Origin of the sequence: Exiguobacterium sp. SH1S21, assembly GCF_004337175.1 — a bacterium.
In the GTDB taxonomy this organism is placed as follows: domain Bacteria; phylum Bacillota; class Bacilli; order Exiguobacteriales; family Exiguobacteriaceae; genus Exiguobacterium; species Exiguobacterium aurantiacum_A.
The window spans coordinates 115344-173014 of record NZ_SJUY01000005.1 but is presented as its reverse complement, the minus strand read 5'-3'; the positions used below and the strand labels follow the sequence as shown (position 1 = coordinate 173014).

The 57671-nt window shown below is 49.0% G+C and carries 58 protein-coding genes (2 of these 58 cut by a window edge); 43 read left to right on the top strand and 15 right to left on the bottom strand.

Features of this window, described 5'->3' with window-relative positions:
- Window positions 1–763, top strand: partial view of a murein hydrolase activator EnvC family protein gene (locus EVJ24_RS08870; RefSeq protein WP_131441039.1) — the 3' portion only. Its footprint begins 551 nt before the window's first position; 763 of the gene's 1314 nt are visible here — the last part of the coding sequence; the start codon falls outside the window, past its left edge; its stop codon occupies window positions 761–763.
- 33 nt (window positions 764–796) lie between these two features.
- Here EVJ24_RS08870 and EVJ24_RS08865 read toward each other — a convergent pair whose 3' ends face one another.
- From EVJ24_RS08865 to EVJ24_RS08855, 3 genes are all read right to left on the bottom strand, one after another.
- Entirely contained in the window at window positions 797–994 is a 198-nt protein-coding gene (locus tag EVJ24_RS08865) for a hypothetical protein (protein ID WP_233589617.1), read from the bottom strand.
- 42 nt (window positions 995–1036) lie between these two features.
- Window positions 1037–1876 carry a GNAT family N-acetyltransferase gene (locus EVJ24_RS08860; RefSeq protein WP_236637612.1) on the bottom strand — a complete coding sequence of 280 codons (840 nt, stop codon included), beginning with the start codon at window positions 1874–1876 and terminating at the stop codon, window positions 1037–1039.
- 72 nt (window positions 1877–1948) lie between these two features.
- Entirely contained in the window at window positions 1949–3163 is a 1215-nt protein-coding gene (locus tag EVJ24_RS08855) for a dicarboxylate/amino acid:cation symporter (RefSeq protein WP_131441037.1), read from the bottom strand.
- A 210-nt stretch (window positions 3164–3373) separates the two neighbouring features.
- On the opposite strand from EVJ24_RS08855, the gene zapA reads away from it, so the two are divergent.
- The 6 genes from zapA to EVJ24_RS08825 all read left to right on the top strand — a co-directional run bounded on the left by zapA (window position 3374) and on the right by EVJ24_RS08825 (window position 9327).
- The gene (zapA, locus tag EVJ24_RS08850) at window positions 3374–3595 is read left to right on the top strand and encodes a cell division protein ZapA (RefSeq protein WP_016508139.1); all 222 of its coding nucleotides are present in this window, start codon (window positions 3374–3376) and stop codon (window positions 3593–3595) included.
- Window positions 3596–3603: 8 nt separating this feature from the next.
- Window positions 3604–4140: a CvpA family protein gene (locus EVJ24_RS08845; RefSeq protein ID WP_131441036.1), complete on the top strand. Its 537-nt coding sequence runs from the start codon at window positions 3604–3606 to the stop codon at window positions 4138–4140.
- A gap of 69 nt (window positions 4141–4209) precedes the next feature.
- Window positions 4210–5919: a DNA polymerase/3'-5' exonuclease PolX gene (polX, locus tag EVJ24_RS08840; RefSeq protein ID WP_131441035.1), complete on the top strand. Its 1710-nt coding sequence runs from the start codon at window positions 4210–4212 to the stop codon at window positions 5917–5919.
- Window positions 5920–8274: an endonuclease MutS2 gene (locus EVJ24_RS08835; protein WP_131441034.1), complete on the top strand. Its 2355-nt coding sequence runs from the start codon at window positions 5920–5922 to the stop codon at window positions 8272–8274.
- A 13-nt stretch (window positions 8275–8287) separates the two neighbouring features.
- Window positions 8288–8698, top strand: a complete 411-nt coding sequence (locus tag EVJ24_RS08830; RefSeq protein ID WP_442899260.1) for a DUF350 domain-containing protein — start codon at window positions 8288–8290, stop codon at window positions 8696–8698.
- A gap of 161 nt (window positions 8699–8859) precedes the next feature.
- Window positions 8860–9327, top strand: a complete 468-nt coding sequence (locus EVJ24_RS08825; RefSeq protein WP_131441032.1) for a hypothetical protein — start codon at window positions 8860–8862, stop codon at window positions 9325–9327.
- A gap of 53 nt (window positions 9328–9380) precedes the next feature.
- Here EVJ24_RS08825 and EVJ24_RS08820 read toward each other — a convergent pair whose 3' ends face one another.
- The gene (locus tag EVJ24_RS08820) at window positions 9381–12605 is read right to left on the bottom strand and encodes an ABC transporter permease (protein ID WP_131441031.1); all 3225 of its coding nucleotides are present in this window, start codon (window positions 12603–12605) and stop codon (window positions 9381–9383) included.
- Window positions 12598–13290, bottom strand: a complete 693-nt coding sequence (locus EVJ24_RS08815; RefSeq protein ID WP_131441030.1) for an ABC transporter ATP-binding protein — start codon at window positions 13288–13290, stop codon at window positions 12598–12600. Before EVJ24_RS08815 ends, EVJ24_RS08820 begins: the two co-directional genes overlap by 8 nt.
- A 210-nt stretch (window positions 13291–13500) precedes the next feature.
- Here EVJ24_RS08815 and EVJ24_RS08810 point away from each other — a divergent pair, with 210 nt between their 5' ends.
- The 5 genes from EVJ24_RS08810 (at window position 13501) to EVJ24_RS08790 (ending at window position 21185) form a co-directional block, all read left to right on the top strand.
- The gene (locus tag EVJ24_RS08810; protein ID WP_131441029.1) at window positions 13501–13704 is read left to right on the top strand and encodes a hypothetical protein; all 204 of its coding nucleotides are present in this window, start codon (window positions 13501–13503) and stop codon (window positions 13702–13704) included.
- A 213-nt stretch (window positions 13705–13917) separates the two neighbouring features.
- The gene (locus EVJ24_RS08805; protein WP_131441028.1) at window positions 13918–15387 is read left to right on the top strand and encodes an ATP-binding protein; all 1470 of its coding nucleotides are present in this window, start codon (window positions 13918–13920) and stop codon (window positions 15385–15387) included.
- A complete protein-coding gene (locus EVJ24_RS08800) occupies window positions 15380–18202 on the top strand; it encodes a Z1 domain-containing protein (RefSeq protein WP_131441027.1) in 2823 nt (940 codons plus the stop codon). Before EVJ24_RS08805 ends, EVJ24_RS08800 begins: the two co-directional genes overlap by 8 nt.
- A 14-nt stretch (window positions 18203–18216) precedes the next feature.
- Window positions 18217–19110 (top strand): PD-(D/E)XK motif protein, encoded by an 894-nt coding sequence (locus tag EVJ24_RS08795; RefSeq protein WP_131441026.1) that lies wholly within the window; start codon window positions 18217–18219, stop codon window positions 19108–19110.
- 2 nt (window positions 19111–19112) lie between these two features.
- Window positions 19113–21185: an AIPR family protein gene (locus tag EVJ24_RS08790; RefSeq protein ID WP_131441025.1), complete on the top strand. Its 2073-nt coding sequence runs from the start codon at window positions 19113–19115 to the stop codon at window positions 21183–21185.
- Between the two features lie 77 nt (window positions 21186–21262).
- Here the strand turns inward: EVJ24_RS08790 and EVJ24_RS08785 are convergent, their stop codons facing one another.
- Complete coding sequence (locus tag EVJ24_RS08785) at window positions 21263–22975, bottom strand: DNA cytosine methyltransferase (protein ID WP_161568746.1); 1713 nt, start codon at window positions 22973–22975, stop codon at window positions 21263–21265.
- A 197-nt stretch (window positions 22976–23172) separates the two neighbouring features.
- On the opposite strand from EVJ24_RS08785, the gene EVJ24_RS08780 reads away from it, so the two are divergent.
- The 5 genes from EVJ24_RS08780 (at window position 23173) to EVJ24_RS08760 (ending at window position 28241) form a co-directional block, all read left to right on the top strand.
- Window positions 23173–23502 (top strand): nucleoside triphosphate pyrophosphohydrolase, encoded by a 330-nt coding sequence (locus tag EVJ24_RS08780; RefSeq protein WP_131441023.1) that lies wholly within the window; start codon window positions 23173–23175, stop codon window positions 23500–23502.
- On the top strand, window positions 23495–25852 hold the full coding sequence (locus EVJ24_RS08775) for a DEAD/DEAH box helicase family protein (protein ID WP_131441022.1): 2358 nt from the start codon (window positions 23495–23497) through the stop codon (window positions 25850–25852). Before EVJ24_RS08780 ends, EVJ24_RS08775 begins: the two co-directional genes overlap by 8 nt.
- A 13-nt stretch (window positions 25853–25865) precedes the next feature.
- Entirely contained in the window at window positions 25866–26309 is a 444-nt protein-coding gene (locus EVJ24_RS08770; RefSeq protein ID WP_131441021.1) for a hypothetical protein, read from the top strand.
- 8 nt (window positions 26310–26317) lie between these two features.
- Complete coding sequence (locus EVJ24_RS08765) at window positions 26318–26575, top strand: hypothetical protein (protein ID WP_070327754.1); 258 nt, start codon at window positions 26318–26320, stop codon at window positions 26573–26575.
- Between the two features lie 127 nt (window positions 26576–26702).
- Window positions 26703–28241: a hypothetical protein gene (locus EVJ24_RS08760; protein ID WP_131441020.1), complete on the top strand. Its 1539-nt coding sequence runs from the start codon at window positions 26703–26705 to the stop codon at window positions 28239–28241.
- Window positions 28242–28283: 42 nt separating this feature from the next.
- On the opposite strand, the gene EVJ24_RS08755 is transcribed toward EVJ24_RS08760, so the two are convergent.
- Window positions 28284–28556, bottom strand: a complete 273-nt coding sequence (locus tag EVJ24_RS08755; RefSeq protein ID WP_131441019.1) for a CPCC family cysteine-rich protein — start codon at window positions 28554–28556, stop codon at window positions 28284–28286.
- A 212-nt stretch (window positions 28557–28768) separates the two neighbouring features.
- Here EVJ24_RS08755 and EVJ24_RS08750 point away from each other — a divergent pair, with 212 nt between their 5' ends.
- Together EVJ24_RS08750 and EVJ24_RS08745 are read left to right on the top strand one after the other, a co-directional pair.
- Window positions 28769–30115, top strand: a complete 1347-nt coding sequence (locus EVJ24_RS08750; RefSeq protein WP_131441018.1) for a PepSY-associated TM helix domain-containing protein — start codon at window positions 28769–28771, stop codon at window positions 30113–30115.
- 13 nt (window positions 30116–30128) lie between these two features.
- The gene (locus EVJ24_RS08745) at window positions 30129–30590 is read left to right on the top strand and encodes a hypothetical protein (RefSeq protein ID WP_131441016.1); all 462 of its coding nucleotides are present in this window, start codon (window positions 30129–30131) and stop codon (window positions 30588–30590) included.
- A 43-nt stretch (window positions 30591–30633) separates the two neighbouring features.
- On the opposite strand, the gene EVJ24_RS08740 is transcribed toward EVJ24_RS08745, so the two are convergent.
- From EVJ24_RS08740 to EVJ24_RS08720, 5 genes are all read right to left on the bottom strand, one after another.
- Window positions 30634–30990, bottom strand: a complete 357-nt coding sequence (locus tag EVJ24_RS08740) for a DUF1304 domain-containing protein (RefSeq protein WP_131441014.1) — start codon at window positions 30988–30990, stop codon at window positions 30634–30636.
- Window position 30991: 1 nt separating this feature from the next.
- Window positions 30992–31285, bottom strand: coding sequence for a putative quinol monooxygenase (locus EVJ24_RS08735; RefSeq protein WP_131441012.1), 294 nt, complete (start codon window positions 31283–31285; stop codon window positions 30992–30994).
- 15 nt (window positions 31286–31300) lie between these two features.
- Window positions 31301–31939 (bottom strand): nitroreductase family protein, encoded by a 639-nt coding sequence (locus EVJ24_RS08730; RefSeq protein WP_131441010.1) that lies wholly within the window; start codon window positions 31937–31939, stop codon window positions 31301–31303.
- 22 nt (window positions 31940–31961) lie between these two features.
- Window positions 31962–32372: a MarR family winged helix-turn-helix transcriptional regulator gene (locus EVJ24_RS08725; protein WP_131441008.1), complete on the bottom strand. Its 411-nt coding sequence runs from the start codon at window positions 32370–32372 to the stop codon at window positions 31962–31964.
- A 106-nt stretch (window positions 32373–32478) separates the two neighbouring features.
- Window positions 32479–33225 carry a hypothetical protein gene (locus EVJ24_RS08720; protein WP_131441006.1) on the bottom strand — a complete coding sequence of 249 codons (747 nt, stop codon included), beginning with the start codon at window positions 33223–33225 and terminating at the stop codon, window positions 32479–32481.
- A 179-nt stretch (window positions 33226–33404) separates the two neighbouring features.
- Here EVJ24_RS08720 and EVJ24_RS08715 point away from each other — a divergent pair, with 179 nt between their 5' ends.
- The 16 genes from EVJ24_RS08715 to mnhG all read left to right on the top strand — a co-directional run bounded on the left by EVJ24_RS08715 (window position 33405) and on the right by mnhG (window position 47155).
- Window positions 33405–33806 carry a GntR family transcriptional regulator gene (locus EVJ24_RS08715; RefSeq protein WP_131441003.1) on the top strand — a complete coding sequence of 134 codons (402 nt, stop codon included), beginning with the start codon at window positions 33405–33407 and terminating at the stop codon, window positions 33804–33806.
- The gene (locus tag EVJ24_RS08710; protein WP_131441001.1) at window positions 33781–34662 is read left to right on the top strand and encodes an ABC transporter ATP-binding protein; all 882 of its coding nucleotides are present in this window, start codon (window positions 33781–33783) and stop codon (window positions 34660–34662) included. The genes EVJ24_RS08715 and EVJ24_RS08710 overlap by 26 nt, the downstream gene beginning before the upstream one ends.
- A complete protein-coding gene (locus tag EVJ24_RS08705) occupies window positions 34652–35779 on the top strand; it encodes an ABC transporter permease subunit (protein WP_131440999.1) in 1128 nt (375 codons plus the stop codon). Before EVJ24_RS08710 ends, EVJ24_RS08705 begins: the two co-directional genes overlap by 11 nt.
- Before the next feature lie 12 nt (window positions 35780–35791).
- Entirely contained in the window at window positions 35792–36268 is a 477-nt protein-coding gene (locus EVJ24_RS08700) for a DUF4825 domain-containing protein (protein WP_131440997.1), read from the top strand.
- Window positions 36269–36404: 136 nt separating this feature from the next.
- Entirely contained in the window at window positions 36405–38078 is a 1674-nt protein-coding gene (locus EVJ24_RS08695; protein WP_071399338.1) for an AMP-binding protein, read from the top strand.
- A gap of 80 nt (window positions 38079–38158) precedes the next feature.
- Entirely contained in the window at window positions 38159–38737 is a 579-nt protein-coding gene (locus EVJ24_RS08690; protein ID WP_131440995.1) for a TetR/AcrR family transcriptional regulator, read from the top strand.
- A gap of 80 nt (window positions 38738–38817) precedes the next feature.
- A complete protein-coding gene (locus tag EVJ24_RS08685; protein ID WP_131440992.1) occupies window positions 38818–39591 on the top strand; it encodes an electron transfer flavoprotein subunit beta/FixA family protein in 774 nt (257 codons plus the stop codon).
- Window positions 39592–39605: 14 nt separating this feature from the next.
- Window positions 39606–40571 (top strand): electron transfer flavoprotein subunit alpha/FixB family protein, encoded by a 966-nt coding sequence (locus EVJ24_RS08680; RefSeq protein ID WP_131440990.1) that lies wholly within the window; start codon window positions 39606–39608, stop codon window positions 40569–40571.
- 107 nt (window positions 40572–40678) lie between these two features.
- Window positions 40679–40993: a thioredoxin gene (gene trxA, locus EVJ24_RS08675; protein WP_131440988.1), complete on the top strand. Its 315-nt coding sequence runs from the start codon at window positions 40679–40681 to the stop codon at window positions 40991–40993.
- A 373-nt stretch (window positions 40994–41366) separates the two neighbouring features.
- The gene (locus EVJ24_RS08670; RefSeq protein WP_131440987.1) at window positions 41367–43796 is read left to right on the top strand and encodes a Na+/H+ antiporter subunit A; all 2430 of its coding nucleotides are present in this window, start codon (window positions 41367–41369) and stop codon (window positions 43794–43796) included.
- A complete protein-coding gene (locus EVJ24_RS08665) occupies window positions 43780–44217 on the top strand; it encodes a Na(+)/H(+) antiporter subunit B (RefSeq protein WP_071399342.1) in 438 nt (145 codons plus the stop codon). Before EVJ24_RS08670 ends, EVJ24_RS08665 begins: the two co-directional genes overlap by 17 nt.
- On the top strand, window positions 44217–44558 hold the full coding sequence (locus tag EVJ24_RS08660) for a Na(+)/H(+) antiporter subunit C (RefSeq protein WP_071399343.1): 342 nt from the start codon (window positions 44217–44219) through the stop codon (window positions 44556–44558). Before EVJ24_RS08665 ends, EVJ24_RS08660 begins: the two co-directional genes overlap by 1 nt.
- Complete coding sequence (locus tag EVJ24_RS08655; protein WP_071399344.1) at window positions 44551–46032, top strand: Na+/H+ antiporter subunit D; 1482 nt, start codon at window positions 44551–44553, stop codon at window positions 46030–46032. Before EVJ24_RS08660 ends, EVJ24_RS08655 begins: the two co-directional genes overlap by 8 nt.
- A 7-nt stretch (window positions 46033–46039) precedes the next feature.
- Window positions 46040–46525 carry a Na+/H+ antiporter subunit E gene (locus EVJ24_RS08650; RefSeq protein ID WP_071399345.1) on the top strand — a complete coding sequence of 162 codons (486 nt, stop codon included), beginning with the start codon at window positions 46040–46042 and terminating at the stop codon, window positions 46523–46525.
- Window positions 46522–46818, top strand: a complete 297-nt coding sequence (locus EVJ24_RS08645; RefSeq protein ID WP_173647396.1) for a Na(+)/H(+) antiporter subunit F1 — start codon at window positions 46522–46524, stop codon at window positions 46816–46818. Before EVJ24_RS08650 ends, EVJ24_RS08645 begins: the two co-directional genes overlap by 4 nt.
- Window positions 46796–47155, top strand: a complete 360-nt coding sequence (gene mnhG / locus EVJ24_RS08640; RefSeq protein ID WP_071399346.1) for a monovalent cation/H(+) antiporter subunit G — start codon at window positions 46796–46798, stop codon at window positions 47153–47155. The genes EVJ24_RS08645 and mnhG overlap by 23 nt, the downstream gene beginning before the upstream one ends.
- A 37-nt stretch (window positions 47156–47192) precedes the next feature.
- On the opposite strand, the gene EVJ24_RS08635 is transcribed toward mnhG, so the two are convergent.
- Window positions 47193–48506 carry a dihydrolipoyl dehydrogenase family protein gene (locus EVJ24_RS08635; protein WP_071399347.1) on the bottom strand — a complete coding sequence of 438 codons (1314 nt, stop codon included), beginning with the start codon at window positions 48504–48506 and terminating at the stop codon, window positions 47193–47195.
- Between the two features lie 71 nt (window positions 48507–48577).
- Here EVJ24_RS08635 and uvrC point away from each other — a divergent pair, with 71 nt between their 5' ends.
- Window positions 48578–50362: an excinuclease ABC subunit UvrC gene (uvrC, locus tag EVJ24_RS08630; protein WP_071399348.1), complete on the top strand. Its 1785-nt coding sequence runs from the start codon at window positions 48578–48580 to the stop codon at window positions 50360–50362.
- Between the two features lie 62 nt (window positions 50363–50424).
- Here the strand turns inward: uvrC and EVJ24_RS08625 are convergent.
- Window positions 50425–51995 (bottom strand): IS3 family transposase gene (locus tag EVJ24_RS08625; protein ID WP_131440985.1). Its coding sequence is split into 2 segments (ribosomal slippage): window positions 50425–51356 and window positions 51356–51995, totalling 1572 coding nucleotides; the frame shifts between segments, so codons are not numbered across the junction.
- 87 nt (window positions 51996–52082) lie between these two features.
- On the bottom strand, window positions 52083–52475 hold the full coding sequence (locus EVJ24_RS08620) for a YslB family protein (RefSeq protein WP_236637606.1): 393 nt from the start codon (window positions 52473–52475) through the stop codon (window positions 52083–52085).
- A gap of 223 nt (window positions 52476–52698) precedes the next feature.
- Between EVJ24_RS08620 and EVJ24_RS08615 the strand changes: the two genes are divergently transcribed.
- From EVJ24_RS08615 to rph, 7 genes are all read left to right on the top strand, one after another.
- On the top strand, window positions 52699–53316 hold the full coding sequence (locus tag EVJ24_RS08615; protein WP_071399350.1) for a succinate dehydrogenase cytochrome b558 subunit: 618 nt from the start codon (window positions 52699–52701) through the stop codon (window positions 53314–53316).
- Between the two features lie 15 nt (window positions 53317–53331).
- A complete protein-coding gene (gene sdhA / locus EVJ24_RS08610) occupies window positions 53332–55089 on the top strand; it encodes a succinate dehydrogenase flavoprotein subunit (RefSeq protein WP_071399351.1) in 1758 nt (585 codons plus the stop codon).
- 8 nt (window positions 55090–55097) lie between these two features.
- The gene (gene sdhB / locus EVJ24_RS08605; protein WP_173647397.1) at window positions 55098–55886 is read left to right on the top strand and encodes a succinate dehydrogenase iron-sulfur subunit; all 789 of its coding nucleotides are present in this window, start codon (window positions 55098–55100) and stop codon (window positions 55884–55886) included.
- A 9-nt stretch (window positions 55887–55895) separates the two neighbouring features.
- Entirely contained in the window at window positions 55896–56336 is a 441-nt protein-coding gene (locus EVJ24_RS08600; RefSeq protein WP_071399382.1) for an acyl-CoA thioesterase, read from the top strand.
- Between the two features lie 72 nt (window positions 56337–56408).
- On the top strand, window positions 56409–56672 hold the full coding sequence (locus EVJ24_RS08595; RefSeq protein WP_021066838.1) for a phosphocarrier protein HPr: 264 nt from the start codon (window positions 56409–56411) through the stop codon (window positions 56670–56672).
- Window positions 56673–56789: 117 nt separating this feature from the next.
- Window positions 56790–57596 carry a glutamate racemase gene (gene racE / locus EVJ24_RS08590; RefSeq protein ID WP_071399352.1) on the top strand — a complete coding sequence of 269 codons (807 nt, stop codon included), beginning with the start codon at window positions 56790–56792 and terminating at the stop codon, window positions 57594–57596.
- Window positions 57589–57671, top strand: partial view of a ribonuclease PH gene (gene rph / locus EVJ24_RS08585; protein WP_071399353.1) — the start only. 667 nt of this gene lie beyond the right edge of the window; the window shows 83 of its 750 coding nt (coding positions 1–83); its start codon is at window positions 57589–57591; its stop codon lies off the right edge, out of view. The genes racE and rph overlap by 8 nt, the downstream gene beginning before the upstream one ends.

Here is a 57671-nt window from a genome sequence, read left to right as displayed (position 1 = left end):
TGAGCGTGACGCTCTCGTGAAACAAAAGCAAGAACTTGAAGAACGTAAAAAAGCGCTCGACAAGAAAATGAAAGAGCGCGCGGCTAAAATCAAGAAGCTCAACGCTGAGAAAATCAAGTTCGAATCGAAATTGATGAGTTTGAAAGAAATGGAATCAACGCTCCAAGCACAAGAAGCTTCAATCAAGGCGGAAATCGAAGCACAACGTCGTGCGGCTGAAGAAGCGAAACGTAAAGCAGCGGCGGAAGCGGCAGCAGCTGCAGCAGCAGCGAAACAACAAAAGCAACAAGGTTCGTCAAGCAAGCCAAGTGCGTCAGCGACAACGCCTGTAGCGGCGGCACCGGCGAGCGGCGGCATGTTCCAACGCCCTGCTAGCGGCCGTCTGTCACAAGGTTGGGGCGCGGCGAGCGGTGCGAACGGTTATACGTTCCACAACGGTCTTGATATCGCAGCAGCTGTCGGCACGCCGATCTATGCAGCACAAACAGGTACGGTCACGACGGCTGGATGGGGCGGCGCCTACGGGAACCACGTCATCATCACGCACGTCTTGAACGGGCAAGTTTGGACGACAGTCTACGCGCACATGAGCTCGGTATCTGTATCAGCTGGCCAACGTGTCTCGCAAGGTCAGAACATCGGCGGCATGGGTAGCACAGGTAACTCGACTGGCTCGCACTTGCACTTCGAGATTCACCGTGGCGGTTACTCGTACTCGTCTTCGAGCGCAGGTAACACGGTCAACCCAGCTTCATTCTTCTAAACGTATACAAAAAGTGATCGACGAACGCGTCGATCACTTTTTTATTGCCCGATAAGCAATGAACGTCAGTAAGGCGGCCCCGATGACGCTCAGCAAGAGCGTGTCGAGATTCGGGTCGGCGAAGACGCTCATGCCACCGACGATCAGCATGTAGGCAACGATCGAGCCGACGAAGACCGTCGACACGACCGAACGGACTCGTTTCGGGATTTGCTTCCACCAGTTCCTCATAAAAATCGCCTCCACCTATTAGTATAGGGGAGGCGGGATGATTCATCTAGCGAGCCGGATCCACGAAGATTCCATGATCGGCCGGTAGCCGACTTCTTGATAAATCTTGTTTGACGTCGGGTTGGTCAAATCCGTGTAGAGGGTGCAGAACGATTTCGTTTCGAGCAATCGGCGACTGAGCGCGGCGACGAGACTGCGGGCGTATCCGTTTCCGCGTTTCGCAGGAGCCGTGTAAACGAAAGACACCGTGATGCCATTCAACGTCGGACGGGAGCGCTTTGCGCACGAGACGGGCGTGCCGTCGACTTCCCAAATAAAGGCGTCGTCATTGGCGATCATCGACGTGACGACAGCCACCATTCTTTCGTCATGTGATGGTTCGAGTCCCGAGTCTTGTTCAAAGGCACGGTACCACTTCTCTAAAAGAGGCTGATCGGACTTCGTCGCCAGACGCATCGATCCGTCTGCCATCTCGATCGCTTGGACGCGGTCTAATCGATAGAGCCCTTGCGACATGAACGTCGACGCTGTTTCATCCGTCCGTTTCTCCCACATGGCACCGAACGTCTCGGCATGCGCTTTTTCCGACACGACTTCTGTGAACGGGATATCTAACCGAAGTAAGGTCGGAATGACAGCCGCGTGGATCGATGTTGCCTGAGACGTGTCGACGACGACGTAATTGAGCGGGTGCGGCGGTGTGACCTGCATGATGGCGAGGAGCTGTCCATCGTCCTCGACCGTCAACTGATGGTAGGTGTCGTATAGGTCTCGCTTAATATTTTCAAGGATGCCGATCATCAAGCTGTTCTCGGCCTCTTTTTTCAACAATTCCGACATGACGCGTTCCGAAAACGCGAACGGGTCGTTCCAAACTTTCACTTCCAAAGTCGACACCTCTCTTCATATGTATAAAAACGGGCAAACCGTAAGGCCTGCCCGTTGTCTAACTCGTTATGCGATGTCTTCGCGCGCTTTCGCGTCGTCGAGCAAGTTCGTGTTGCGTTTGAAGTAATGGACGATTTTGGCGATCGCGCCGTCACCTGTGACGTTCGTTGCCGTACCGAAGCTGTCTTGCGCCAAGTAGAGCGCGATGACGAGGCTGAGCATCGTCTCGCTGAACCCGAGGATCGACCCGAACAATCCGAGTGATGCCATGACGGCCCCACCAGGCACACCAGGCGCTGCGATCATCGTCACGCCAAGGGCGAGGATGAACGGGAGGATGATCGCGTATGACATCGGCATGCCGTTCAAGTACATGAGGGCGACACCGACCGATGTGAGCGTGATCGTCGAGCCTGACAAGTGGATCGTTGCACAGAGCGGGACGACGAAGTTAGCGACGCCCTCGTCCGTGTTGTTCGCTTTCGTTTGACGAAGCGTGACTGGGATCGTCGCGGCCGACGACTGTGTGCCGATGGCTGTGAAGTAAGCCGGCATCATTGTCTTGAGCAGTTTGAACGGATTCTCTTTATTGAGTCCGCCTGCGATTGAATATTGAATCATGAGCATCGTCGCGTGAAGGACGATGATCGTGACGAAGACGAGCGAGAACACCGACAAAATCTCGGCGACTTGGCCGGCGTACGTCATGTTCATGAAAATTCCGGCGATGTGGATCGGTAAAAATGGAATGATGACTTTACTGATGAGTAGTTCGATAATATCGCGGAAGTCCATGGCGAGGTCGAGTGAGCGTTTGCTCTCGATCGCAGCGATCCCGATTCCGATGACGAACGCGAGAATGAGCGCCGTCATGACACCGAATACCGGTGGAATCTCAAACTCCATGAAACCTTTCAAGAGTGCTTCTTCTGGGTTTTCAGCTGATGCCGTGCTACGTGTTAAGATCTGTGGGAATAGGTTGCTCGTCGCGAAGTAGGCGAGTGTACCAGCGACAATCGTCGATAAGTAAGCAATCGCGGCCGTCAAGCCGACTAGTTTCCCGGCGCCTTTTCCAAGTTCCCCGATACCTGGAATGATGAAGGCGAGAATGATGAGTGGGATGGCGAAGCCTAAGAATTGTCCGAAGACCGTGTTGAACGTGACGAACGTCCGTACAATCCAGTTCTGGCTTTCTGGTACGATGCTACCGACTAATATCCCGAAAGCGATAGCGATGATGATGCGGCCTAGAAGACCAATCCTTAATTTCAAATAAATCATCCTTTCTAAATGTTTGAATTGTTGCTATTTTCGCACATTTCTCTGCGTGTTGCCAGCCTATCTTCGAATTTTACTGAAGATTGACGTTTGACAACTTCTGAACAGGGTATCACAAAATGTTAGTGATAAAAAGGAAGGGGTCTTCTCCTTTTCCTAATATACAAACGATGTTATGATTAATTTTGAACAGACGTAAAGGAGGGGTGACACGTGCAGGTACAACGAACAACGATTCACATTGCGGGGCAAGACTATACAATTGTTAGCGAGGAGTCAGCCGATCATGTGAGGGAAGTGGGCTTTCTCGTCGATAGTAAGATCCGCGAGATTCGTGAACAGTCCCCTCAGCTAGACGCTCGTCAGGCAGCGGTCCTCGCCGCGATCCAAATTGCGAGCGATCACGTCAAAACTAAACGAAATACGGGAGAATAAATCAATCCATGGTTACTCTACTTATACTGTTTTTCTTGTTTATCGGGATCATTAACGGCTTCCGCCGTGGTGCGATCCTCCAGCTCGGCCATTGGGTCGCGCTCATCATCAGTTTCTTTGTCGCCAACGCCTATTACCGGGATCTCGCCGAAGCGTTCAAGCTTTGGATCCCATACCCGTCGCAACTTGACGGGACGTTACCGGGCGGTGTGCTCGACTTGAACTCACTGTCAGGCATCGAGATGACATTCTATAACGTTTTTTGGTTCGTCATCTTGTTCCTGATCACGAAGCTCGTCTTGCATCTCATCTTGTCGATGCTCGACTTCTTGACGGACTTGCCGATCTTGCGCCAATTGAAAGGCATCATCGGTGCCGTGCTCGGATTCTTCGAGTCATACGTCATCACGTTCTTCATCCTTTGGGTGATCGCGTTCGTCCCGATGGCGAGCGTCCAAACTGCGGTCGACAACTCGTCGCTCGCGACGTTCATCATCCAGGACACGCCATACCTATCTGACTGGTTCTCGAATAAGATGCTGTGACACGACAGGCCGGAATGCAAGCAAGCGCTTGTGTCTCGGTCTTTTCTGTATGAAAAAGGGGGAAATACGATGAATAAAGTTGAGGCGATGATGCTGTTAGAGAAAATCGCGCAATATATGGAGATCAAGGGTGAGAACCCGTTTAAAATCAACGCGTTTCGGAAAGCGGCGACGGCGCTCGAGAACACCGAGCTCGAACTCGACGACATCGATGATTTGACGACGATCTCAGGTATCGGTAAAGGGACGGCAGCTGTACTCGAGGAATGGCGCCAGACGGGACGGAGCGAGGTGCTCGAGTCGCTCCAAGAAGAGATTCCGTTCGGCTTAATGAAGCTGCTCAAAATTCAAGGTCTCGGTGGCAAGAAACTGGCCCAGTTAAGAGAAGTCGGCGTCGTCGACCTCGAGTCGCTCATCCGTGTATTGGAAGACGGCACGGCGTCAGAATTGCCGCGCTTCGGCACGAAGAGCGTCGAGAAGTTGCTCGCAGCAGCACGGAACTTGGAATCCCGTCCGGAACGCCTGTCGTACGCGATGATGCGCCCGGTCGTCGACGAGATCAACAAAGTGTTAGAAGGCGAGGCGCTCGTCCTCCGGCATTCGGTCGGAGGCAGTTTCCGCCGGGCCGAGGAGACGTGCAAAGACTTGGACTTCATCATCGCGACCGAGGAGCCTGTCGCTTTGCGCGACAAACTGCTCGCGCTCCCGTTCGTCAATGAAGTCATCGCAGCCGGTGAGACGAAAGTGTCGCTCGTCTTAGAGCGCGAGGAGATGGTGTCGGTCGACTTCCGGATGGTCGAGCCCGGTGCTTTTGCCGCGACGCTCCACCACTTCACCGGCTCAAAAGACCATAACGTCCGCATGCGCCAACTCGCGAAAGCTAAGGGTGAGTCGATCTCCGAGTACGGGGTCGAGACCGCGGACGGCCTATGGCAGCCGGAGACGGAAGCAGAGCTGTTCGAACGCTACGGCCTCCCGTTCATCCCGCCGGAGCTAAGAGAAGGGCACGCTGAGTTCGAGCACGACATCTCGAAGCTCGTCACGCTCGACGACATCAAGGCCGACGCGCATATGCACACGGTCTGGTCAGACGGGAAGCTGACGGTCGATGAGCTCGTCGCCGCGATGAAAGCGCGAGGTTACGAGTGGATCGCCATCACCGATCATGGCAAGTACATGTCGTTCGTCAACGGTTTGACCGAGGAACGATTAGAAGCGCAAGGAGAAGAGATTCTTGCCGCGGCGAAAAAATACGATATGCACGTCTTGCGCGGTGTCGAGATGGACATCCGCCCAGACGGGACGCTCGACTACGAGCCTGAGTTTTTAGCGACGCTAGACTACGTCGTCGCCTCGATCCATTCAAAGATGGACCAAGGTGTCGACGAGATCATGGCGCGGCTCGAGAACGCCTGCCGTTCGCCTTACGTCAACGTCATCGCCCATCCGACCGGGCGCTTGATCGGACGTCGTGACGGCTACCCGATCGACGAGGAGCGCTTAATCGCCCTCGCGAAAGAGACAGGGACGGCGCTCGAACTGAACGCCAACCCGAACCGGCTCGATTTGACCGCGTCGACGCTGAAGAAAGCGAAGGCGGCCGGTGTCAAACTGATGGTCAACACCGACACGCACCACCCTGATATGATGGAAGATATGGCACTCGGCGTCTTGCACGCAAGAAAAGCCTATCTCGAACCGTCAGACATTATTAACTGCCTCTCATTCGAGGACGCCAAGGCGTTCTTCGACGCGAAGCGACAGAAAGGAACATGCTAGATGGATCACGCGTTACGCGTATTAGAATATGAAAAGTTACGTCAACAGCTCGCCGTGCATGCGGCCAGCTCGCTCGGGAAAGACCGGGCGCTCAAGATGCAGCCCGATTACTCGTACGACCGGGTGCTATCGAACTTGAACGTCACGCGCGAGGCGACCGAGGTCGTCCGTCTTCGGGATCGACTCCCGCTCGGTGGACTTTCAGACGTCCGCGCCGAAGTAAAACGGGCCGCCATCGGCTCGGTGCTGTCGACGAGCGAATTGCTCGCAGTCGCCGCCGTCATGTACAGCGGCCGCCAAGTGAAGAACTTCTTTGAGAAGTTGCACGAGGACAACGAAGACATCCAAATCCCGCGCCTCGACGAATATGCCGAGCGCTTGACGAAGCTGATCGAGGTCGAGCAATCGATCCGTCACGCCATCGACGACCAAGGTACGGTCCAAGATTCGGCGAGCTCGCAACTGCGCGGTCTGCGGACGCAACTCCGCAGCTTTGAGGGCAGTGTCCGCTCGCGGATCGACAACATCCTCCGCAACAACGCCAAGATGCTCTCAGACGCGATCGTCACGATCCGGAACGACCGCTTCGTCGTCCCGGTCAAGCAAGAGTATCGCCAAGCGTTCGGAGGGATCGTCCACGACCAGTCGGCGTCAGGGCAGACGCTCTTCATCGAGCCACAAGCGATCGTCTCGATCAACAATGAGATCCAAGAAGTCCGCTTGAAAGAACGCTCGGAGATCGACCGCATCTTGACCGAACTGTCAAATCTCGTCGGCGGAGTAGCCGATTCCGTCGTGACGAACCTCGACGTCTTGGCCGAACTCGATTTCGTGTTCGCAAAAGTCGCCTACGGGCAGCAACTGAAAGCGACGGAGCCGAAGTTGAACGACGCCCGCGAGATCAAACTGAAGCAGGCGCGTCATCCGTTCATCCCGCAAGACGAGGTCGTCCCGATCACGGTCGAGCTCGGGGAAGACTTTACGTCGCTCGTCATCACCGGACCGAACACCGGTGGTAAGACGGTCACGCTGAAGACGATCGGATTGCTTCAACTGATGGTCCAGTCAGGGCTCTATGTTCCGGCCGAGTTTGGGACCGAGCTCTCCGTGTTCGACGCCGTCTACGCCGATATCGGGGACGAACAGTCGATCGAACAGAGCTTGTCGACGTTCAGCTCGCACATGACGAACATCGTCAGCATGCTCGACAAGGTCGACTTCATGTCGCTCGTCCTGTTCGATGAGCTCGGTGCCGGGACCGATCCACAAGAAGGGGCCGCGCTCGCCATCGCCATCTTAGATGAAGTGAAGCGTCGCGGTGCTCGCGTCGCGGCGACGACCCACTATTCGGAGCTCAAGGCGTATGCTTATAACCGGGAAGGTGTCATCAACGCCTCGATGGAGTTTGATATCGAATCGCTCAGCCCGACGTATCGTCTATTGATCGGCGTGCCGGGTCGTTCGAACGCGTTCGAGATCAGCCGCCGCCTCGGTCTATCCGAGCAAGTGATCGATAAAGCCCGGAGCCACGTCGGCACCGACGCCGAGTCGGTCGAATCGATGATCAACGAACTCGAGTCGGCGAAGCAACGCGCCGAGCAGCTCGAGCAAGAATTAATCATCAAACGTCACGACTTCGAACAAGAGCAAGCGGCGTTCGAGGCGAAGATGAGTGAATTCGAGACTGAACGCGACACGATGTACGGCGAGGCCGAGGCACGTGCCGAGAAGGCCGTAGAGAAAGCGAAGCGGGAAGCGAACGAAGTCATCGACCGCTTGAAGAAGCTGCGTGAACAAGGCATCGTCAAAGAGCACGAGATCATCGCCGCGAAGAAACAGCTCGAATCGGCGAAACCGACACTACAAGATAAAAAGATCCAAAAAGTGAAACAAAAAGCGCAGCAAAAACGTACGTTCAGTAAAGGCGAAGAAGTGAAAGTGACGACGTTCAACCAGAAAGGGTATATCGTGAACCAGATCAACGACAACGAGTATAACGTCCAAGTCGGGATCATGAAAGTGAACGTCAAAGCGGACGACCTTCAAAAAGTCGGACCATCAAAAGACCAAGGACTCCAGTCGAAAGGCAGCTCACTGAAGCGCCAAAGTTCGACGAAGTCAGAGCTTGATCTTCGTGGTGTCCGGGTCGAAGAGGGACTCTCGCGCCTAGACAAATACATCGACGAGGCGCTCGTGTCAGGCTACGACAACGTCCGCATCATCCACGGGCTCGGTACGGGTGCGATGCGACAAGCGACGCAGGAGTACTTGAAAGGACATCGCCACGTGAAGAGTCAACGTCCTGGTGGGATGGGTGAAGGCGGGCTCGGGGTCACGGTCGTCGAATTGAAGTGAGGACATGATGATTATGGGGAACGTAACGCTTAACGTGATGCTCGAGTCGCTCGGATTGTACTCGATTGCCGGTCTGATGATCGTCGTCGGGCTCGCCATCTTTGAAGTGACGACGCCGTACAGTAACTGGCGCGAGGTGCAAAAAGGAAATGTCGCCGTCGCGCTCGCGACCGGCGGCAAGGTCGTCGGGCTCGCCAACATCTTTCGGGTTGTGGAGAGCCATCACGATCGAATGATTGACGTCTTGGTCGGCGGGAGCTTCGGCTTCTTCTTACTGCTCGTCACGTATTGGTTGTTTGAATTTTTGACGCCGTCGCTCAAAGTGAACGAGGAGATCGGGAAAGGCAACATCGCGGTCGGTTTGCTCGCGTTCATGCTCTCGATCGGAGTCTCGCTCGTCGTCGGCGCGGCGTTGGTGAGGTGAAGACATGGTATATGAGAGATTAGCGAAGATCCTGTTTATCGGGGCCGGGCTGTTTTTAGTGGCAGCGGCGCTGTGGTTTGTCTTTTATTGAAGGGAAGCGACGTTTTCGGACGTCGCTTATTTTAATAAGAAAAACTACCAAGTGCGAAGGAGAATCGATGATGAAAAAGTTACTTTTATCCGCCTCGCTGTTCGCAGGAACAATGATGGCTTTATCCGCTTGCGGAGGAATGGGCACGGTTGAAACGGTTGACGACAGACCTATCATTCATTTCGATGCGGCTTCCATCATTTCGGCAGCCCGCGACCATCATCTCAAAATGCTCACGTTATCGAGCATTCCGAGAGATGACGTCAACGTTCCCGGAGCGGTTGAAGAATTGCAGGGAATGAAGGCAGACAACGACACGTATTTAGCCGAACTGGAGGACTTACAGCATGAAGATTCCTCGGCCGATGAGTATAAGGACCTCGTCATCGAATATTTAGAAGCGGAAAACGTGTATATCGATCAAACCATCGAGAACGTGTACGCGGGAAGCATAAGTCTCCCTAACCGATTCTCGATGGACACGCTCTACTCGCGAACAAATGCAAAAGTATCAGAATTTAGACATGAGCCAAAATGATGTAAACGAAAAGGAGCGCCATCCCAGGAAGGGACGACGCTCCTTTGTTTCGGTTACGGCACATCAATTTTAACGGTATACACTTTCGGCATGGCACCGCTTGAGGCGTAAAGAACGAGTGTTTTCTCCTGTTCAGGAACGAGGAAGACCAAATCAATCTCGGACTTCTCTCCTGTGAAATAACGAAAACCGTTCTTGAACGCTTTTTGATTGTGGTTGACCATATCGACTGGACTATATTTTGTCCCGTCTGGTGTATACATGCGGAATCCGTTTGGACGATAGTCCATATAGCCATCATACTCATCGGCTTCATGGAATAAAGAAATCGGGAGACTAACGAATTGTTTTCCGTCTTCTGGCTCTGTCCCGTCCGGTGAGGCGTAGACCGGTTCACCAACTTGGAATTCACGTTTCTTCAGTTCCGGATCGCCAATAAACGTTTGGAACGTACCGAGGTTCATGATTTTTTGAAGATCATCTTCTTTTGGTGTGGTAGCTTTGGCTTCTTTCGGTTTATCTGCTTTTAAATCAGCCTGTTTCGCACCCGTTGTCTGCGCGGTTGGGGCTGGTGTCGTCTTCGCTTCTTCCGTGACCGGTTTGACTTCTGGTGACGTGAAGACGAACAAGCTGATGATGCCGACGATGAGAGTGGTCGCGGTCGTCCCGAGCACAAGACGGAACCGTTTTTCGACTTTCTTCTGGTTGACGACGTGTCCGCCGATGGCTTCGGCCGGTGTGATGCGGACGGCCCGCTCCGCCGGGAGGAGCGCCCCGAGGACACCGGTCACGACCGGGATGAGGATGGTCGCGAATAAGAACGGCAACTCGGATGTCGGGAACTGTTGATACATGACGGTGACGATGATGATCGTGACCGTCACACCGAGCAGTCCAGCGAAGAAACCGGTCAACGCGCCTTCCGTCAAGACGAGACGACGGATGGACGTGTTCTGCCAACCGAGCGCTTTCAAGACCGCGAGCTGCGGTTTGCGCTCGGACACGTTTTGCCACATGATCTCGGTCGTCGTCAGCATGGCGATGAGCAAGGCGACCCCCATGGCGACGTAATGCATCGTCCCGACTTCAAGGGCGACGAACTCGCCAATCCATGTCGTATACAAGACGCCTTGGAGGCGGAACGTCACGAATAGGAAGAAGCCGAACAGACTCGTCGGTAAGGCGATGGCAAGAATCGACAACGTCGTCCGGGGCCAATACGTCACGAGCTGATTCAAGCTCATGCCGATGCTCGAGCGGGAGCGGAGCAAACGTCGTCCTTTCGACACTTCGCCAGACTGCATCGTCTCATACGGTTTGATGCGTCGGACGAGTCGAATCGGGATGAGCGTCCCGAGCCAATAGATTAAGAGTCCGGCCAAACCAATCAGCAGGATGCGGGCAATCGATGTCGAGCCGGCTGCCGTCCATAGGAACGTCCCGAGAATCATCCACGAGATGAGCGCGACCATCGAACCAAGAATTGTCGCCTCTAAGAACAACAGCTTCGACAGCTGGCTCGGGCGCCACCCGAGCGACAGCAAGATGGCGAACTCTTTTTTCCGAGCGTACAGCATGATGATGTTCGAGCTGAATACGTACAGCATCGCAACGAGGATAACGCTCGCGACGACGCCGGAGAAGCCGAGTTTCGCTTCTTGGAAAATCGTGATCGACGAACCGAGTTTGATCCAAGGCTGTTGAATCCATCCGAGGGCACTCTCGCCTTTGAGCCCTGGCAAATACGTGACGGCATATTGTGGAGACGAACCGAGCGTGACGTCCGTGATGAGACCGGTCTGATCTTCAATCTCCTGGGCCACGGCTTGCAGTTTCGCCTCACTCTCTTCGTTCAACACGTCGACGCCTTTTACGTTGACGCGAATCGCCGAGATAGCTTTGTCGCCGGCGATGGCGAACGCGGCATCGAGCGTCGTCAACATCGACGGTGGCTTTGTGAGGAAGCTATACGGGTTGTTCGTCGGCTTGACGGTCGTCGGTGGGTTGACCGGCTCGTCCTTCGAGTTCATGACCCATTCGGCGCTCGCCGGAAAATACGTCTCCATCGGCAGTTCCGTCAGCGGGTCTTTCGACAATTTCAGTTTCGACGGATCGAATAAGCCGATGTAGTTATATTTCACTTTCGGCGCATCGTTGAGGTCTTCCGCGTATTTATTTGACTTGCGATACATGCTTTCTTGGCCATAAGTCACTTGACCCTCAGCGAGGAACGGTTTGATTTGATACGAGTACGGCCACCGCTTCGGGAACGGGCTCGTCACGCCTTCATATACGAGCGGTGACGCCTTCTCGGCAAGCCAAGTATAGTCAACCGTGACACGAGGATCTTGCGGCTGTGGTGTCCCTTCTAAAATGTGTTTCGTGATATTGTCGTGCATTTGTTGCGCTGTAAAGTCGTATGAGGCAACTTTCGTACCTTTCAAGCTATCCAAGTATTCATCTTTTCCTTGATCAAGATAGGTTTTGATGAACGCCTCTTGATCGCTTGTATCGACATCCACTTCTTCAATCGTGTAGTTGATTGAGGCATCGACGTAGTCTTTTGAACTCATCAAAATTGGAATGGTCGTGATGTCTTCATCGTAAGGCTCTGGGACATCATCATCATTGAAATAACGACTGAACTCTGTCGCTTGTACGGCATCGTCTAACCCGACGAGTTTCGCTTCGGCGACCGGGTCGATTCCGGCCAACATGACATCGCTCCCGTAAGAGAGGGGAAACTCTTCGTACAGGGCGGTCGGACCGATGCCGATATGGGTCGAATCGCCGTTCGGCATCCAGCCGACCCAAAAATAAGCTTTCAGATCTTGGAAGTCATTGATTTTTTCAATGCCTGTATCGATGAGTGTGTTCATCTTGAGGCGATAAAGACCCGCTTTATCAAACGTATGCGTTTGAGTGAACGAGCTTGAATAAGTCGACCCGATCATCGCAATCGGTGCCGCGACATCGACGTCGGCAATCTGTTGAATCGTCTCGTACTGTTCGCGCGTGATGCCGCCTTCGAGCCCACTCATATAGTTCGGTTCGAGCAGGTTCAAATCCTCGGTCACACTGCGGCTGCCTTCCGGCCGGACGACGATATGGTACGACGAGTCCCAGCGTTTCTGCAACTCGTTGACGACCGTCCCGTTGTTCGCCTGGGTCACACCTAATAGATAGCTGAGCCCAGTACTGACGATGAGCATCCCGACCATGAGCAGGATGAAGCGTTCCTTATTCCGCCACCATGAGTTCCAGATGAACTTAAGCATGATGGACGTGGCTCATGGCGACGACCTGCCCGTCGCGCATCTCGATTTTTCGGTTCGCCCGGTCGGCGAGCTCCGGGTCGTGTGTGACGAACAAGACGCCACAGCCGTGGTCCCGGTTCAGACGCGTCAACAAGTCGAAGATGATATCACCCGTATGCGTGTCGAGGTTCCCGGTCGGCTCATCCGCGAGCAGCCACTTCGGACGGTGGATGAGGGCACGGGCGACGGCGACCCGTTGTTGCTGACCGCCGGATAGTTGTGACGGCAGCGAGTTCGCTTTGTCGCTCAGTCCGACTTCTTTCAACAGTTCAAGGGCACGTTCTTCCCCGTCATATTCGACTTTGCGTCCGAACAGCGGTGCCATGACGTTCTCGAGCGCGGTCAACGTCGGGATTAAATGGAACTGTTGGAAGATGAAGCCGATGTTGTCGAAACGGAAGTCGGCGAGCTGTTTTGCGGACAAGGTCGAGATCGGTTCGCCGTTGAATAGGAGCGTGCCATCGGTCGGACGATCGAGCGTGCCAATCAAGCTGAGTAGCGTCGATTTACCCGAACCGGATGGACCGATAATCGAGATGAAGTCGCCATGGGCGAAGTGGAGGTTTACATCGTCGAGCGCGAGTGTCGCGATGTCGCCGTTATCAAAGCGTTTCGTCAGGTGTTTGCATTCAAAGTCATAGGCCATAGGAAGGTTCCTCTCTAAGTTGGAGTTAGGATGTCTAATAAATATGTAAGAACACATAATTTTCTGACTATTTAAATCAGTTTATAGGAAAATGTTTCCTGATGTAAGCGTGTCAAATATTCCTCTTGGTTTACGGAGGAGAATTGGTTGGAATGGGGAAAAGGTTAGGAGAGATGTAGAGCACCCACGAATGAAAAAGGAGTGAGGACGATGAAACAGTTCGAGATTGAGTTCCACATGATCAATGATGAGGTGTTGACGCAAGTCGTCGAGGCGGACAGCCGCTATGCGGCGCTTGAAGCCATCTATCAATCGTTCCGGCATGCTTCGGACGGCTTCGTCCAGTTTGAGGATGAATGGATTATCTTCCTTGATCATGTCGTGTATGTGAAAGCGTTTGAGATTGTGGAGTAAATTGTCATGAAAAACTTTTACAAATATTTTTCTAAATGTTTAACTAATCTGTGATTTGAAAATTGAAAAATTAAATAAAGCATAAAGTTGTATACAATTAATAAAATAAGTAAATAAACTTTTAAATTAACCCAATTTATCAATTGTTTAATCTATAATTGGTAGTATTGAATTGGCAGTGAAAATATATTCATTTACAACGGAGGATAAGGTATGGAGGACTTGATTTTAACTCCTTATGCACCAAATTTAGTTGAATCAACACGTTCAATTGGCTATTCGTTTGAAACAGCATTAGCAGATATAATCGATAATTCAGTTAGTAATAACGCAACACGTATTGACGTGAAATTTTCAAATAATAAGGATCCGTTTGTTGCTATTATCGACAACGGTAACGGTATGAATGCAACTGAGCTTCAACAAGCAATGCAATATGGGAGTAGTAACTCATTAGACATAAGGGGTCACGATGACTTAGGTAGATTTGGTTTAGGTTTAAAAATGGCATCCATGTCACAATGCAGAAAATTAACTGTAATCTCTAAGAAAAAGGGTGAATTATCAGCCGCTACTTGGGATTTAGAATACATTCATCAGACAAAAAAATGGTCTTTAATATTATACTCAGAAAAAGAAATTTCAGAATTAAAATTATCAAGCGAATTGAGTGATTATCATTCAGGAACAGTAGTGATTTGGGAAATGATGGATCGGATCTCAGAATCTAGTAAAGATTTCGAAAGAGAATTCGATGATAAAATTGACAGTGCTGATAAACATATTTCCTTAGTTTTTCATAGGTTTTTGGAAAACCCATCTTCAAAAAATTATATTGAAGTATATTTTAATAATAGAAAAATTGAAGCTGTTGACCCTTTTATGTTATCAAATCATGCCACTCAACAACTGGAAGAAGAAACTATATTTATAGACGGTACACCGATAAAAGTTACACCTTTTATAATGCCATTTACTAGTAAACTTTCAAGTAAAGAAATGTATGTATTAAATGAATACAGAGAACTAAATCTAAAACAGGGGCTTTATATCTATCGGAACCATAGATTAATTGTGTGGGGGAAATGGTTTCGTTTGGTAAGTGATGGTGAACTCAAACGTCTCGCAAAAATTCGTATTGATTTACCGAATACAATAGATACACATTGGAAACTTGATATAAAGAAGTCATCTGCACAAATTCCAAGTACCATTAAAGAACAACTTAAACAAATTATCTCTCGAACTGTAGGTAAAAGTGAAAAAGTTTATAAATATAGAGGTAGAGCTATTCTTAAAGAGGACCATCATCATGTGTGGAACAGAATTGAAAACCGCGGCAAACTACAATACTTAATAAATCGTCAACTACCCACATTTGAAGTGCTTCAAGAATCATTGGATGACAATCAATTTAATCTTTTGGAAGGTTTCATTAATACTTTGGAGCATGCTTTTCCATATTCAGCTGTTTATTATGATCTTGCCCAAGACAAACAATATGTAGATAATGGAATGGAATTTAATCAAGTATATGAGCTAGCTAAAACTACAATTAATAACTTATCGGTAGCGAAAGAAGAAAAATTACATTATTTAGATAAATTATCCAACATCGATTTGTTTCATAAATATCCTGAAGTCATTAGACAGTTAAAAAAGGAGATTGATGAATGTGAATAAGGAAATTGTTAAAGACATTGAAGATTTTTCTGATCTAATGTTGAGATCACATGATTTAGATAAAATCACCGAATCAATAATTAAAGAAACAGTACAAACAATGTTGCCAACTATTCAATTAAAATATAAAAACACAATTATCTCTCAAATTGAAATTGATTTAGCAATTGCTAAATTAGAAGAAAGATATTCAATCACAATGGATACGGGAATTTTACTAAAAGAAGATAACTATAAAAAATGGTACTTTAACTCTAAAGCTGATAGAGGAACAGAATATTGGGATAGATACATTAGATTTCTTGAAAATGATGAAAAATTACCTCAAATTGTTATAAATAAGATTGATGAAGCTACAGAAGATATTATGGATGTTTTAGGCGATCCATTGTCTAGTGATGATTTTGAAAGAAAAGGTCTAATAATTGGCTCGGTCCAATCTGGAAAAACTTCAAATTATACAGCACTAATTAATAAAGCTGCAGATAGTGGTTACAAAGTTGTAATCCTACTAACTGGTACAATTGAAAAATTACGCAAACAAACACAGGGAAGAATTGATGAAGGTTTTGTAGGGATTGACAGTAGCACTTTTAAGAAGAAAAACATGAGAAGCAAGTTAGGAGTAGGAAAGTACGATGATAAAAAAGGAGTGGTATCATTCACTTCTACTGATAATGATTTTGATCGTAAAGGATTGAACATGAAATTATCTTCTGTAGCTGATCCGATAATATTTGTTGTGAAAAAAAATAAGTCAGTACTAGAAAAATTGCATTCTTGGCTAAAAGAAAAAAATGCTAATCAATCTACAGGTAAAGTAGATTTTCCTATGTTGTTAATTGACGACGAAGCCGATAATGCATCTGTAAATACAAATAATCCAGATAAGGATCCTACTGCAATCAACAATAGCATTCGTGAATTATTAAAGCTGTTTAGACAATATAGCTATGTAGGATTTACTGCGACACCTTTTGCAAATATCTTTATTGATTCCCAAGAGAATGAAGATTTATTTCCTAAGGATTTTATTTATTTGCTTGAACAGCCCTCTAACTATATTGGACCGTTAGAAATGTATTGCGAGTCTGGTGACTATAATTACATGATTCGCAATAATGATGATATGGCAAATGTTCTAAGTTTAAAACATAAAAATGGATCAGTAGTTTCGGAGATTCCTGAATCTCTAAAAAAAGCTGTTTTATTATTTTTACTTTCTAATGCTGTGCGAGACTTAAGAGGACAAGAAAAAAAACATCGCTCCATGTTAATTCATGTGTCTCGTTACATAAATGTTCAAGAGAAAGTACAAGAAGAAGTAAAAAAATATTTTAAATATGCCAAAAATCAAATAAAAAATTATGCTATGGATGATAATGAGAACACATTTATAGTTGAGTTACAAGAACTGTTTGAGTCTGAATATGGTAATAAAAATGAAGCTATATATAACGAAATACCATATGACAAAAGAAAAATTGAGGAATCATGGGACGATGTAAAAAAAATACTTTACAAGTCTGTGAGTCCAATTCAAGTGCATACGGTCAATAGTGGGTCTGCTACTCAAAGATTAAACTATGACGAGCATGAAGATGGATTGCGTTTAATTGCAGTAGGTGGTTTAAGCCTGGCAAGAGGTTTGACTCTAGAAGGATTGACAATTAGTTATTTTTACAGAAATACAAAAATGTACGACACTCTTATGCAAATGGGAAGGTGGTTTGGTTACCGAGATGGATATGCAGATGTTTGTAGACTTTGGACCTCAGCTGAGTCAGCAGGATGGTACGAACATATTGCTTTAGCCACAGAGGAATTAAGAAGTGAAGTAAAAAGGATGTTTAGTGAAAATAAAAAACCTATCGACTTTGGATTGCGTGTGAGGTCTTCTGAGGATTTCCCCCTTATTGTTACTGCGAGAAATAAATTAAAACATTCAGAGCAAATAAAATTAGTTCGGCAATTGAACGGAAGAATGATTGAAACAACTATTCTTCCTTCAAATGCAGAAGAAATTAAAGCTAATAATGATCATATTGAGCATTGGTTAATAAAAAATAGAAAACTTCTACTTGAAGATACAGCGAAACTAGGACAGGAAAAACCGACTTACAAGGACGTTCCTAAAAGTTTAGTTATAGATTTGTTAACGTATTTGGAGTATCCCTATATGAATGAGTTTTCAAAAGAAAGTGTTTTAGTAGCTGAAATTAAAAGAAGTACATCAAAAATATTTGGAAAATGGGACGTTGTTTTAGCTACAAATCGCAAAACAAAAGAGTTAGAACCTCAAAATTTTGGAGGAATATCTATATATCCTGTCAATCGTTCATTTGATTTTTTTGGGAGTAAAAATTACTTAAGAATGTCTAAGTCCAAAAAGAGACTTGGAAGTACGTATTATGCTTTATCAGGACTTTTTAGAGAGCAAATGGCATTAATAGAAAAAGATGTTGATGAACTTTTGGTTGGAAAAAAGAATAATAGAGGGACACAAAAAGCAGCTACTCAAAATATGTATTTTAATACAGGAATATCTCGAAATCCATTGATAGTTATATATCCTGTGCGATTATTAAAATCAGATAATAAAGATTTGAAAATTGACTCGTTTGTTGAGTCTCAAAAAAATCAGTTAGTTACGGGAATTAGCATAGGAATCCCTGACATTCAAGGTGTGAAATCGATAACTTATGAGTATTTAGTAAATAAAGTTTATCAGATGGAGTTAATAGAAGGTAGCTCTAACAAATACGACTGGGATGAAGAATATGATGAAGACGATATCGATGAATTGGATGATTAAAGTGGAGAATCTTTATGACAATTGAAGAAAATCAGTATAAAAGAATAACGGGTACAGACAATTTTGGGATTTATATAGGTACCGACAATAATGGTAGAACGAGCATGTTTGTTAAATTAAAAAATAAACCTAAATATCGTAATGGAAATAAATATTTGATTTATGATTTTAATAAAAGAAGCGATAATTTATGGGCGATGACTGTTTCTATATCTGATCAGCGATTTAGTGGCGTCTTTGATAAGTTAGTTAATGATTTAGTAGAAATAACTCAAAATAAATCTATTTTACTAGCAGAAAGGATTTTTATCAATCGTTTTAATGAATGGAAAACAATGTTTGATAAAAAAGTGAGTTTAGATTTAGATTATAGCCAGATGGTTGGATTAGCTGGAGAGTTATATTTTTTATATGAATATATGTTTAAAAAATATGGTATTCATGAAAGTATTACTTCATGGACAGGCCCTAATGGAGCAGAAAAGGATTTTATTACAAATGATACTTGGTATGAAATTAAAACGAAGCGTTTAAATAAAGATACAGTTCATGTGAATAATCAAATGCAACTTTCTTCAGAATCTATCGGTTATTTGGCGATAGTATCTTACGAGAGTAGTAGCCAATTAAATAAAAGAGCCACAAATTTACTTCAACTTTACGAAAAAATAAATGCTTTGTTGGAGACTAAAGAAACCCAAATAGAATTTGAAAATAAACTACTTCATTTAGGATTTATTCCTAACGAAAACTATAAAGAATTTAATTTCTTGTTCCATGATATTGATTTTTATATGGTTGATAGTTCGTTCCCTAAAATTCATAAAGATGATTCTGCACATGCAATAACAAATGTTAAATATGATATATATTTACCGGGCATCATGCAATACAGAATTGAGGTGTGAGTATGGAGAGCTTTAAAGAGAGGTTAGTTAATGAAATAAGATCAAAATCATTAGCTGAAAACATGTCAGATCGCGAAACATTTTTTCTTTCTTACTGTGAAAAACTTGAACAATCAGAGATTATTCAAGATTACTACTATGTTCATTTTAAAGGGTTAGGAAGAAACAACAAAAAAATTCAGATAGATGGTTACGAATACAATCCATTGGACAGTAAATTAACGCTTTTTATAGTCCCACCTTTAGCATATTATGAGAATAAATCGTTAAATATGAAAGATGCAGATTCATATTTTAAAAAAGCAAAAGCTTTTTATTTTGAAGCAGAAAAGATAAAGGAAGAAGCTGAAGAAAGCTCAGAAGGCTATGGATTAGCTTTTGATATTGTCAAAAATAAGCAAATGAAAATAAATATTCTTGAAGTGGTCATTCTAACGGATTATTTAAAATCTAGTTTTATAAAAAAAATTGATAGCACTATAGAAAAGGATATTCAAGTTCATTATTCAATCTATGATATTTCAAGAATGAAATTGATAGATGATTCGTTTAACGGTAAAGAACCTTTAATTATTAATCTTAAAGATGATTTCGGGGCAGAAGGTATACCTGTCCTTCCAGCCTCGAAAACTGATGATTATCAAGCCTACTTATGCAATATCCCAGGTGTCCTATTGGCGAAAATATATAATAAATATCAATCAAGGTTATTAGAAGGTAACGTTAGATCTTTTTTACAGATAAAAGGGAAAGTTAATAAAGGAATTAGAAATACGATATTAAATAATCCTGAAATGTTTTTTGCATTTAACAACGGTATTGCAGCCACTGCAGAAGCAATTGAAATATCGCAAAGTAAAGACGGTTTAAACATTATTGGATTTACAGATTTACAGATTGTCAATGGAGGACAAACTACAGCCTCTCTAGCAAATGCATGGGAAAATGATATAAAACTTGATTCGAGAGAGCAGATGAAAAAAATATATGTTCCTATGAAAATATCTGTTGTAAATCAAAAAGTTGCAGAAGATTTGATACCTAATATATCAAGATATGCAAACAGTCAAAATAAAGTAAGCGATGCCGATTTGGCATCCAACCATCCTTTCCATAGAAAAGTAGAAGAACTTTCTAGAACTACTCCAGGTCCAACGGTGAAGGGTATTCAATTCGGAAGCTATTGGTATTATGAAAGAACAAATGGGCAATATAAACAAGAAACGTACAAGTCAACTGACTCATTTCGAAAAAATTTCGAATTACTCAATCCTAAAAATCAAATTATAAAAAAAGTTGATTTGGCAAAATATTATAATATCTTTCTTATGAAACCTCACATTGCCAGTGCCGGATCACAAATGAGTTTTAACAAATTCAGTGAATGGATGATTAATGAATGGGATAAAAATTCTAATTTTGTAAATGATGAATTTTATCGTAAAATTGTTGCACTAGCTATTTTGTTCAAAAAGACTGATTATATTGTTCGAAATCAAGCTTGGTACGATAGTTATAAAGCTAATATTGTAGCTTATTCATTATCATTACTTATTTATAAGGTAGAAAATGACTATCCAGAATTAACAATAGATTTATATAGTATATGGAAAGAACAAGATTTATCTCAAGGTTGGATAAAACAGATAGAGGTAGTTTCATTTGAGGTTTATAAGCACTTAACCAGAAAAGATCGTTTTGTTGAAAATGTCACTGAATGGGCAAAACGAGAAGTAAGTTGGAATATGGCAAAAGAAATAGTGGTTGAATACGACAAAGAATTTTTAAAGCTTTTAGTCAATAAGGACTATGTGAAGACTCAAGAATTTAGTGCGATTAAAGAACACAAAAAAAATAATGAGATAAATGATTTGTTAAAAGTATATGAATACGGTGCTATTTATTGGAAGGAAGTATACGACTGGGGTGAACAACAAAATATTTGGAATAGCCGAGACATAAGTTTTTTAAAATTAGCAATAGCTATAGATGAAGGAAAGGTTTTAACCGACAAACAGTCAACAAAAATTCTGCAAGTTCTTGAAAAGGCAAGAACAGAATCTTTCCCCAAGTAACATTTTAAAGTAAACAAAAAAGAAGCCAGTAACGAACAGGCTTCTTTTTTGTTTACTATCTAAATCAATTGTTAGAGTTATTCACCCGCATTATCTAAAAAAGTTAAAAGATGCAATGCTAATGATTTTGCGAGCAATGGAGGGACGGCATTACCAACTTGTTGATATTGTTCATCTTTTCGTCCAAAAAAGATAAAAGAGTCCTGAAAAGATTGAAGTCTTGCAGCTTCTCTTACACTTAGTGCCCTTGCTTTATTTGGATGTTGCCACATAGACTTCCTAACATTTACCACGGTAGGTGAGGGTTCATCGTATTTTAACCGTAAATACACTGTATTCTGTGTTCTAGTCGGATCTGAATAGCTTGATTTCAAATCTTCAGATAAACTGTGAAAATTTTTGCCGTTGTTAGCTTTGATTTGCTGATATCTCTTTTGTATTAAAGGAGTACTTCGTGTATTGATATGATTGAATAAGACGGTGCTTCGTTCCAAATTTGACCGATAGTATTCAATCATTGACGGTTTTATTAACAATTGCTTTTCGTAAGGATAAATGTTCTCATTATAGCCTTCTATTTCTGTTTGAGGTTCTATATCTTCCAAATCATTAATTGCGTCTTTCACTGTTCTAGTTTTTTCGGATAATTTAGGCGGTAAGGTAAAATTAGCCACTTCTTTTCTAATGCCCATCATAATAAATCTCTTCCTTTTCTGAGGAACGCCAAAATCAGAAGAATCTAATACATCACTTGTAACTGTATAACCATAATGTCTAAAAATTATATTTAGATAATTTACAACGTTATAGGAGTAAACGCTGGCTTGAACTTTAAATGTACTAGTGTCGTCTGAAACAAGTTTTAAATTTGAGAATTCTAAATCCTCATCAATCATTTCTTGGTATCTAGTTAATAAGCGATTTAGCTCATCAAAAGTTACTATTGAGTCAATAATTTTTGAGGAATCGACAAAGTCCTCCTCTGAAAGTTGAGATAATGAATAACGTAAATCTCCAACTATTTTACTCACATGAGAATAATCACTTTTATATAGAGACAAGTCCTTTATTAAATTTTGAATTTGAAGAAGTTCTTTGGGTTTCTTGATAGATAATCTCCCGGATTTATCAAATCTCTTTTTTAGTGTTCTTAAAAAAGAAACGAGTGAAATATCTTTAACAATTGGCGATGGTAAGTAATGTTCTTCTAATAAATTTGATACTACCTTTAAAATAGTTTGATTGTTTGACTTTAATAACTCGATAATATCGTCTTGATATATTGGATTATTGTTAGCTTTATTTATATCTTCTAAGTGTTGAATAGAGCTAAAGTCATTGAGTTTATTGCAAGGCTCCCTAGTTACAAAAAATTTGTGAACAGGCGAATGCATGGTTTTTACATTTTCCATTAAAAAGGCCACTGGCTTTATATCTCTAATAGCTCTCACAAACTCTTTTACTAGTTGATTATTTCCAGAGATCAAATAATTTTTTTGTCTATTAGCGTTTGAAAACCCTTGACAAGGAGGTCCGCCCACTACAATAGTTTTTTCGGAATCGAAATCTAATTTAGTAAAATCAATTTTAGTGATGTCACTTTCATTATTTTGAAGTTCTTTCAGAATGATATTTGAGTTATTATTATGATTTTTAATAAAAGTTTGTTGCGCAGCTTTATTAATTTCAACCGCTCCAACAATGTTAAATTTATCTGTTTGCATAAAGCCATTACTTAATCCACCAGCCCCGGAAAATAAGTCTATCAGGTCATACCGAAATTCTTTCATCGCACGAATCCTTTCAAAAATATATTTATCTATTAGCAGCATAGCTCATAAAAGGTCCAATCGCAACTTAAAAAAGGAGGCATAATTATAATTTATACAACAATTAAAGGCTGGAATTGATTTTAAAAACTTAACTACTATAAACAAATATACTTCATAATAAATATGAGAATAAAATGATGAAAGGAGATAATGAAGTGAAAAAATACAACAAACTAATCCGCGACCGTATTCCTGAAATTATCCACGAAGCAGGTCAAATTCCTGTCGTCAAATACCTCAATCAAGCTGAGCACTTTGAACAAGCTCGCTTGAAACTCTATGAAGAAATCAAAGAGTACGAAGAGGCGAACATCGATGAAGAATCACTCGAAGAACTTGCTGACATTTTGGAACTCGTCTATACGCTCGGAAAGATGCATGGTGCGAGCTTTGAAGAATTGAATCGCATCCGTGAAGAGAAGTGCGAGAAGCGGGGCGGTTTCGAAAAAGGTCTCTTCTTGGAAGAGGTCCTAGATCATGAGTGAGTTACGTCTGTACACCAGTCATTTACGAATTCCATTACAGAATCAAATCGACGCGGCGACTGAAATTTATATGGTCGTCGCGTTTGCACAAGTATCGGGCGTTCAAGAGATTGCGTCTTCACTTAAAATGGCGGTCATGCGCGGTGCCCAAGTCCGTATTTTGATTGGGGATCACCTCTATTTGACGAACCCAGATGCGCTCGAGATGCTCATGGAAATCGATGGGGTTGAGCTGCGACTTTATCGTTCGAATGGTCAATCGTTCCATCCGAAAGCCTATTTGTTCCGCACTGAAGAGAGCGGAACGTTCTTTGTCGGCTCGTCCAATCTGTCGCACAGTGCCTTGAATCAAGGCGTTGAATGGAACGTCGAGATTCCGGCAAGCATCTCAGAAGACGTGTTCGAGCAATCGGTCGACGCTTTCCACGAGCTGTTTTATAGTGAGTATGCTCAAATCATGAATCCAATCTCGTTACAGCCTTATCGCGAAGAGTATATGGCCCGGCAAGAGCGGATGAAGGAAGCTGAACAAGTAGCAGAGGCAACTCCGGTATATATCGAGGACGACACGATCACGCCGAACACCGTCCAAGATGCCGCCTTAAAGGCGTTACGTGAAACGATAGAAGAGGGCAGACGGAAAGCGATGCTCGTGCTCGCTACCGGTTTAGGGAAGACATATTTAAGTGCCTTCTTCGCTCGACAGTTCAAACGGGTGCTCTTCATTGCTCATCAAAAAGAAATTCTGCTTCAAGCTGAGGCTTCTTATAAGAAAGTCTCGACTGAATGGAAAACGGGATTATTGCTCGGTGGTGACTCGAGAGGGGAAACGACAGCGGACGTCTTGTTCGCGTCGATTCAAACGTTGGCCTCGAAACATCGGATGCAACAGTTCGCGCCTGATCAGTTCGATTTGATAATCGTCGACGAATTCCATCACTCGGCCGCACCATCCTATCGCCGCGTCCTTGACTATTTCGAGCCGAAGTTCTTGCTCGGATTGACGGCGACACCGGACCGACTGGATGGGGGAGACGTTTACGCTCTCTGTGATGACAATGTCGCCTATCAAATGCACTTTACTGAAGCGATTGAAGAATCTTACTTAACACCGTTTCATTATGTCGGCATTTATGATGAAATCGATTATTCGCAAATTCGATTGATCAATGGTCGCCGTTATGACCAGGACGAACTATTGGCTGAACAGTTAAAGGAAAGTGTCGCTCAAAAAATCTTCGAAGCGTGGCAGATGCATCACCAGACGCGTGCGCTCGGATTCTGTTCTTCGGTCGCTCAAGCCGAATATTTAGCCGACTACTTCCGCCTCCAAGGCGTTCAAGCCGTCGCCTTACATAGCCAGACCGAATATGACCGAGCGGACGTCATCAAACAATTGAAGCAAGGACATCTTGATATCATCTTCGCGGTGAACTTGTTCAATGAAGGCGTAGACATTCCTGAAATCGATACGTTGTTGTTCTGCCGTCCGACCGAATCGTTGACGGTCTTCACGCAACAGATCGGTCGAGGACTCCGTTTGTTGAGCGGGAAGACGCATTGCACCATCATTGATTTGATCGGGAACTACAAGAACATCGACAAGAAGTTGGCGCTCTTGACGACAAAACGACAATCGATTGTCAAGGCACTCCCTACAGAAGACGCTTTACCGGATGGATGCACAATCGAATTTGATTTGCATGCCATCGATTTGTTGAAGCGGATGGTGACTCGATCTTCAACCCGCCAGCAGCAGTTAGAACGGAACTACTTCATGGTGAAAGAGGAGCTTGGAAGACGACCTAGTTATATGGAGTTGATTCAACGAGGCGAGTACTCGATGGACGCCTATCGCTCTCTATGGAAGAAAGACGGGGGATACTTCGGTTTCTTGAATCGAATTAGTGAGTTGGGAGAGGAAGAAAGTCATCTGTCCGAAGGTGCTAAATCATTGTTAGTCGAAGTTGAATACACCGACATGACGAAGAGTTATAAGATGATTGTGCTATCGCTCATGTTGAACCGTGGGCTAGAAGGATGGCTCGGACCACTTTCAGCGAACGAGGCAGCTCGGCCGTTTTATGACTTCATCAATGCAATCCCGTACCGTCAACAAATCGATGGGCAGACAAAAGACTTCCAATCACCGTTCCATCAGCAAAGAATCGAAAAGTTACTGTTACGGATGCCATTTGATAAAATAGCTAAAGGACCGTTTTTTGTGTCTGAGGAAGCATTACATATCGAGCAAAACGAAGCGTATGCTCATCCTCTGGTTTACGAATGGGTCAGTCAAATCGTTGAAGTTCGACTGCATCACTACTTCAGTCGGAAAGCTTCAGAGTGAGGATGGCATGATTATGGAAGATCGACTTAAGCAATTAATTCAGTACATAGATGAGTTCGATAGGCAGGGACCTTACAAAATGAACGTACTGAAGATAATGTTAGAGCGAGGTTATGAGGATTGGCATGCTCCAATATCGATAACTGAACTCGCAAGACCTTATTATGATTTGGTTAGCAAACAACACAGTACTTATCTTCTCAAGAATATAAGTAAGGACTTTACAACTCCTTTTTCACAAGCAAAAGTGGAAAGACATTTAAGAACACTCCCATTAAAGTATCTATCGACTACTTCTACTAGAATAAGCAATATTTCTCCACCCTTTGAATTAGTTGATAATATGTTTTATGTGAGGGAAGAATATCGTATTGATGGCAAAGCGGCTCTTGATAGAATTATTAACGTAGTGGAACAAAAGTTTGAAGAGTATTTAGAAGTATATAGTGAAAGGTGAGGGATAACTTGAAACGCGCACTACTTCGCAAAATCCAATTCGCCCTCCAGCACTACGGTGGGACGGCGTCATTGAAAGAAATCTACGACTATATCGAAAAGTCGTATTATCAACTCGAGCTCGATCGCTACAAAGATTGGAAGGCTCACGTCAACAAACAGATTCGCGCCCATTCGAGCGATTCAGCCAGCTTCAATGGCAAAGATGACTTGTTTTATGCCACGGGAAATAAAGGCATCTGGGGCCTTCGCCAACCGAATACCTAACCGAAAGCGGAACCATTTCAGTTGGTTCCGCTTTCAAAGTTTACAATACGTCACACCCCCTTGTCACAGAATGTTCAATCCTGTAAACTTCGAAACAGTGTGAAAAAAATGTATAAGGGGTTACTTCATGGAAATCGTTCAGCAATTATCGCAAATGCAATTACTCAACCAATTCTGGTTACTTGTGGCCTTCATCATCCCGATGGTCATTTTATCGCGGATGGTCGTGGCCGGTTCACGGTTCTCACCAATCCTCGTCATCGTCATCTTCGGCCTCGGCCTCGGCTTCGCCATGGTCGAGATGGGCATCGCGACTCCGGGTCTCCCTGAGTTCCCGCTCGTCGATTTCCTGTCGCGGACGACGATCATCGCGCTCGTTGTCTCATTCTTCGTCGGTGGGCAAGAGCTTCGTAAGATCTTAAGCAAGCAAGAGCTCGATATGAAAGACATCGTCGTCCCATCTAAAGAAGAGATGTTCCTCGGAACAGGACGGACGCAGTTCATCTTCATCGTTCGTTCGTTCTTCTTGCTCGTCGGACTCGAAGGGTTCTTCCGCATGATGATCCAACCGGGAGCGGCAGAGGGCATCACGCTCTACTATCCGATCCTCGCGTTGATCGGTCTCGCGGCGTCGTTCCTCTTGATCGACCATAAAGCACAGATCGACGACAAGCACGTCTATATGAAGAAAGGCTTGATCGAGACATCATTACTTCTCGTCATTTTGTTCATCTCTTACGCAATCGCTATGGCTGTTCAACCGGTCATCGCCTTGCCGCAAATCTTCTTCGCGATGCTTCTATCGTCAGCACTCGGTGCCATCTTCCAAAACTGGACGTACGGACCGACCGTCCGCGCGCTCTTGTTCGCCGGGATCCCGGTCGTATTGGCTGCCAACTTCATGGTCGGTGGATCACGGATCGGTGACGCCTTCGCCATCGAAGGTATGAACTCGATTCTCGTCTACGGTTTCTTCGGTCAGTTGTTCTGGATGTTCGGTGGGATCGCGCTCCTCATGTGGTTCGCCCGCACGGGGCACATCCGTAACCTCGCACCAGGGATGGCCGGTTCGCTGTCGCACAGTGGTCTCACAGGTGCATGTACGGCCGGTGACTTCGGTCAAGTCGCTGCGAAACGCGCGCCGATCATGATCAACATCCCGTTCTTCGGTCACATCTTCGTGTTCTCGATCTTGGCAGTCAGTGCCGACAACGGGGCGCTCTGGATCTGGCCGACGGCGATCATCGTCTTGGTCGGTCTTGTCTTGACGGCACTCGCGCTCAAAAACTTGCGCGGTGCGAACGGTGAGGACTTCAAAGAAGTGAAGGCGCTCATGCAGTTCTCGTTCGGTTGGCAGATGATGGCCGTCTTCGGCGGTCTCGTTATCTTGAGCTTCAGCACGATCGCATTCGACTACACGACGATGGCTCAATCGTCAGCCATCTCGCACTTCGGTCTCTTCGCAGCGGTCCAAGGCGGTATGTTCGGGACGGAAGCATCGCTTCTCATCCCGCTCATCTTCTCGATGCCGTTCCTCGTTCACCCGATCGTGTTCTTCATGTTCGGGAAGGCGCTCGACAACAACGGTGAGATGCCGCGCGTACCAGTTTACGCGATGGCGCTTATCGGTGTGATTGGTGTGTCGTTCGCAGTTCTCGGCGTATAATAAATAGCCGCTTCTACATGTGTAGAAGCGGTTTTTGTGTGCTTATTTTTCTGCTAACGATTGCCACTTCGGGTCTTTGAGGTCATGCCCGTTCGGTGTACGGACGTGTTTTGTGGAGCCGGGATCGCACGCACCGAAGCGGATATAGTTCTGTTGCGCTTGCCGGAGCGACATCGTGTTGGCACCCCCTTCGTAGTCCGGGTCTCTAAACTGGACGCCGTCGTCTTCCCAAAAACAGATTTCACAAATATCATAGGTGCCGGGCGGTTCTTCGGAAAGCGTCTTATACCCGCAACAAGGACATGTGTATTTCATCTTTATCACCTCATTTCAATCATTTCATCAGATTAGTTAGCTTTATCTTACAGTTCATCAAGCTCAGTTGTGTAGTTTTCAAGAATCTAACTTCACGTTTATTTCGCTGGATAGACGAATAACAGACACAAAGTAAGCGGTCACAATAAGTGTGAGTGAGTACAATTGATTTGTTCACATATTGGACACAATACATAACCGGGGGAAAGTTTATGACATCATCTTCATCAGGGCGTGACTGGTACCGTGCCGTTTGGCGTTGGCATCTGTACGCTGGACTCATCATCGCACCGTTCTTGTTGGTGCTCGCGGTCACAGGGGCCGTTTATTTGTTCAAGCCACAAATCGAGCAAGTACTCTACGCCGACTACTATCAAGTCGAACCGGCCGGAGAACGGATGAGTGCGACCGAATTGTTCAATAGGGTCCAATCCGAGTATCCGGACGCACCGGTCACACGCTATCGGCCTGGCGAATCGGCCGACCGCTCGACCGAGTTCCGCCTCATGACGGAAGACGGGGCGACGACGGTGTTCGTCGATCCCTACAAAGGGGAAATCATCGGGAGTCAATTGAACGCCGATCGATTCATGAGCCAGGTCGAATTGATCCATGGCGAATTGATGATCGGGACAATCGGTGACCGCATCGTCGAGCTCGTCGCCTGCTGGACGATCGTCTTGATGGCGACGGGGCTGTATCTATTTTGGCCACGAAACGGTTTGCAAGCACAAGGTACGTTATATCCACGTTTGACGAAAGGCAAGCGGATCTTCCGGCGCGACCTTCACGTCGTCCCTGGATTTTGGGTGACGGCCGGACTGCTCTTTCTCGTCTTGACCGGTCTTCCGTGGTCCGGCTTTTGGGGAGCGAACTTCCAATCAATTGCGACGAACGCCGGTGTCGGCTATCCGCCGTCGATTTGGGGCGGGGAGGCACCGACATCAAACGTGAAGACAGAAGATGTTGCCGACGTCCCGTGGGCGGCCGAGACGTTGCCGGTACCGAACTCCGCCGTTGCCGGCTATGTGCCGCTGTCGCTCGATCAAGTCGACACGATTGCCGAAACGGTCGGGATGGACCCGAGTTATACGATCAGCCTACCGAGTACGTCAGATGGCGTCTTCACATTATCCGCTTATCCGGACCGGGCCCAAGATGAGGCGACGATTCATCTCGACCAATATTCAGGTGCCGTCCTCGCTGACTATCGCTACGACAACTACGGAATCGTCGGGAAGGCGGTCGCGCTCGGGGTCACGCTCCATAAAGGGACGCAGTTCGGATTACCGAACCAATTGATTAGTCTCGCGATTTGTCTCGGTGTCATCCTTGTCGTCGTGAGCGGTGTGTATTTATGGTATTCGCGCAAACCGAACGCGAAAAGCGGGGCACCATCTGCGCCAAGTCGGACGAAACGGAACGTCTTCTTCGTGTTGCTGATCGGATTCGGCATCGTCTTCCCGCTCGTCGGGTTGTCGCTCCTCGTCGTCGCCACCATTGATTGGTTGCTTGTCCGTCGCTCGACTACACTACAACGATTTTTAAACGCAGGGTGAGAGGGGAATGACGATGAAACGAATCATACTCGGAATCGGTCTCGTGGCCGTCATGGCGTTGTCCGCCTGTGCGGTCAACCCAGATGCGACTGAACACTATAAACAACAGACGCCGCTCCAAGCGACGCTCGATTTTCCGGAAGTCGTCGAAGCGGGGGAGCCGATCACGTTTGAGATCGGCTTGACGAAACAGGGTAACGTCGCACCAGACTTCGTGCATCTTGAATTACAGAAAGCGGACGGGACGTTATCCTACGGGATGCAGGAGGCGGCACGTCTCGATGACGGCACGTATGAACTGACGACGTCCGTCAAAGAGGACGGGCTCTACATCGCCCGCATCCATGCCCAGGCGGACGGTTCGACCATCTTCCCGGCGAAGCAGTTTATCGTCGGAGAGTTGACGGAAGCCGAATGGGCCGCTTTATATGAAGGGGCTGCACCGGTCGAAGCCGTGACAGAACCGCACCATTAAAAAAGTTCTCCTTCCAATTCCTTGGAGGGAGAACTTTTTGGTGTCACAACAACATGGACAGCAGCGTCAAAATCGCCAATCCACCTTGCGTGAGGATGATTTTCTTATTACTCGTCACACTGCCATACAAAGCGACGAGCACGATATAAATGAGGATCATCGTGACGATTTCAATCGATTGACTCACGAAGAGACCGTATAACAATCCGACACCGATCAATCCGTTATAGACGCCTTGGTTCTTGAACAGCACCGACACGGAGTCGCGCGCGAGCTCTTGTTCCGTCATGTTGAAGACGCGAGCCGTCGTTTTCGAACGAGTGGCGAACGTCTCTAAATACAAGATGTAGAAGAATTCGAGCGCGACGAGCGTTCCGAGGACGAGTGTGAGCGAAGACATGTTAGTTGGTCGAAGCGACTTCCGTCACATGGAGCACCGGTTTCGCCGTCACGTAGTTGGCTACGTTTTGAGCGAAAGCGATCAAGTCCGGGTTTTGGTTGTGGCGTTCGATTGCCGCTTGGTCGGCCCAGTTCTCGATCATGACGAACCGGTTCTCTGACGTCGTCGACTGATAGAGCTCATAGCTCAAGCAGCCTGCTTCTTGTTTCGACGAGTCGATGAGCTTGTTGATATCGGCTAAGAAGTTGTCAAATTCTGTTTCTTTCACATCAAAAATGGCGTTGACTAAGATCATGTTGAATTCCTCCGATTACTTGAAGTTTGTGATTGTTTCAGCGTCGAGACGGACCGATTGGTAACCTGCTTCTGCCGCTTTACCGACTGAGAGGATCATGACCGGTACGTAACGGTCTTTGTCCATTCCGAATGCTTCTGCGAGCTGGTCTTTCTCAAACCCACCGATCGGGTTCGTGTCGTAACCGTGGGCACGGGCGACGAGCATGAACTGCATCGCAGCCAAACTTGAGTCGATTTTGACGATATCGTTCATCTCTTGTTTCGACAAGTTTTTGTAGTAAGGGATAATGGCGTCGAGTTGTTGGTCGCGTACTTCTTGCGGCATCTTGCCTTCAGCGACGGCTTGGTCGTAGATCGTTTCGCCGAGCTCGTAGCATTCCATGTCACCGAAGATGAGAAGCATCGCGGCCGATGTATCGTTTTGACGGACGTTGAAGCGGATGAGCGGTTTGAGCGTCTCTTTCGCTTCCGGGCTCTCAACGACGACGAAGCGCCATGGTTGCATGTTGACTGACGACGGAGCAGTCGTCGCTTCTTGGATCATCTCGAGCATTTCGAGTTGTGGAATTTTGACCGTTTCGTCATAGACGCGAATTGATTTTCTGTCGAGCATTACGTCCGTTAATGTGTTGTTTTCAAATGTAGTTGCCATGGGTAATCTCCTCTTTCTCTCTTTAAATGTTGTTTAATTTTTGTAACAGGGTGGATAGCTGTTGCATCTCCGACTCCGATAATACTTTGGCGATCAAATGGTTCGTCTGATCATGGTTTTGTTCACAGTGCTGCAACTCGCGTGCCGCTGTCTCCGTCAAGCGGACGAACACTTCGCGGTTGTTCGCGACGTTCCGTTCACGTTGGACATGGCCTTTCTCCTCGAGGATCTTCAAGTGACGGGTGATCGCCGCATTGTCGATCTTCATCTCTTGTTGAATCTCGCTTTGCGAGCAGACGCCTTTGTCGTTGACGATCATGAGCATCTCGTAGCGGGTCAGGCTGAAGCCTGTCTCGCGCTCGAACGATGTCGCGACGCGCTGGTCGGCGAGTTTGATTTGATAAAGTAATCGACTCATGTCTCGTAGTTCCATTGCGTCCCACCTTTCATGTTTGACTCATCAATCATTGACAAGTCAAATGTTAGCAAGTCGACCGCTGTCTGTAAAGCAAGACGACTCGAAAAAAGACACTACCAGATTAGTCGGCAGTGTCTCGCTCGATTTTTGTCCCATCAAATCGGTATTCGCTGATGAACGTCGTCTTGTCAAAGCCGTATAAGCGGTCGTGGCGGTTCAAGTCGTCGATCGTTTGGAGTGAATTGAACGACGGATCGCCGGCTTGGGGCGTTCGTGATACGTTCAAATAGCGCTCGGTGAAGTCGTCATCCTCGTTCGGAGTCCCGTCGAACGAGAAATGGATCGACTCCACGTCGTCCTCGAGCAGACGGATGATGTCGAGCACGCGCTGTTTCTGTTCATTGGTGTCGTTCCATGCTTCGTGCAACATCACGGAGACGCCTAAAAACGTCTCTGGATTCAGTTCGAAGATAGACGTCGGTTTCTTTGTATTTACGTCGCGCATTCGCACCGCGTCTTCCGGTACGTTCGCCCGGACCGTCTCTTCACGTGACAAGACGTTCGAGGTGACGAGTCGGTCGTGTAGCGTCGTCTCGGCTTCTTTTACCCAGTAGGCAGGCATGACATCGTCCTGGATCGTGCCGTCCCCATACGTCCGCGCGGAATACGTCCCGCGAAGCGGTGTCGTCTCCAGTTTGAACGTCGCCTTGTATCCAGTCAGTTTCCAGTCCTGTGATACGTCGACATCGACACGCTCCCCGTACGTGTCATAGATGTAGTCTGTATAGCGCTCCGTCGCTTCGCTTCTCCCGTACATCGATCCGGCGACGAGCAAGCCGACTGCGCCAATTAACAACCTTTTCTTCATTTTCTGTTCACCTCTACTACAATGTACCCGAAAAGACCGAATCCCGTCTCGGTCCAAAGTCGTATTCTATTTATTCCCAATTCCCTGTAAACTGAAAGTGCCCTCTAAGAACTATTGCTTTTACGTGTACTAATACATATAATACACTTATACCACGTTTATAAGAGAGGGTGTGACCCATGTTATATAAGATCGATATGAAAAGTGCAGAACCTTTATATGAACAAATCGTCAATCAGACGAAAGCGCTCGTCATCCGCGGCATCTTACGACCAGGCGACAAAGTCATGTCGGTCCGTGAGCTCGCGACGGACCTCGTCATCAATCCAAACACCGTCAGCAAGGCGTACCAAGAACTCGAGCGGCTCGGACTTCTCGAGATGCATCGCGGGCGCGGGACGTTCGTCTCCATGGACTGGATTGATCAGGACGCGTCACGAGCGCCGGTCGTCGCAGCCATCCAAAAGCTCGCTATCGATTGCCATTACGCGAACGTGTCGCTTAAAGAAGCGATGACGCTATTTGAGACAGAGTATAAGAAAGTAGGGGAGAACCATGCTGACCGTAAAGCAACTGAGTAAGAAAATCGACCGCCAGACCGTCTTAAACGGCATCGATTTCACCGTCAACGCCGGGGAAATCATCGCCCTCGTCGGACGAAACGGGGCTGGCAAGACGACGCTCCTCCGGACGATGGTCGGCATCATCCGACCGGACACAGGAGACGTCTTATATGGAAAGACAAGTATTTTTAACACGCCATCGCTCAAACGGGACGTCATCTTCGTGCCAGACTCGGCCGATGCGCTCAAACACTACACGGTGGACGAGGCTGCTGCTTTATACGAGTCCATCTATCCTTCATTCAATCGCTCGATTTTCAGAGAAACACTCACGCGCTATAACATCGAAAATAAAAAGATTCGTCAGCTGTCGAAAGGGCAGAAGGCGATGGTGACACTCTCGCTCGCCTTCGCCGTCAAAGCGAGCTATTACCTGCTCGATGAACCGACTGATGGACTCGATGTCGTCGCCAAGTCCGACGTCTTGAAATTGATGATCGCCCAAGTCGAGGCGCGCAACTGCTCGATCATCGTCTCGAGCCACCAGCTGCACGAGCTCGAACGGATCGCCGACCGTGTCATCATGATTGAGAAAGGTCATGTCAAGGCGGTCATGACACTCGAAGAGGCACGCGCCTTGAGCGTCAAGTGGCAAGTCGTTTTCAATGACCAAGTGCCGGTCGAACTGCTCGAACGGAAAGATATCGAAATCATCAACGTGACGGGACGCGTCGTCTTATTCATGGCGCGTGAGCGCTCGGATGAACTTGAGGCGTTTGTCGACAGCTACAAGCCGATGCTCGTCGAAGAGATTCCGATGTCGCTCGAAGACATCTTCCGTGTCCAATTAGGAGGTGAGGCGAATGTTGTCTAAAGTTCTATTAAAGAAAGATTGGAAACAAGTATCGCTCTTATGGATGTTACTCATCGGGCTCGGGGTCCTTGCCTATACGGTGCCGGTGTTTACCGAGATGCAATTTTATGATGAACAGATTCGTGATATTCGACAAAATCCTTCACAGTATCAGGAAGGGACACCGAATGACATCGCCACGTTGACGACTGAGGACTTTTTTAATAGGACATCAGGGGCAGGATTTTGGATTGGTGACTTAGGTTCACTCTTGCCGATTGGGACAGTCGTCTTCCTTTATGTCGTGTTCGGGTTCTTGATGGCATCTGTCTTAATCGGTAGCGAGCGTAACAGCCAAATGTCTGACTTTTCGATGTCGCTCCCATTCAGCCGCAACCAGCTGTACATATCAAAATGGTTGATTGGCGTCAGTGGCATCATCTTATCTTCACTCATCGGCGGAGCGGCCATGCTCGTCCTGATTCACTCGTCTCGCTACGCGTTCTTGATTGAAGGGCAGACGTTGAAAGTGACCGCAATCCTCGGTTTGATCATCTTGATTGGCATTTCCGTCTTCACGTTATCGCTTTGGATGGGCTCATTCGGAGGCGAGGCGATCTCTCAGGTGCTTTGGTCGATCGTCGCTTTCTTGTTCCCAATCGGAATCTTGACCTTAGTAAATGGGTCGATTCAAGCGATTACGGGATATGTATCGTACGACTGGTACTCAGCAGCATTGGAGAGCCTCCCGATGCGAATCGTGTCACCACTTGTGAACATCGTGAATGTCGACGTGTATAACTTATTTACCGATAATTCGGTGTGGCATGACTTTACAACGGTTGGGATCCTTAGTTCGCTCCTCTTCATCGGATTGACGTTCGGTCTCGGCCTGCTCATGTTCAACCAGGCCCCGCAGGAGAACAACGGCCGTTTCTTCATGTTCACGGGTTGGCTCTGGCTCGTCCATGTCATCATGGTCCTTTGTTTCGCCATGCTCGGGGGCATCATTCTCTCGGCCATCTCGTACCCGACAAGTGTCACGCTGTACATCGTCGGCTTCTTGATCGGCGGTTTCCTCTCGCACTTACTCGCAAAACGCCTGCTCTACCGCTTCAACCTGCAACTCAAATCTTAAGGAGGACGTATCATGAAACGGTTCAGTCTGTTAGTCGTCGCAATGTTGTTTGTACTTTCAGGGTGTAGTGATCCCTCGAAGCGGCCCCCGAGCGCTTTCCAATACGATGACACATATGTTGGCGACAACAACGCCGTCGTCGGCATCGCCAAGACGTTGCCGATGCACGACTGTTATAAGTCAATCGAGCTACAGACGAAGAAACGTCCATACGGGCTGACCGTTCGTTATCATGATCCGGAGATTGAACGCATCGAGCAGGAGCAACTCGCCATCCGTAACGCCGCGACATACTTCACGCTCGTGCACAATGCAGAGATCGTCCGTTTCGCGTTCCCGAACCGGACGTACGCGTTCTCTCGCCCCGAGATGGAAGCGTGGCTCGGGATCGACTTCTCGACGATCGAGAAAGAAGAAGAGTTGATTGCCCGATTGGATGAAAAAATTGGGAATGAAGAGCAAACTGAAGCGTACTTCAGACGCGTCTAAAGTGTATGGATTTTTGAATCCATGCACTTTTTTTCGATATTTTCTGAAAATTATCGGGTAAAGGGTAGATGAAAGCGTTTTCTTAGCATTATAATGGAATTAACTGAATGACTATTCATTCTAAGGAGGAGAATCAATGGAAAAACCGTGGTTACAAGATTATCCAGCTGACATGCCTGAAACGATCGACTACGAGGTGAAACCACTCTATGAGGCACTCAGCCGCGCCGCTAAAGATTTCCCGGACCGGACCGCCGTCTCGTTTATCGGCAAGGATTTGACGTTTGCCCAAATCGATGATGCGGCCCACCGTTTGGCGACGATGTTGCAGTCGAGAGGGTTGCAAAAAGGGGACCGGGTCAGCCTGATGCTCCCGAACTGCCCACAGTACGTGATCTCGTTCTACGCCGTCCTGTATGCCGGTGGGACTGTCGTCCAGACGAACCCGCTCTACACCGAGCACGAGCTTGAAAACTTGATCACCGATTCCGGCGCGAAGATCGTCATCACGCTCGATCTCCTCTATCCGAAGTCGCTCCGGGTGAAAGAGAAGACGGACATTCAAACGATCGTCACGACGAGTATTGCCGACTACCTGCCATTCCCGAAAAATAAGCTGTACCCGATCAAAGTGAAACGTGAGAACAATATCGTCATCGATACGACGGGTTCGGTCGCGTTCAAGGACTTCAAGAACTTTGGACCGGTCAAACCGATCGAGATCGACCCGAAACAAGACGTCGCCGTGCTCCAATACACGGGCGGGACGACCGGGCTGCCGAAAGGCGTCATGCTGACGCATTTCAACTTGACGGCGAACGTCGACCAAATTTCGAACTTCTTCTATAAATATAACCGCGGTGACGAGAAGCGCGTCTTGAGCGTCGTTCCGTTCTTCCACGTCTACGGCATGACGTGCTGCCTCAACTTCGGGATGGCGAACGGGTATGAACTCATTCTCGTGCCGCGCTTTGACGTCACCGACGTCTTGAAGACGATCAACAAGAAGAAACCACATTTCTTCCCAGGCGCACCGACGATGTATGTCGGCATCTTGAATGACCCGAAACTGAAGAAATACGATTTGTCCTCGATTGAGGCGTGTATATCAGGATCGGCCCCACTCCCGGTCGAAGTGCAAGAACAGTTCGAGGACATTACGGGCGGGCGCATCGTCGAAGGATACGGGTTGTCCGAGACGTCACCGGTGACGCACGCCAACTTCTTGTGGGATAAACGCATCGTCGGCTCGATTGGGGTGCCGTTATCCGATACTTCTGCTAAAATTGTAAAGGCAGACGGCGAGACACCGGCTGAAGTCGGTGAAATCGGCGAAGTGTTCCTGAATGGACCGCAAGTCATGAAAGGCTACTGGCAAAAACCAGAAGAGACGGCGGCCGTCTTGAAAGATGGATGGCTCGCGACCGGTGACCTCGGCTATATGGGCGAGGACGGGTTCTTCTATATCGTCGACCGGAAGAAAGACATGATCATCGCCGGCGGCTTCAACGTCTATCCGCGCGAGATCGAAGAAGTGCTGTACGAACATCCGGCCGTTAAGGAAGCGGTCTGTATTGGTGTCCCGGATCCGTACCGGGGTGAGACGGTCAAAGCGTTCATCGTCACGCGGGACGGGGTAAATGTGACCGAAGACGAGCTCGACAAGCATTGCCGTGAAAAGCTCGCGGCGTATAAAGTACCAAAGCTGTATGAATTCCGTGACGAGTTGCCGAAGACGTTCGTTGGTAAGATCCTGCGCCGCGTCCTCGTCGACGAAGAGAAGGCGAAACAAGTGAAACAAAGCAGTTGACACCTCTCTTTGACATGATAGAATAATAAATGAATGAACCATCATTCATTTTTCTGCAGCAATAAGGAGCATGGGTGTCTATGAAAAAGAATGTATCAAAAAGTGACCGCATTATCGATGCGGCAGTGAAAGTAATCGCGGACCATGGTTATCACGGTGCAAAGGTGACAGCCATCGCCAAAGAGGCTGGTGTCGCGGACGGAACGATTTATTTGTACTTCAAAAACAAGGAGCATCTGTTGATCGAGCTGTTCCAGACGAAGATGGGCCTGTTCATCGACTACTCGAAGCAACAGATCGAGCAGGAGACGACGGCAGGCGACAAGCTGTACCAGTTGATTGAGTCGCATCTCAAGCAGCTGTCGGTCGACTACGACCTCGCCGTCGTGACGCAAATCGAGCTCAGACAGTCGAACTTGGCGCTCCGCCAAAAAATCAGTGAAGTGTTGAAGCCGTATTTGAACTTGATCGATGCGGTCGTCAAGCACGGCATCGAGACCGGGGAGTTTGACCAGGAACTCGACTACCGGCTGGCGCGACAAATGATTTTCGGCACGATCGATGAAGTGGTCACGAGTTGGATGGCGAGCGGCTTCAAGTACGACTTGATGTCGACGTTACCGAAAGTACACCATATGTTGAAAAAAGGGCTTGCTTAACCGTAAGCCCTCTCGCTAGCTCAAAAAATGAATGCTGATTCATGAATGATGGTGCGAACAATTTATAAGGGGGAACTACGATGAATATTTTTGTATTGCTGAAGCGTACGTTCGATACAGAAGAAGCGATCCAACTTGAGAACGGGGAGATTCAAGAAGACGGTGCCGAATTCATCATCAACCCATACGACGAGTATGCGGTCGAGGAAGCGATCCGCAAGCGTGACGATCTCGGGGGAGAAGTCACGGTCGTGACGGTCGGACCGGACGACGCGGACAAAGAATTACGGACGGCGCTCGCGATGGGTGCGGACAAAGCGGTCCGTATCTCGATCGAGGACGATGTCGAGGACGCGGATCACGTGACGATCTCGAAAGTGCTCGCCACATATTTGAAAGACCAAGCACCAGACCTCATCTTCGCCGGTAACGTCGCCATCGACGGCGGTAGCGGACAAGTGGCGCCGCGCGTCGCCGAGTTGCTCGACATGAACTACGTGACGACGATCACGAAGCTCGACATCAACGGCACGACGGCGACGGTCACGCGTGACGTCGAAGGGGACACGGAAGTGATCGAAGTCAACCTGCCGCTCCTCGTGACGGCGCAACAAGGCTTGAACGAACCACGCTACCCGAGCCTTCCAGGCATCATGAAGGCGAAGAAGAAGCCGCTCGAAGAACTCGATCTCTCAGACATCGACCTCGACGAAGACGAGATCGGCGCGAAGATCGAGACGATCGAACGGTTCTTGCCGGAAGAGAAGAAAGCGGGGCGTATTCTTGAAGGGGACACATCGACACAAGTGAGCGAGCTCGTTCAATTACTTCGCACGGAAGCCAAAGTCATTTAAGGGGGACATCACATATGAAAGCTTTAGTACTCGCAGAAGCGCGCGAAGGCGCGTTACGGAACGTATCATTTGAAGCGATCGCCGCAGCGAAGCAACTGACGGACGACGTGACGGCGGTCGTCATTGGGGATAACGTCAAAGCACTCGCGACTGAACTCGGGGAGTACGGCGCAGCGCGCGTCCTCGTCATCGAAGACGAGCGACTCAAACATTACACGCCGGACGGTTACGGCCAAGTGCTCCGCCAAGTCATCGACCAAGAAGGACCGGACATGATCGTCCTCGGTCACACTGCACTCGGAAAAGACATCGCACCGAAACTCGCGGCCCGTCTTGACGCCGGTCTCATCAGTGACGTCGTCTCGATCGAAGGCTCAGGGCGAGACGCCGAGTTCGTCCGTCCAATCTACTCGGGTAAAGCGTTCGAGAAAGTGAAGTTCAAAGATTCGGTCATGTTCTTCACGATCCGTCCGAACAACATCGACGCACTTCCGCGTCAAGCGGGGGCGAGCGTGTCGGTCGAGACGCCGGCCGTCGAATTGAAAGACCTTGCTATGATCGTTAAAGAAGTCGTCCGTAAAGCGACCGGTAAAGTCGATCTCGCAGAAGCGAAAGTCATCGTCGCCGGAGGACGTGGCGTCAAGAGCGAGGACGGTTTCAAACCGCTCGAAGAGCTCGCTGAACTGCTCGGCGGCGCGGTCGGTGCTTCACGTGGAGCGTGTGACGCGGACTACTGCGACTATGCACTCCAAATCGGACAGACGGGTAAAGTCGTCACGCCGGACTTGTATATCGCCTGCGGGATCTCCGGGGCAATCCAACACTTGGCCGGGATGAGCAACGCCAAAGTCATCGTCGCCATCAACAAAGACCCGGAAGCGAACATCTTCAGCGTGGCCGACTACGGCATCGTCGGCGACTTGTTCGACGTCGTGCCGCTCTTGACTGAAGAGTTCCGAAAACACCTCGTCAATAGCTGATGGGCATAACGTTTGGGGAAAGTTACCCTCCGTGGTATACTCTGAACATGAAATGCAAGAGAGTTCTTAATTGAACTGTCTCATCTTACTGGGGAGGTATTTACCAAATGGCTATTAAACACGCAACGACTCAAACATTTGAACAAGAAGTGAAAGAGGGCGTCGTCCTCGTTGATTTTTGGGCAGCATGGTGTGGACCGTGCCGCATGATCGCACCGGTTCTTGAAGAACTCGATCAAGAGATGGGCGACCAAGTCCAAATCGTTAAACTCGACGTTGACGAAAACCCTGAAGTAGCGGGCGCTTTCCAAATCCAAAGCATTCCGACACTCATGATGTTCAAAGACGGACAACCTGTCTCGAAAACAATGGGCTTCCAACCAAAAGAAGCACTTAAAGAGTTTATCGCGTCAGCACAATAAAACGTACAGCCGATTGGGAGACCGATCGGCTGTTTTTTGTTTACTTCGTTAGGGAAGAAGGAGTTTAGTGAGCGAGCGAAGAATTAATTGGGTTAAGGTTTACCATCGATACGGGAGCGAATCCACATTTGAAATCCGGCTTGAGAGAGCTTACATATGGCGTTCGAATTCAATTTTTTTTAGTCGTTTTTTGTCGACTCCCTTCATATTTAACAGTTCAGGTTTTTTTAGCCGCGGCTAGAAAAGCGGGAAGCTTTTATCATGGAAACAGCCTGAAAATTTAAGCTATACTCATGAGGAAGACGTGATGGCGTCAAATGAACTTAATATTTGACCTCATCGTTGTAAGACTCTGTTCGAAGGAGGAATTTTCTTGTCGGTGTTACATTTAGCTATCTTATTGCCGCTCCTCGCGGCACCGTTCATCCCGTTTTTGTTTCGGGCGTTGAAACGGATCCATACGGGCTGGTTCGTGCTGGTCGTCCCGGTACTCCTGTTCGTCTACTTCTTCCGCTTCATCGGAATCACGAGTGCGGGAGACGTCGTGAGCGAAACGGTCGAGTGGATGCCGTCGCTCGGGATCAACTTTACCGCTTACGTGGACGGGCTTGGACTACTGTTTGCCCTCCTCATTACAGGGATTGGGGCGCTCGTCGTCCTGTATTCGATCTACTACTTGAACAAAGATAAAGAGTCGCTCGGTCACTTTTATGTGTACTTGCTTCTCTTCATGGGTGCGATGCTCGGTGTCGTCCTCTCGGATAACATGGTCGTCATGTACATGTTCTGGGAACTCACGTCGATTTCGTCGTTCCTGTTGATCGGGTATTGGTATGAAAAAGAACGCTCTCGCTATGGGGCCCGCAAGTCGATGCTCATCACCGTGTTCGGTGGTCTGTCGATGCTCGGCGGGATCGTCATCTTGGAGTCGATCGTCGGATCGTTCAGCATCCGCGACATGGTCGCGAATCAGGCGCTTATCGCCGAAAGTCCGTTTTTCGTCGCCGCCATGATTTTGATTTTGCTTGGGGCGTTCACGAAGTCGGCGCAATTCCCGTTCCACATCTGGTTGCCGGACGCGATGGAAGCACCGACCCCGGTCAGTGCGTACTTGCACTCGGCGACGATGGTCAAGGCCGGGCTCTACTTGGTCGCCCGGATGAGTCCGGTGTTCCAAGAGTCGTCACTCTGGCTATGGATCATCGTCTCGGTCGGAACGTTCACGTTGTTCTGGGGATCATTCAACGCCGTCAAACAGACGGACTTGAAAGGGATACTCGCGTTCTCGACGGTCAGTCAGCTCGGTCTCATCATGTCGCTGCTCGGCCTTGGCGCCGCGGCGCTTCACTATGACGGGATTGACGACAACATCTTTATGGTCGCGACAATCGCGGCCATCTTCCACTTGATCAACCACGCCACGTTCAAAGGGTCGTTGTTCATGATGGTCGGGATCGTCGACCATGAGACGGGCACGCGTGACATCCGCAAGCTCGGCGGTCTCATGACCGTCATGCCAATCACGTTCACGATCGCCGTCATCGGCTCATTGTCGATGGCCGGGTTACCGCCATTCAACGGCTTCCTCAGTAAAGAGATGTTCTTGAAGGCGACGACGAAAGTGTTCTCGATGGACTTCTTCGCGCTTGATACGATTGGGATCTTAATTCCTGTCGTCGCGTTTATCGCGAGCGTGTTCACGTTCATCTATAGCTTGATCATCTTTACACGGACGTTCATGGGGAAAGCCAAGTTCGATGAATTGCCGAAACAGCCGCACGAGGCACCAATCGGGATGCTCATCCCGCCGGCCATTTTAGCCATCCTCGTCGTCGTCCTCGGCTTCGTTCCGAACGTGTTGTCGAACTCGCTCATCAAGCCTGCCGTCGAGTCGATCTATCCGACGCTCGTCGCGAGCGGGCAAGAGGTCAAAGTCGACATTTACTTCTGGCACGGACTTACTCCAGAGCTATTCATGACGCTCGGGATCATCGCCCTCGGGACGCTCATGTTCTTCACGATCAACAAGTGGATGGGGATTTACAACCACATCCCGAACCGGTTGACGCTGAACGGTATGTACGACGGGTCGCTCGTCTGGTCGAACAAAGCGGCTTATCGCTTTAAAGACAACTACATGACCGGCTTCATCCGTTCTTACTTGATCTACATCTTCCTGTTCTTATCAGGGATGCTGTTGTTCTCGATGTACTGGTTCGACTTGTTCAACTTCTCGTTCGGCGAGATGGAGGCTGTCGCACCGTATGAATATGTGCTCGGGGCGGTCGTCATTTTGGCGGCGCTCGCGATTCTGTTCATGGGCTCACGCCTGCCATCGATCATCTTGCTCGGGGTCATCGGCTATTCGGTCGCCTTGTTCTTCGTGTTCTTTGGAGCACCGGACCTCGCCTTGACGCAGCTCGTCATCGAGACGGTATCGGTCGCCTTGTTCTTGCTCGTGTTCTATCACATGCCGGAGATCAGCAGAAAAGAAGTTCGCATCAAATTTAAAGTGGAGAACGCGATCGTGTCGGTCATCGTTGGGGTGACGGTCATGTTGCTCAGCTTCATGGCACTATCGAACCGGTCGTTGTCTTCGATCTCTGAATATTATAAAGAGAACGTCTACGACTTAGCAGCCGGGAAGAACATGGTCAACGTCGTCCTTGTCGACTTCCGGGGCTTTGATACACTGTTCGAGATCGTCGTCCTCGCCATTGCGGCAATCGGAATCTATACGATGATCAAGTTTAGAACGACAGAACGCACGAAAGGAGCACATGAACATGAATCGGAAAAATGATCAAGTGAATGACGTCATCTTACAGACGGCTGCGGTGATCATCTTCTTCATCATCATCATGTTTTCAATCAACCTATTCTTCGCCGGGCACTATTCGCCAGGCGGCGGGTTTGTCGGTGGATTGATGACGGCTGCTGCTCTCGTGTTGTTACTGCTCGCGTTCGACTCGAAGACGCTTGCGAAAGTTTTACCGTTCGACTATCGGATCATGACGGCACTCGGGCTTGTCATCGCGATGCTTACATCGCTTCACAGCATATTTTGGGATCGTCCGTTCCTGACACACGCTTATGACAAGTTCGATTTGCCGCTCCTTGGTGAACAGACGCTTCACACGGCCATCGCCTTTGACTTAGGCGTCTACCTTGTGGTCATCGGTGTGACGATGACGATCATTCAAACGATTGGAGAGAGTGAATAATGGAAATCTTCGTTAGCATCATCATCGGGGTACTGACGATGAGCGCGGTCTACATGATTCTCTCAAAGAGTTTGTTGCGCATCATCATCGGTACCGGCCTGCTCAGTCACGCAGCCCACTTGCTCGTCTTGACGATGGGTGGACTGAAGACGGGAGCGGCACCTGTCCTCGTCGACGGGGTCACGGAATATACTGACCCGCTGCCGCAAGCGCTCGTCTTGACGGCGATCGTCATCAGCTTCGGTGTGACGGCGTTCTTCTTGGTACTCGCTTATCGGACGTATCAGGAGTTGACCACGGATAATATTGAGGAAATGAAAGGAACGGAATCGAATGATTAACTTACCGATCTTTCCGATTGTCATCCCTGCACTTGCGGCCGTCATCCTGATGTTCGCACCGAAACAGGTACGCCTACAACGTGTGATGGCACTCGGGGCTTTACTTGTCACGTTAGCGGTATCGGTGTTGCTCGTCTTCACCGTATCGCAAGACGGTATCTTGACCGTCAACCTCGGGAATTGGCCCGCACCGTTCGGAATCACGCTCGTCTCGGATATGTTGTCGGCGCTGCTCGTCACAACATCGACGTTGATCGTATTCTTCATCGTCTGGTTTGCGACGCATTACTTCTCGGACGCTTATGAATCGAACTACGTGTACGTCGCGATGTTATTTTTACTCGTCGGTGTCAACGGCGCCTTCACGACGGGCGATATTTTCAACTTATTCGTCTTCTTTGAAGTCTTCCTCATCTCTTCGTACGTCTTGATCGTACTCGGTGGGAAAGGCGTCCAGTTGCGCGAGTCGATCAAATACTTGCTCGTGAACGTCATCGCGTCGGCGCTGTTCGTCATGGCCGTCGCACTTCTTTACGGCGTCGTCGGGACGCTCAGTCTCGCTGACTTGGCACAGAAGATTCCGCTCGTCGAAAACCAAAACGTCATCACCGTCATCGGTGTCTTGTTCGTCATCGTCTTCGGTATGAAAGGGGCGCTCGTCCCGTTGCACTACTGGCTGCCTGGATCGTACGTCGTTGCCCCGACGCCGATTCTCGCAATGTTTGGTGCCTTGCTCACAAAAGTCGGCGTCTATTCGATCTTACGGACGTACACGCTCTTGTTCGACACAGGGTCGTTCATGCAGACGTTCTTGATCGTGCTTGCCGTGCTGACGATCGTCATCGGGATGACCGGGGCGATCGCCTATAACGATGTGAAGTTGATCATCATCTACAACATCATGATCGCGGTCGGCGTCATCCTTTACGGGATCGCTCTCAATACGCAGACGTCGCTCGAAGGGGCGCTCTACTATTTGATTCACGACATGCTCATCAAGGCCGCCTTGTTCATGCTCGTCGGGATGATGATCGGGATCACCGGTTCCGGTCAACTTCGCGACATGGGTGGATTGATCACCCGGTTCCCGCTGTTCGGATGGACGTTCTTCATCGCCGCGTTGTCACTCGCCGGCATTCCACCGCTCAGTGGCTTCTTCGGTAAATTGTTGATCGTTCAAGGCGGGGTGGCCGACGGCGACTTGTTCGGCCCGCTTCTCATCTTGCTGTCGAGCTTGTTCGTCCTGTTCTCGGTCATTAAGATTTTCCTCTATGGCTTCTGGGGAGAAGAGAGACGCGTCTATGACGGTCCGCTCGTCCCGTATATGAACCGACTCATCGTGCCGACGTTGTTACTCGTGGCAGTGGCCGTCGCGTACGGATTCGGGGCCGAGGCGATGCATCCGTTTATTACCCAGGCAATCGAACCGCTCGTCGACCCGGAAATCTACATCGATGCCGTGATTAAGGAGTGATTTAGACATGGCTTACCAACTACTCATCAACTTTTTCTTGGCGTTCATCTGGATGTTCTTCACGGGTACGTTCACGACGAGCGGGTTTCTCGTCGGTTACTTGCTCGGGTTGCTCGTCATCTTCATGATGCGGCGGTTCTTCAAATCTGAAGGTACGGGCTTTTACTTCACACGTGTGATCAAGCTGTTCAAGCTGTTCTTGATTTTCGCACGTGAGCTCGTCATGGCGAACTTCGAGGTGTTACGTCTCGTTTTGAGCCCGAAATTGAAGATTCAACCTGGTATCTTCCGATATGAAACGTCACTGCGCTCGGGTTGGAAAATCAGCCTGTTGTCGATGCTGATCTCGCTCACACCAGGGACGCTCGTCGTCCAAGTCTCGAAAGATAATAAAATACTTTATATCCACGCACTCAACATGCCGGATAAAGAGGCGCTCAAACGCGACATCTACAATAACTTTGAATCAACCATTAAGGAGGCGACGGAATGAGCATATTAGATATTTTAATTTACATTGCGCTCGCCATTCTTTTGTTTGCTATGCTCGGTATGCTGTACCGAGTCGTCAAAGGGCCGACGACAGCCGACCGCGTCATCGCGCTCGACTCGATCGGGATCGCGTTGATCTCGGTCGTCGCGCTGTTGTCGATCTTGCTCGATACGACGATCTTCTTCGAGGTTATCCTCTTGCTCAGTATCCTCGCCTTCATCGGTACGGTGGCATTCTCGAAATTCTTAGAGAGAGGGGAGATCATCCAACATGACCGCGACAACGATCTTTGATATATTGACCGGCGTCTTCACGATCATCGGAGTGTTCTTCACGGTCGTTGCGGCGATCGGTCTCATCCGTTTGCCGGACGTCTATTCCCGGACGCACGCGGCATCGAAGTCGGCGACGCTTGGCGTCATGTTCGTCTTGTTCGCGGCGGTGCTCCACGTCTGGGTCGACCAACGTATCTTCGATGCGCGCCTCTTGCTCGGCTTGTTCTTCGTCTTGTTGACCGCACCGGTCGGCGGACACTTGATCGCTCGGGCGGCTCACTCTAATGGCGTCGCACTTTGGGAGAAGTCGTTACAGGACGCGCTCAAAGAAGATAAGGAAAAAGGGATCGAATGACGAAAGGCTCTTCCATACGACATGGAAGAGCCTTTTTTTACATCAAGTGTGTCAAATCAGAGGCGGACGTCGGATAGGCGAACTCTAAGTGCTTAACGTGTTGATGGCTGATATTGTTTTGTATAATGAACGAGAACAAGTTGATGAGCTCGGGCGCGTGTTGCCCGATCAAGTGAGCGCCGATGACGTGGCCGTCTTTGCTGAGCAAGACGCGCGAGAAGGCGGTCGCGTCATTGACCCGTTCATACGTAAGAAAGTGGGACATGTCATTGTCCCTGCATTCATAGTCGATCCCGAGTGATTTTGCCTCGTCGACCGTCAGACCGACTTTGGCGATTGGCGGCGTCGTGAACACGACCGTCGGGGCCGGACGCTCCGGCAATGGACGTGTGTTGTTCCGCAACAGGTTAAGGGCGGCTATCCGTCCTTCTTGCCCGGCAAACGGGGTGAGCGCCGGGTTCGGACTTTTGGCGACGTCGCCGGCCGCATAGACGTTCGCGTTCGTCGTCTGTAAATAGCCGTTGACGGTGATCCCGTCCTTGTCCGCCTCGATGCCGGCCGCATCCAACCGCAGCCGCTCGATGCTCGGGATACGACCCGTGGCGTTAAGGACGAGCCCTTCTAGGGTAGAGTCATCTGATAATGTCAAGATGTTCCCGTCGAGCTTGACGGGCTCGAGCCCGAACCGGACGTCGATGCCGATGTGGATCGTCTCATCGATGAGCCGCTTCACAATTTTTCGGTCGAATTGTTTAAGTGCCCGCGACCGGATGAGGAGCGTGACAGCGCTGCCGAACCGGCGGAGAATGTGCGCGAACTCGAACGCGATATATCCGGCACCGACGATGGTGATCCGCTCGGGCACGTCCTCAAGGTCGAACACGTCGTCGCTCGTGATGGCGTCTTCACCGCCTGGGATGTCGAGTGCGCGCGGAAGTTGGCCGGTCGCGATCAAAAATTGATGCGCCGAGATCTCATGGCCTTCGATGACGATCGAATCCTCATCGATAAAGTGGGGCTCGCCCTCGTATAAGTCGATGTCATCTTCTTTCCACTTGTGCATCTTCGTCGTCGGGATGGCGAAGCGGTATTCATCGACACGTCGCTTGAAGGCGTGCCAGTCGAGCGTGATGTCTCCTTTGACGCCGAGCGGTTTCATGCGTTCGACTTTGGAGATGAGTTCCGCCCCTTCCGCGAGCATCTTTTTCGGATCGCACCCGCGTTGCGGGCACGTCCCGCCGAACGTCCAATTCTCGACGATGGCAATCCGTTTACCGGCGTCGCGTAAAACGCTCGCGGCTTGGCTCGCTGCCGAACCGCTGCCGATGATGATTACGTCATATCGTTTCATCAAAAACCCTCCCTCTGAGACTACACCAATTTTTTCCCGTCTTGGAGGAAGCTAAACTGAGGTGATAAAATTTGAGTCAAACTGACCACATTAAACATAAATTGGCGCTGCTCCCGGACGAACCGGGCTGTTACTTGCATAAGAACGAGTACGGTGAGATCATCTACGTCGGGAAAGCGAAAAACTTAAAGAACCGCGTCCGTTCGTACTTTACCGGGGCGCACGATATTAAAACGATGCGTCTCGTCGCCGAGATCCGTGACTTCGAATATATCGTCACGGCGAGCGAGCTCGAGGCACTCTTGCTCGAGATGACGCTCATAAAAAAACACGACCCGAAATACAACATCCGGTTGAAAGACGACAAGTCGTATCCGTATATTAAAGTCACGAACGAGCCGTACCCGCGGCTGCTCACGACACGTAAGTTGAAACGGGACGGCGGCCATTACTTCGGGCCATACCCGAACGCCTACGCCGCCAACGAGACGAAACGGTTGCTCGACAAACTGTATCCGCTCCGGAAATGTCAGCCGATGCCACGGAAGCTCTGTCTGTACTACCACATCGACCAATGTCTCGGTCCTTGTGAACTCGCCGTCGACACCGACGAGCAGAAGTCGATCGTCCAAGAGATCCGCCGTTTCTTGAACGGGGAGACGAGCGAGACGCTCGCCAAGCTCCAAGTCGATATGCACCAGGCGGCCGAGGATATGCAGTTCGAGCGGGCGGCCGAGCTCCGCGATCAGATCCGGGCCGTCGAATCGATCATGAACAAACAGAACATGATCACGGCCGACCCGACGGCGCGCGACGTCTTCGGCTATACGCTCGACCGGGGCTGGATGTGCGTCCAAGTGTTCTATATGCGCGGCGGCAAGATGATCGAACGCGACGTCTCCTTGTTCCCGCTCCACGGAGAACCGTCAGAAGAACTCGAGAGCTTCATCGTCCAGTTCTATGAGCAGAACGTGTTGCCGAAAGAAGTACTCGTCCCAGAGATTGTCCGGATCGACTTGTTAGTCGAGGCGCTCGGGACGAAAGTGATGCAACCGAAACGTGGGGCGAAACGACAGTTGCTCGAGCTCGCGACGAAGAACGCGGGCATCGCCTTGAACGAGAAGTTCGAACTGCTCGCGCGTGATGAAGAGCGGACATTGCTCGCGATGCGTGAACTCGGTGAGGCGATCGGTATCCCGAACTTGTCGCGCGTCGACATCATCGATAATGCCAACATCCAAGGGGCTGACGCCGTCTCGGCGCTCGTCGTCTTTGAGGACGGCAAGCCGCTCAAGAAAGAATATCGGAAGTACAAGATCCGGACCGTCCAAGGACCGGACGATTACGAGACGATGCGCGAAGTCGTCCGCCGCCGTTTCCGGCGATTGTTGACCGAGGACAAACGTCTGCCGGATCTTCTATTGATCGACGGGGGACTCGGCCAGTTGAATGCCGCCCTTGACGTGTTGCAGAATGAGTTCGGCCTCGATTTGCCGGTCGGATCGTTGAAGAAGGATGACCGACACCGGACGAGCCAGCTTCTGTTCGGTGAAGGCGGCAGTGTCGTCGAATTGAACTCGCGGTCAAGCGCGTTCTATCTGTTGCAACGGATGCAAGACGAGGTTCACCGTTTCGCCATCACGTTCCACCGCAGCTTGCGGACGAAGAAGATGACGCAGTCGGTGCTCGACGATATCCCGGGTGTCGGACCGAAGCGGCGTCAGCAACTGATCCGTCATTTCGGGTCGATGAAACAGATTCGTCTCGCCTCGCTCGAACAGTTGAAAGAAGCGGGGCTACCTGAAAAGCTCGCCCAAATCGTGCTTGAGCATGTGCATGAGGAGACAGATGAATAAGAAAGAGCCGATGCGGTGAACTGCTCCCCGTCAAGTAGACAGGGCAAATAATAAAAACCAGCCTAGGCGGCTTGAGACCTGTATTCGACAGGGCTCAAGCCGTTTAGTCGTTTCTGGAAACGATCGTGGTTGTAGAACGATATGTAGTTCTCGATGGCCGTTGTGAGTTCGCTATAGGCCTGGAACTCACGCAAGTAGTACATCTCCACTTTCAAGGTACCCCAAAAACTCTCGATTGGGGCGTTGTCGATACAACGTCCGACCCGAGACATGCTGTGGGTCATTCCCGCGTCTTCTACCATGCGTTTGAACCCTCTCGAGGTATATTGGAACCCTCGGTCACTATGGATCATCGGACTCGCTCCTGTACGGAGCCCCGCGATGGCTGGCATCATCGTATGGAAGACGAGCCCGTTGTTGTTGGACCTACCGATACGATAGGCGACGATCGAGCCGTCGTACAGGTCGATGATCGCGCTCAGATATGCCTTCTTCCCGGCACCATATTTGAACTCGGTGACGTCGGTACACCATTTCTCGTCCGGTCGGGACGCACTGAATTCTCGGTTCATCAAGTTCTCGGCCACATGTTGCGGTGACGATTTTTTGTACCGTTTTCGCTTCTGGCGGATGACCGAACGGATCTCATGGATACGCATGAGACGATAGATACGCTTCTCATTGTATGCCGGCAGGCCATGCTCGCGTCGTCTTCGGTTGACCGTCATGGTGATCCGGCGATAGCCATAGGTCCCATTCACTTGATCGTAGAGAAGCCGGATGTCCTCTAATAAGCTCGAGTTCTCCTCTTCGCGTACCGAGACGGTACGCTTCAACCATTTATAATAGGCGGCCCGTGAGACCTGCGCGATCTCACAAAGGAGCACGACCGAGAACGTGTCGGTTACCGACAGTTCCTCGATGGCTGTGTATCGCAGCTGTAGCCGGATCTGGCTGATCAACCTCTCCTCTCGATCTCCTCTAACTTTTTTAGGAACAGGTTCTCGGCCCGCAGGCGCTCGTTCTCACGCTCGATCTGTTGGATGCGACGTTCCAGCTTTTCCTCGTTGGTCAGTTCCTCTTCTTGCTTCGTCCGTCCGCGCCCGTCCTCGAGTCCGTGCACACCGTCGGTATCATATTTTTTCGTCCAGCCATAGACCTGCTGGTAAGACACGGCGAATATCTCGGCCGTCCGTTGATAGTTCCGTCCATTCTCCAGGCAGTACCTGACGATTTCAATCCGTTCCTCGAATGTGGTCTTTCTCCCTTTTGCCATAGCTCGATCCATCCCTTTTCTCGAATCTGTTAACTCGCTATGACTAGTATACTGCTTAATCCATCTGTGAAGAACAGACGAACTACTAATGTGGTGTTTGGAGAGGGTTTCCATTTTGGAGAGACCGTCGATATAATCACGGACGGCCGCGACCTTCTGTTCCCGGGTGTAAGCTCTCCATGTCTTCGATTCCTTCAACGCATCGATCCCACCGGTATCGAATTTGGCTTTCCATACCCGGAGGGTATCCCAAGAGACGTCATGAGCCTCCATAATTTCCTTCCACGTATATTTTTCTTCTTCCATCATACGCAGTGCACTCAGTTTTTGTTCGATCGAATGCCGACTTCTCGCCATAAAAAAACACTCCCCAATCAGATAAACAGATTTGTTATTTCATCTGTCTACCTATTGGGGAGCATATCACGGTCGCATCGGCTCTTCTTATTCGTACGTATCTTTTCGGTCTAATTGGACGGTGATGTGGACGGCCTGACGCCCCGGGTCGGCATAGCCTTCAGCGACGCATTGGAAACGCCCGGCAATCTGTTCAGCCAAAAATCCAGCCTCAAGCTGGTAATACCCGTTCGCTTTCGCTTGGGTCGCAGGCGGTGGGATGAGTTCGAACACGAACTTGCTCTCTTTCTCTTTCACGAGCGTCAAATCTCCCCAACCGGCTTCCGAGAAGAACGCAGTCAGTTCTTCATTCGGCATCGTCGGGAATTTGCGGGCGACCCGTTTTCCGGACCAATAGATGACTTGGGCGTAATCGTCCCCAAGCAAATCTGTCAACACATAGTCGCGAAGTAGTTCGATCGCGAAAGTGGGTTGGCTCATCGTTTCCATCTTATTCCATCACTCCAATCTTTCTATACTATTATAACGACAAATTTGGATTTGGTCACCGGGTATTTTCTAAAAGAATGTGGGACAAATCGGCTAGGTTATCTTGTCATACAAATTTCACAAGAGTAGAATAGGAGACAGAAAGCTATATTTACATTTGAAAACGCTTTTATTTACAAAACGAGCCAAGGGCTCGTGAAAAGGGGGAACTAGAATGGCAGCGCGTCGTGACTATTTCAGTCGTAAAGTCCATTCGCTACTTGGGGTCATTCCAATCGGCCTGTTTTTGATCGTCCATTTGTCGGTCAACTACTATATCGTCGATGGGGTGGAATCGTTCAACAAGGCAGCAAAATTTATGGAGAGCTTACCGTACTTGTACTTCCTTGAAGTGACAATCATCGCTTTGCCGATGATTTTCCACGGTGTGTACGGCGTGTATTACGCCTTCCTCGGTTCGATCAACACGAACCGATACTCATACGCGCGGAACTGGATGTACATGATCCAACGCTTCACGGGCGTATTCCTCGTCATCTTCATCGCGTGGCACGTTTGGGAAACGCGCTTGGCGAAGTTGCGTGGCGTCGAGGTCAATGCGGAGATGATGCAAAACATCGTCGACAATCCGCTCATGCTCATCTTCTACATAGTCGGGATCCTCTCGGCTACGTTCCACTTCGCGAACGGTCTCTGGTCGTTTGCCATCACGTGGGGAATCACACAGTCGCCGCGTTCACAGCACTTCATGAGCTACGTCTCTGGAGCCGTGTTCTTGGCACTATCTTTTGTCGGCATCCGTTCAATCTTGACGTTCGCGGGCATCTTGTAATAGGGGGAAATGTATATGGCAAATCAAAGTTTGATCGTCATCGGTGGCGGTCTAGCTGGACTCATGGCGACAATCAAGTCGGCAGAGATGGGTGTTCCGGTTAAACTATTCTCGCTTGTACCGGTCAAGCGTTCACATTCAGTTTGTGCTCAGGGCGGCATCAACGGAGCTGTCAACACGAAAGGGGAAGGGGATTCTACTTGGCAACACTTCGATGACACGGTTTACGGCGGGGACTTCCTTGCCAACCAACAGCCAGTCCAAAAGATGGCGGAAGCGGCACCGAAGATCATCCACATGTTCGACCGGATGGGCGTCATGTTCAACCGGACGCCGGAAGGTCTGCTTGACTTCCGCCGCTTCGGGGGCACGCTCTATCATCGGACGGCTTACGCCGGCGCGACGACAGGGCAACAGCTCTTGTACGCACTAGACGAACAAGTCCGCCGCTTCGAGGCGCAAGGTCTCGTTGAGAAGTATGAGGGCTGGGAGTTTCTCCGTGCCATCGTTGATGAAACGGGTATTTGCCGCGGTGCGGTCTGTCAGGATTTACGCTCGATGGAAATTAAAGCGTTCCCATCGGATGCGGTCATCCTCGCGACAGGCGGCCCAGGTGTCATCTTCGGTAAATCGACGAACTCGGTCATCAACACAGGGCAAGCGGCCGGTGCGGTTTACCGCCAAGGTGCAGTCTACGCCAACGGGGAGTTCATCCAAATCCACCCGACGGCGATCCCAGGGGACGACAAGCTTCGGCTCATGAGTGAGTCGGCGCGTGGAGAAGGTGGACGTGTTTGGACATACAAAGACGGAAAACCTTGGTACTTCCTTGAAGAGAAGTATCCGGACTACGGAAACCTCGTACCGCGTGACATCGCGACACGTGAGATTTTCGAAGTCTGCGTCAACCAAAAGCTCGGCGTCAACGGCGAGAACATGGTCTATCTCGATTTATCGCATAAAGATTCGAAAGAACTCGACATCAAGCTCGGCGGTATTCTTGAAATTTATGAGAAGTTCGTCGGCGACGATCCGCGTAAAGTACCGATGAAGATCTTCCCGGCCGTTCACTACTCGATGGGCGGACTATGGGTCGACTACGATCAAATGACGAACATCCCAGGGCTGTTCGCAGCCGGCGAGTGTGACTATTCGATGCACGGGGCGAACCGTCTCGGCGCGAACTCACTCTTGTCTGCCGTTTACGGCGGGATGGAGGCCGGGCCTGCGGCGGTCAACTATATGCGCGGTCTTGACCAAGCGACCGAGAGCGTGCCAGAAGCGCTCTTCAACTTCAACGAACGTGAAGAAATCGAGCGGTTCAATGACATCCTTGCGATGGAAGGTACGGAGAACGCCTACCAGATTCACCGGGAACTCGGCGAACTCATGACCGACAACGTCACGGTCGTTCGTTACAACGATAAGCTCGAAGCGACAGACTTGAAGCTACGCGAGCTACGCGAACGCTACAACAACATCTCAGCGACAGATACGGCGCGCTGGAGCAACCAAGGTGCCTCGTTCATCCGTCAACTCGACCACATGCTCGACCTCGCGCGCGTCATCACGCTCGGCGCCCTTAAACGCGACGAGAGCCGTGGCGCTCATTACAAACCGGACTTCCCGGAACGGAATGACGAGTTGTTCATGAAGACGACGATGGCACGTTACAACGAAGGGGAAGTCGATATCTCGTTTGAAGAGATCGACGTTTCGTTAATCCCGCCACGTAAACGGGATTACTCGAAGAAAGGGGCGAAGACGAAATGACGACGCCGATGCAGTCTGAGCATAAAGATATTCGTTTTATCATCGAACGCCAGGACGGTCCGGATCAAGCGACCTACTCGGAAGAGTTCTCGGTCCCATATCGTCCGAACATGAACGTCATCTCGGCGCTTATGGAGATCCGCCGCAACCCGGTCAACGCTGAAGGCAACAAGACGACACCGATCACCTGGGACATGAACTGTCTTGAGGAAGTGTGCGGCGCTTGTTCGATGATCATCAACGGCAAGCCGCGCCAGTCGTGTACGGCGCTCGTCGATAAACTCGAGCAGCCGATCCGCCTTGCTCCGATGAAGACGTTCCCGGTCATCCGGGATCTTCAAGTCGACCGTCAGCGCATGTTCGACGCTTTGAAAAAAGTGAAGGCGTGGGTACCAATCGATGGCACGTACGATCTCGGTCCAGGACCACGGATGCCAGAGAACAAACGTCAATGGGCGTATGAGTTATCGAAATGTATGACGTGCGGTGTCTGCCTCGAGGCTTGCCCGAACGTTAACGACAAGTCGAACTTCATCGGCCCGGCCGCACTCTCACAAGTCCGTCTCTTCAACTCGCATCCGACCGGCGCTTTCCACGCGGAAGAACGTCTCGAAGCGCTCATGGAAGACGGGGGCATCATGCAGTGCGGAAACGCGCAAAACTGTGTCGAGGTTTGTCCGAAAGGAATTCCGCTCACGACGTCAATCGCCGCGATGAACCGTCAGACGACGCTTCACTCGTTCAAACAGTTCTTCGGCAGCGACAAAGGTCGTACCGGTTCTGCGGTCGAGGCGTAACGTTTGCCGATGTCAAAGTATTTTCGGGAACCCGGTTGGGAAACGCGTGTCAGGTCAGGAATCGAGCTCGACGTCAAAGTCCGTTTTTCGGAGTGCGACCCGTACGGCCATATGAATAACACAATCCCGTTCATCTATTTTGAGGATGCACGGATCGAGCTGCTCGAAGCGACAGGATTTTCCTTGAAAGACGGCTTCGTCGTCGTGGCGGACGCCCAGTGCGATTACGTCCGACAAGTGATGCCGCGGCAACAGTTGAAGGTGTATGCCAATGTCTTGACGGTCGGAAACACTTCATGTGATATTCATTACGGCGCATATGATGGAGATCAACTCATGTTCGCGGGCCGTACGAGCCTCGTGCATTTGTCAAAATCCGGTCGTCCGGCCGAATGGACTCCAGAATATAAAAATCGCTTGCAGAATTTTTGCGAATCCGCTATCATTTGATAATGAGTTCACAAACAAAATTTTCTGCCGGTTCGCCTGCAGAATTCAGATTTGAAGGGAGACTATCACGTCATGGAAAAAACATTCACAGTCGTTGCTGATTCAGGAATCCACGCTCGTCCAGCTACTCAGTTGGTCAACACAGCTTCTAAGTTCCAATCAGATATCAACCTTGAGTACAATGGTAAGACAGTTAACTTGAAGTCGATCATGGGTGTACTTTCACTCGGAATCGCTAAAGATTCAACAATCAAGATCACTGCAGCAGGTGACGATGCAGAAGAAGCGGTTAACACGCTTTCTGACATGCTCACTAGCGAAGGTCTTGCTCAGTAATTCGAGCAACGGACGAGGCGGCCAATCGGCTACCTCGTCTTTTTTGTTTGTCATGACACCGTTTCTTTTTTGGATACGGCTTTTTTGGTAAGATAGATGGGAATGGAAGTGATATTTATGAAACGAGCGATTGGAGTACTCGATTCAGGTGTTGGCGGCTTGACCGTAGTCAAAGAACTGATCCGCCAGCTGCCGAAAGAAGAAATCATCTATATCGGCGACACGGAGCGCTGTCCGTATGGGCCGCGTCCGCACGATGAGATTGAAGCATATACGTGGGAATTGATTGAATTCCTATTAGAAAAAGACGTTAAGATGATCGTCATCGCCTGCAACACGGCGACGGCTGTCGTCTTGAAAGAAGCGCGCAAGCGCCTCAACATCCCGGTCATCGGTGTCATCGACCCGGGCGCCCGGGCCGCCGTCAAAGGCACGCGCAACAAACATATCGGTGTCATCGGCACGAAGATGACGGTCGAAAGCAATTCGTACGAGACGGCGCTCCGTCACGTCGCGGGCGAGATCGATGTCTATTCGCTCGCTTGCCCGCCGTTCGTCCCGCTCGTCGAAGCCGGCGAATTGAGCGGCGAACGCGTCCGGTCGATCGTCGCCGAGACGATCCTCCCGCTCCAAGATTCGGAGATGGACACGCTCATCCTTGGGTGCACCCATTATCCGTTGCTAGCGCCGGTCATCCAAGACGTCGTCGGACCCGATGTCCACTTGATTTCGTCAGGTGATGAGACGGCGCTCGAAGTGGCAGCAATCCTTGATTTTAAAGAACTTGAGAACGATTTGGATACCATCCCGACGCATCAGTTTTATGCGACCGGGGATGTCGCCATCTTCAACCGATTGGCGACAGAGTGGCTTGGCCAACCCGTGAAAGCGGAGAAAGTAGAGGTGTCTGGTGTCGATGCGTAACGAAAGACAACATGATGAACTGCGGACCGTTGAGATCATTCCGCACGTGAACAAACATGCCGAAGGCTCGGTCTT

What these genes read in the sequence shown, in the direction of transcription:
- EVJ24_RS08730 (WP_131441010.1), bottom strand. Translation starts at nt 31,939, where the DNA reads ATGGCAACTACATTTGAAAACAACACATTAACGGACGTAATGCTCGAC.
- EVJ24_RS08635 (WP_071399347.1), bottom strand. Translation starts at nt 48,506, where the DNA reads ATGAAACGATATGACGTAATCATCATCGGCAGCGGTTCGGCAGCGAGC.
- EVJ24_RS08855 (WP_131441037.1), bottom strand. Translation starts at nt 3,163, where the DNA reads ATGATTTATTTGAAATTAAGGATTGGTCTTCTAGGCCGCATCATCATC.
- EVJ24_RS08690 (WP_131440995.1), top strand. Translation starts at nt 38,159, where the DNA reads ATGAAAAAGAATGTATCAAAAAGTGACCGCATTATCGATGCGGCAGTG.
- EVJ24_RS08715 (WP_131441003.1), top strand. Translation starts at nt 33,405, where the DNA reads ATGTTATATAAGATCGATATGAAAAGTGCAGAACCTTTATATGAACAA.
- EVJ24_RS08740 (WP_131441014.1), bottom strand. Translation starts at nt 30,990, where the DNA reads ATGTCTTCGCTCACACTCGTCCTCGGAACGCTCGTCGCGCTCGAATTC.
- EVJ24_RS08820 (WP_131441031.1), bottom strand. Translation starts at nt 12,605, where the DNA reads ATGCTTAAGTTCATCTGGAACTCATGGTGGCGGAATAAGGAACGCTTC.
- EVJ24_RS08755 (WP_131441019.1), bottom strand. Translation starts at nt 28,556, where the DNA reads ATGAAATACACATGTCCTTGTTGCGGGTATAAGACGCTTTCCGAAGAA.
- EVJ24_RS08600 (WP_071399382.1), top strand. Translation starts at nt 55,896, where the DNA reads ATGTCAAAGTATTTTCGGGAACCCGGTTGGGAAACGCGTGTCAGGTCA.
- EVJ24_RS08745 (WP_131441016.1), top strand. Translation starts at nt 30,129, where the DNA reads ATGAAACGAATCATACTCGGAATCGGTCTCGTGGCCGTCATGGCGTTG.
- EVJ24_RS08775 (WP_131441022.1), top strand. Translation starts at nt 23,495, where the DNA reads ATGAGTGAGTTACGTCTGTACACCAGTCATTTACGAATTCCATTACAG.
- EVJ24_RS08815 (WP_131441030.1), bottom strand. Translation starts at nt 13,290, where the DNA reads ATGGCCTATGACTTTGAATGCAAACACCTGACGAAACGCTTTGATAAC.
- sdhB (WP_173647397.1), top strand. Translation starts at nt 55,098, where the DNA reads ATGCAGTCTGAGCATAAAGATATTCGTTTTATCATCGAACGCCAGGAC.
- EVJ24_RS08595 (WP_021066838.1), top strand. Translation starts at nt 56,409, where the DNA reads ATGGAAAAAACATTCACAGTCGTTGCTGATTCAGGAATCCACGCTCGT.
- EVJ24_RS08865 (WP_233589617.1), bottom strand. Translation starts at nt 994, where the DNA reads ATGAGGAACTGGTGGAAGCAAATCCCGAAACGAGTCCGTTCGGTCGTG.
- EVJ24_RS08660 (WP_071399343.1), top strand. Translation starts at nt 44,217, where the DNA reads ATGGAAATCTTCGTTAGCATCATCATCGGGGTACTGACGATGAGCGCG.
- EVJ24_RS08680 (WP_131440990.1), top strand. Translation starts at nt 39,606, where the DNA reads ATGAAAGCTTTAGTACTCGCAGAAGCGCGCGAAGGCGCGTTACGGAAC.
- EVJ24_RS08620 (WP_236637606.1), bottom strand. Translation starts at nt 52,475, where the DNA reads ATGAGCCAACCCACTTTCGCGATCGAACTACTTCGCGACTATGTGTTG.
- EVJ24_RS08685 (WP_131440992.1), top strand. Translation starts at nt 38,818, where the DNA reads ATGAATATTTTTGTATTGCTGAAGCGTACGTTCGATACAGAAGAAGCG.
- EVJ24_RS08650 (WP_071399345.1), top strand. Translation starts at nt 46,040, where the DNA reads ATGGCTTACCAACTACTCATCAACTTTTTCTTGGCGTTCATCTGGATG.
- EVJ24_RS08790 (WP_131441025.1), top strand. Translation starts at nt 19,113, where the DNA reads ATGGAGAGCTTTAAAGAGAGGTTAGTTAATGAAATAAGATCAAAATCA.
- EVJ24_RS08665 (WP_071399342.1), top strand. Translation starts at nt 43,780, where the DNA reads ATGAATCGGAAAAATGATCAAGTGAATGACGTCATCTTACAGACGGCT.
- EVJ24_RS08830 (WP_442899260.1), top strand. Translation starts at nt 8,288, where the DNA reads ATGGGGAACGTAACGCTTAACGTGATGCTCGAGTCGCTCGGATTGTAC.
- EVJ24_RS08720 (WP_131441006.1), bottom strand. Translation starts at nt 33,225, where the DNA reads ATGAAGAAAAGGTTGTTAATTGGCGCAGTCGGCTTGCTCGTCGCCGGA.
- EVJ24_RS08825 (WP_131441032.1), top strand. Translation starts at nt 8,860, where the DNA reads ATGAAAAAGTTACTTTTATCCGCCTCGCTGTTCGCAGGAACAATGATG.
- EVJ24_RS08725 (WP_131441008.1), bottom strand. Translation starts at nt 32,372, where the DNA reads ATGGAACTACGAGACATGAGTCGATTACTTTATCAAATCAAACTCGCC.
- EVJ24_RS08695 (WP_071399338.1), top strand. Translation starts at nt 36,405, where the DNA reads ATGGAAAAACCGTGGTTACAAGATTATCCAGCTGACATGCCTGAAACG.
- EVJ24_RS08735 (WP_131441012.1), bottom strand. Translation starts at nt 31,285, where the DNA reads ATGATCTTAGTCAACGCCATTTTTGATGTGAAAGAAACAGAATTTGAC.
- EVJ24_RS08810 (WP_131441029.1), top strand. Translation starts at nt 13,501, where the DNA reads ATGAAACAGTTCGAGATTGAGTTCCACATGATCAATGATGAGGTGTTG.
- EVJ24_RS08760 (WP_131441020.1), top strand. Translation starts at nt 26,703, where the DNA reads ATGGAAATCGTTCAGCAATTATCGCAAATGCAATTACTCAACCAATTC.
- sdhA (WP_071399351.1), top strand. Translation starts at nt 53,332, where the DNA reads ATGGCAAATCAAAGTTTGATCGTCATCGGTGGCGGTCTAGCTGGACTC.
- EVJ24_RS08805 (WP_131441028.1), top strand. Translation starts at nt 13,918, where the DNA reads ATGGAGGACTTGATTTTAACTCCTTATGCACCAAATTTAGTTGAATCA.
- mnhG (WP_071399346.1), top strand. Translation starts at nt 46,796, where the DNA reads ATGACCGCGACAACGATCTTTGATATATTGACCGGCGTCTTCACGATC.
- trxA (WP_131440988.1), top strand. Translation starts at nt 40,679, where the DNA reads ATGGCTATTAAACACGCAACGACTCAAACATTTGAACAAGAAGTGAAA.
- EVJ24_RS08705 (WP_131440999.1), top strand. Translation starts at nt 34,652, where the DNA reads ATGTTGTCTAAAGTTCTATTAAAGAAAGATTGGAAACAAGTATCGCTC.
- racE (WP_071399352.1), top strand. Translation starts at nt 56,790, where the DNA reads ATGAAACGAGCGATTGGAGTACTCGATTCAGGTGTTGGCGGCTTGACC.
- EVJ24_RS08795 (WP_131441026.1), top strand. Translation starts at nt 18,217, where the DNA reads ATGACAATTGAAGAAAATCAGTATAAAAGAATAACGGGTACAGACAAT.
- EVJ24_RS08645 (WP_173647396.1), top strand. Translation starts at nt 46,522, where the DNA reads ATGAGCATATTAGATATTTTAATTTACATTGCGCTCGCCATTCTTTTG.
- EVJ24_RS08750 (WP_131441018.1), top strand. Translation starts at nt 28,769, where the DNA reads ATGACATCATCTTCATCAGGGCGTGACTGGTACCGTGCCGTTTGGCGT.
- EVJ24_RS08655 (WP_071399344.1), top strand. Translation starts at nt 44,551, where the DNA reads ATGATTAACTTACCGATCTTTCCGATTGTCATCCCTGCACTTGCGGCC.
- EVJ24_RS08845 (WP_131441036.1), top strand. Translation starts at nt 3,604, where the DNA reads ATGGTTACTCTACTTATACTGTTTTTCTTGTTTATCGGGATCATTAAC.
- EVJ24_RS08770 (WP_131441021.1), top strand. Translation starts at nt 25,866, where the DNA reads ATGGAAGATCGACTTAAGCAATTAATTCAGTACATAGATGAGTTCGAT.
- EVJ24_RS08615 (WP_071399350.1), top strand. Translation starts at nt 52,699, where the DNA reads ATGGCAGCGCGTCGTGACTATTTCAGTCGTAAAGTCCATTCGCTACTT.
- EVJ24_RS08710 (WP_131441001.1), top strand. Translation starts at nt 33,781, where the DNA reads ATGCTGACCGTAAAGCAACTGAGTAAGAAAATCGACCGCCAGACCGTC.
- EVJ24_RS08700 (WP_131440997.1), top strand. Translation starts at nt 35,792, where the DNA reads ATGAAACGGTTCAGTCTGTTAGTCGTCGCAATGTTGTTTGTACTTTCA.
- EVJ24_RS08835 (WP_131441034.1), top strand. Translation starts at nt 5,920, where the DNA reads ATGGATCACGCGTTACGCGTATTAGAATATGAAAAGTTACGTCAACAG.
- EVJ24_RS08785 (WP_161568746.1), bottom strand. Translation starts at nt 22,975, where the DNA reads ATGAAAGAATTTCGGTATGACCTGATAGACTTATTTTCCGGGGCTGGT.
- polX (WP_131441035.1), top strand. Translation starts at nt 4,210, where the DNA reads ATGAATAAAGTTGAGGCGATGATGCTGTTAGAGAAAATCGCGCAATAT.